Raw genomic sequence first — 55,666 nt, forward strand, 5'->3', positions numbered from 1 at the left:
TCCACGCCCTGCTGCTGCATCAAGTCGACGATCCCGGGCGACAGCAGCAGCGACGCCCAGCCCATCATCCCGAACGCGGTGGCCGCGGTCGCGACGAGCAGCGCGATGCCCGCGCCCCGCGCACGCGGCCGGAACGCGCCGGCGAACGCGCCCGCGGCGAGGAGCGCGGCCGAAAACGCGAACAGCACGGCGACGAAAACGAGCATCGCCGCCGTATGCCCGATCTTCATGAACGCGACCATCTGCGCGGCGATCACGCACATGCCCGCGATCGTGAACAGCACGACCGCCAGCGCGTTGCGCACGAAGCTCACGCGAGTGCCTGGCGGAAATACGCGGTCGCGGGGCGCCGGAACAGCAGGTAGACGAACAGCGCGAACAGCAGGAAGCCGGGAATCAGCACCGCGAACATCGACGGCGGCATGTTGACGAACGAGAACGCGAAGCCGAGCACGGATGTCGCGACGTACGCCTTGCGCGACCACTCGCGGCCCTTGAGGATCGCGATGCCGATCACGACGTTCGCGGCTTCGATGATCACGCTGATGCCGAGCGTCGCCCAGACGGGCAGCAGGTAGTGCGACAGCAGCGCCTGGGTGGTCGGCATGCCGATCGAGAACGGCGTATAGACGCACGTGATCGCGTTGGTCACGATGATGACCCATGCGAGGATGGTCAGCGAAATCGATCTTTTCATTGTGTTGTCCTTTTATTCGCCGCCATGGTGGCCCCCGGGGCGGCGCGATCGCGGTCACGACGGCCGCGATCGCGCCATTTTCGGGGAAGCACGCGGGGAACGCAACGGCCGGCCCGGGCCGATGCGTGCCGATCGTCCGGATCGCCGCATGCGGTACGCACGCGGTGCTAGCCGGCGTCCGCCTCGTCGTCGCCCCAGTCGATATCGCCGCACAGCACGCGCTGCGCATCGCCGACGCGCACGGCGACCGACAGCGTCACGCACGGCTGCGCCTCGTTGATCGACAGGTACGGCCGCGTGACCTGCACGCGCCCCGGCTCGGCGATCGCCGAGCGGAAATACGGCCGGCGCAGCCAGTTCGCGCCCTGCGCGTCCGCCAGCGGCGAGAAGCGCGCCTCGCTCAGCGCGCGATCGGCGCGCAGCACGACGTTGCGGCCCGACTGCCGGCCGTGCGCGTCGAGCAGGAAGCAGCGCGCGGCCGCGTCGAGCGCGAGGAAGTTCCAGCACACCTCGTCGAGCGGTTCGCCGGCCGCGAGGCGCTCGGCCGCACGCTCGAACGCGCGCAGGTACGGCGCGATTCGCTGCGCGTCGCGCCGCTCGCGCGCTTCGGTTTGCTGACGAAAGCGCTCGGTCAGCTCGCCGATGCAGGCCGTCGCGGCCGCGCTGTCGGGCAACCCCGGCGCCGGGCGGCCGAAGTAGTAGCCCTGCACGAAATCGGCCTCGCACGACAGCGCGATCTGCGCCTCGTGCTCGGTCTCGATCCCTTCGACGAGCACGAGCTTGCCGGCCTCGTGCAGCAGCGTCACCAGCCCGTGCAGGATCGCGGTGAGCCCCGTGCGGTGCGCCGCGTGCGACAGCATGATGCGGTCGAGCTTCACGATGTCCGGGTTCAGTTGCCAGATCCGCTCGAGGTTCGAGTGGCCGGCGCCGAAATCGTCGAGCGCGATCAGGAAGCCGTGCGTGCGAAATTCGCGCACGGCCTCGGCGAGCCGCTCGACGTCGTCCGCACGCTGTTCGAGCACTTCGAGCACGACGCGGCGCGGCGGCATGCCGAGCCGCTTCAGGTTCGCGAGCAGCGCGGCCGCCTGGAACGGGTCGGTGAGCACGCCCGGATGGACGTTGAGAAACAGCCACTCGCGCTCGGCGCCGAACAGCGCGAAGTTTTCGAGATGCAGCGCCTGCGCGAGCCGGTCGAGCTGCAGCAGTTCGCCCTGGCGCGCGGCTTCGCCGAACACGTCAAGCGGCGACACGGGGCGGTCGAGCGCATCGTGCGCGCGCAACAGCGCCTCGTAGCCGATCGCACGCTGGTGCGACAGGCTGAATATCGGCTGGAACACGGTCGTGAGCGTCAGGTCGCGATGCTGCGTCGCCAGACGTTCGAGGCCGGAGCTCATCTCCCGCTCGAACCGGTACGGCGACGCGGCGGCCGGACGCTCCTGTTGCACGATCGTCATACCTTCCTCCTGGTGAAGCACTCGAACGCGCCGACCGACGAAACGGACGGCGCGTGCAATGTCTTGGTTGGACCCTCGGTTGTCCGGTCGGTGCCGGACGGCTGCCCAGCATCAAGCAAGCTCCGTGCAAGGGGCGAACGACCCATGCGCCGCGCGGGTGAGCGGGGCTGCCGCACCAGCGTGGCGCGCATCCGACGCACCATTTTCGTGCGCACGCACCGGCCGCTTGAGCGCAGCCGTCACTGCGGCACGCTACACTCCGTACGATCGTTTCATTCCCCGCATTCGCCGTATCGATGGAAATCGTCTTCACAGTCCTGATCCTGCTGCTGACCGTCGCACTGTCCGGCGCCGTCACGCGCAACCTGCCATTGCAACTGCCGCTGCCGCTGATGCAGATCGCATTCGGCGCGATCCTCGCGTGGCCGAAGTTCAACCTGCACGTCACGTTCGATCCCGAAATCTTCATGCTGCTGTTCATTCCGCCGCTGCTGTTCGCGGACGGCTGGCGAATTCCGAAACGCGAGCTGTACCTGCAGCGCCGCGCGATCCTGATGCTCGCATTCGGGCTCGTGTTCATGACGGTACTCGCAGTGGGCTACTTCGCGCATTGGCTGATTCCCGAGTTGCCGCTGCCGATCGCGTTCGCGCTCGCGGCCGTGCTGTCGCCGACCGACGCGGTCGCGCTGTCGGGCATCGCCGGCCGTGGCAGGATCCCGCCGCAACTGATGCACATCCTCGAAGGCGAGGCGCTGATGAACGACGCGTCGGGCCTCGTCGCGCTGAAGTTCGCGATCGCGGCCGCGCTGACCGGCGTGTTCTCGCTGCGCGCCGCGTCGGTCACGTTCGTGATCGTCGCCGCCGGCGGGCTCGCGACGGGCGCGATCGTGTCGTGGGGGTTCAGCGCGCTGTCGACGCGCTTCCTGAACGCCGAGCAGGAAGGCGACCCGGCCCCCGGCATCGTGATGACGCTGCTCGTGCCGTTCGCGGCCTACCTGTTCGCCGAGCACCTCGACCTGTCGGGCGTGCTCGCGGCCGTGTCGGCCGGGATGATGATGAATTACACGAGCTTCTCGCGCAAAAGCACCGTCGCGTCGCGCGTGCGCGCCGAAAGCACGTGGGCGATGATCGAGTTCGTGTTCAACGGCATGGTGTTCATCATGCTCGGGCTGCAGTTGCCGCACATCATCGGCCGCGCGCTCGTCGACGCGCACCATACGAGCGACGCGCTCGTCGGCCGGATGATCTTCAACGTGTGCGCGATGATGATCGCGCTGTATGCGATCCGCTTCCTGTGGGTCTGGCTGCTGCGCTGGATTGCGAGCCGCCGCGCGGCGCGCCAGGGCCTCGCGGGCACGATGGCCGGCGTGCGCACGATCGCGGTGATGACGGTCGGCGGCGTGCGCGGCGCGGTCACGCTCGCCGGCGTGCTGTCGATCCCGGTCGCGCTCGCCGACGGCGCGCCGCTGCCCGGGCGCGACACAGCGATCTTCGTCGCGTCGGCCGTGATCCTCGGCTCGCTCGTCGTCGCGGTGATCGGCCTGCCGCTGCTGCTGCGCGGCGTGCGCTCGTCGCGCAACCCGCTCGCCGACGAGGAACGCACCGCACGCGCGGCCGCCGCGCAGGCCGCGATCCGCGCGATCGACTCGTCGCACGACGCGATCTCGGCCGATCTCGACGAATCGGGCGCCGCGCGCTGCGCGGACATCTCCGCGCGCGTGATGGACCAGTACCGCCGCCGGCTCGCCGCGCTCGCCGAGGACGGCCCCACGCCGCGCGCGGAAGCGAAGCAGAGCGAAACGATGGAGCTGCAGATGCGGATCGCGGCCGTGCGCGCGGAACGCTCGGTGCTGTACCGGATGCGCAGCGAGAGCAGGATTTCCGACGAGACGCTGACGAAGCTGATCCGCGAGATCGACCTGTCGGAAACCGCGCTGTCGACGCGCAAGAAAGGCATTCTCTGACGGGCCGTTCGATGCCCGGAAGCAACCGCCCCAAAAAAAACGGCGACGCCGAAGCGTCACCGTTTTCACATCCGCCCGCGTTCGCGTTACTTCGCGACGACGACCGGAATCCCCTTCAGCATGCCCGCGCCCTTCATCTCGTCGAGCGCGTGCTGCACGGCCGCGCTCGTCGCCGCGTCGATGCCGAGCTGCAGCGCGAGCTCGCGCTCCGCGCGCTTCACGCCGGCCAGGTTGCGCACCTTCACGTGACCGAAGCCGCGCACGCGGGCGTGCAGGTCGGCCAGCTGCGCGACCTGCGCCGCATTGCCGGCCGTCGTCGCGGCGAGCGCACGGGCGAGCGTCGTCTCGTAGTCGTCGGCGAGCGCGCGTTCCATCCTGCGCTCGACGGTGCGGCCGAACGGATCGAGCCACGTGCCGCGCAGGCTGCGCACGCGCGCCAGCATGCCGAACACCGGCCACATCCACTGGCCGAACACGCGCTTCTTCGGCACGCCGCCGTCGCGGTCGGCCTTCGAGACCGTCGGCGGCGCGAGGTTGAACTTCACGCGATAGGCCTGACCCGGCACGCCTTCGAACTGCGCTTCGAGCGCGGTGCGGAATGCCTCGTCCGAGTAGAGCCGCGCGACCTCGTATTCGTCCTTTACCGCGAGCAGCCGGTAGAACGTCGTTGCGACCGCGCGCGTCAACGCGTCGTCGCCCTTCGCGGCCGCCGCGTTCACGAGCGCCCGGTAGCGCTCGACGTAGCGCGCGCCGCCGTACGCATCGAGACGCGCTTCGCGATCGGCGATCAGTTCGGCAAGCGTTTCCGGCGCGGCGTGCGCGGCCACCGCATGACGCGCGTTCCACAACGCATCGAGGCCCGCCGCATCGCCGGCCGCCATCCGGCCGATCGAGAACGCGAGCTTGTTCATCGGCACCGCGACGTTGTTCAGCTCGATCGCGCGCATCATCGCGGCGAGCGACACCGGCACGAGGCCGAGCTGCCACGCGTAGCCGAGCATCAGGATGTTCGCGCCGATCGAGTCGCCGAGGAACTTCGCGGCGAGCGCCTGCGCGTCGCAGCTCGACAGGTAGCCGTCGCCGGCCGCGTGACGCATCTTCTCGAGCAGCGCGTCCGCATGCAGGTTCGCGTCGGGGTTCTGCACGAACGACGCGTTCGGGATCCGGTGCGTGTTGACGACGATCCGCGAACGCTCGTGACGCACCGTCTGCAGCGCTTCGGCACTCGCGCCGACGACCATGTCGCACGCGAGCAGCACGTCGGCCTGCTGCGTGTCGATGCGCACCTGGTTCAGCCATCGGTCGCTCGCGGCGATCCGCACGAACGACAGCACCGAGCCGCCCTTCTGCGCGAAGCCCATGAAGTCGAGCACCGATGCGCTCTTGCCTTCGAGGTGGGCGGCCATGCTGATCAGCGCGCCGACCGTCACGACGCCCGTGCCGCCGACGCCCGTCACGAGCATGTCGAACGGCGCCGCGTCGAGATGCGTCGCCGGCACCGGCAGCGCGTCGACACGCACGGCGAGCGCCGCTTCGTCGAACGCGGCACCCGCGGCCTTCTTCAGCGCCGCGCCTTCGACCGTCACGAAGCTCGGGCAGAAGCCGTTCACGCACGAATAGTCCTTGTTGCACGACGACTGGTCGATGCGGCGCTTGCGGCCGAGCGGCGTCTCGAGCGGCTCGACCGACAGGCAGTTCGACTGCACGCCGCAGTCGCCGCAGCCTTCGCACACCGCTTCGTTGATGAACAGGCGCTTGTCCGGGTCGGGGAATTCTCCCTTCTTGCGGCGGCGGCGCTTCTCGGCCGCGCAGGTCTGGTCGTAGATCAGCACGGTGACGCCCGGCGTCTCGCGCAGTTCGCGCTGCACCGTGTCGAGTTCGCTGCGGTGGTGGAACGTCGTGCCCTTCGGGAACAACCCGTGATGGCCGTCGTACTTCTCCGGTTCGTCGGACACGACGACGAAGCGCGACACGCCTTCCGCCTCGACCTGCCGCGCGATCTGCGGCACCGAGATGCTGCCGTCGACCGGCTGGCCGCCCGTCATCGCAACCGCGTCGTTGTAGAGGATCTTGTACGTGATGTTTGCTTTCGCGGCGACCGCCTGGCGGATCGCGAGGATGCCCGAGTGGAAGTAGGTGCCGTCGCCGAGGTTCTGGAACACGTGCTTCGTGTTCGTGAACATCGCGTGCGCGGCCCAGTCGACGCCCTCGCCGCCCATCTGGATCAGCCCCGTCGTGTCGCGCTCCATCCACGACGCCATGAAGTGGCAGCCGATGCCGGCCTGCGCGATCGAGCCTTCCGGCACCTTCGTCGACGTGTTGTGCGGGCAGCCCGAGCAGAAGTACGGCGTGCGCTTCACCGCGTCGGCCTCGTTCGACAGGATCTGCGGCGCGACGAGATCGACGACGCGTTCGCGGCGGTCGAGCGCCGGCTTGTGCCGCGCGAGCCATTCGGCGAACACCGGCAAGATGCGCGACGGGCGCAGCTCGCCGAGTTCGGACAGCAGGCAGGCGCCGGCGGCGTCGTGCTTGCCGAGCACGCGCGGACGCGCGCCTTCCGTGCGGTTGTACAGGTAATCCTTGATCTGCTGCTCGATGACCGGGCCTTTCTCCTCGATCACGAGCACTTCGGCGAGCCCGTCGACGAAGGTCTCGATGCGCGTCATCTCGAGCGGATACGACAGGCCGACCTTGTAGATCCGCACGCCGGCCGCGTCGAGGTCGGCCACCGTCAGGTCGAGACGGCGCAGCGCTTCCATCAGGTCGAGGTGCGCCTTGCCGCAGGTGACGATGCCGACGTTCGCCTGCGCGCTCGGCGCGATCCACTTGTCGATGCTGTTGGTGCGCGCGAAATGGCGGACCGCGTCGAGCTTCGCGGCGAGACGCGCCTCGATCGTGAGGCTCGGCAGGTCGGGCCAGCGGTTGTGCAGGCCGCCCGGCGGCGGCGTGAAGCCCGCCGGCGCCGGCCACTGCGTCTGCAGCCCGTCGAGGTCGACGGTCGAGCCCGACTCGACCGTTTCCGAAATCGCCTTGAAGCCGACCCAGGCGCCCGAATAGCGCGACAGTGCCCAACCGTACAGGCCGAATTCGAGCATGTCGGCGATGTTCGCCGGGTTCACGACCGGCATGTGCCACGCGATCATCGCGAAGTCGCTCTGGTGCGGCATCGACGACGACACGCAGCCATGGTCGTCGCCCGCGACGACGAGCACGCCGCCGTGCGGCGACGAACCGTATGCGTTGCCGTGCTTCAGCGCGTCGCCGGCGCGGTCGACGCCCGGGCCCTTGCCGTACCACATCGCATACACGCCCTCGACCGTGCGCTCGGGATCGGCCTCGACACGCTGCGTGCCGAGCACGGCCGTGCCGCCGAGTTCCTCGTTGATCGCGGGCAGGAAGCGCACGCCGCTGCCGTCGAGCAGTTTCTGCGCTTTCCACAACTGCTGATCGACCATGCCAAGCGGCGAGCCGCGATAGCCGCTGACGAAGCCGGCCGTGTTGAGCCCCTGTTCGGTGTCGACCGTGCGCTGCATCAGCAGCAGGCGGACCAGCGCCTGCGTGCCGGTCAGGAAGATCCGGCCGCGCGTCGCGGTCAGGTTGTCGGTCAGGCGGTAGTCGGACAAGGCGGGCGGGCCGTCGACGGGCAGGCGGGCGGTCATGGGGGAAGTCTCCTGATTGTGCTGTTCTGGGCTGCGCGGCGGGGCGTCGGACGACGCGTGATCGGCGGCAGCGAATGGCTCTATTTTTTCGCGCGCAGACGAGAATGTTTTTTCTCTTCTTGCTCGGGCGGGCCCGCAGCGAGAAAAACTGCGCAGCTTTTTATCGGGATTTGAGAGAGTTTTCGCGCGCGGTGGTCGAGCGGGATTGGCGGGGTGTCGGGACGGCCGGGTGGTTTGCGGGAACAACCGGTGCGGGCCCGAAGACAGCCGGCCGGCGCGGCGGCGGGCGCTCGCGCCTCGTGCGACAAGGGTTTCAGCGGTCGGTGGCGGTCACCCTCACCATTGAAATGCACAGCATTCCGATTGGCCGGGGGCGCGGGATGTCCACAATGCTGCGCCCTTCAGCCGATCGGGATCGCGCGCTCACCGTTCGAGCGCACAGCGTTTCGAGTGGCGTTGGGGGAGGGATGTCCACATCCGAAATCGGTATCCGGTTCGCTCGGGCGCCGATGCTCACCGTTGAAATTCACAGCGCGGCGAGTGGATTTCGGCGGTGGATATCCACATCGGGATCGGCTCGTTTCGTCGATCCGAGATTCACTCTCACCGATCGAATACACAGGATCGCGAGTGGGTTTGTCGACCGGACATTCACACCGGAACACTTACGCTGCGCAATCGCAAGGGCGCTCTCACCGTTGAAATACACAGCGCTTCGAGTGGCTGCGGTAGTGGTTATCCACCGCCCGAACCGACCCTGTCGTCCGGTCTCGCGCGCACCCTCACCGTTGAAAACCACAGCACTTCGAGTGACTTTGAGAGGCGGATATCCACATGGACGAGAATCCGTGAGTCGGCCGGCGAAGTACGTTTCCGAGGGCCACGACGACCGGAAGTCCACGCCGGCATCGGCACGCTGTCCAATCGGGCGTCGACACTCACCTTCGAAATACACAGTGCCGCGAGTCGTTTGGCTGGCCGGATATCCACACGAGAATCCGCGTTGCCCTCGATAGCGTACTCGCTCCCGCGCCCGAAATGCGCGGCGCTTCAGACGACGTTGTCGGCCGAACGGCTGCGTCTTGACCGGCTGTCCGCCGATGGCGCACTCACGCTCACCATTGAATTACACAGCGCTTCGAGTCGCTTGAGAAGGTTGATACGCGCAATGAAATCCGCTCGCTGCGGACCACTTACCCGCGCTCACCGTTAAAATGCACAGCCCTTCGATTGGCTTCCCGAGCCGGATATCCACGCCGCCACGCACTCGACGTTCGGTCACGCATGCACGCGTTCGGCTAGAATGCGCGGCGCCCGGAACCGCGCCGGAGATCGGGAAGCCGCGCCGGAGCAGGCGCTTCGCGCGATCGGGCACCGACACTCACCGCTGAATTTCACAGCATTTCGCGTCGTTCCTTGGATTGGTTATCCACAACCCTCTTCATGCATTACGTGGCATCCGGTCACCCTCACCGGTGAAATGCACAGGGCTGCGAGTCGTTTCGGTGCCGGATATCCACAACGGAGCGCGCGAAGGAACATGCATCGGCACATCGGCGGAAGCGGCCTGCGCATCGACGCGCGGCAATCGGGCAATAGCCGGAAAGCCCTGTCCAGACAGCCTTGGCGGCACCCTCACCATTCAAATGCACAGCGTTTCGAGTCGCCTTGAGGGTGGGTTGTCCACATCCGGCCCATTGCGCTGACTCAAGCCGACTCGCACTCCGGGCAACCTCACTCGGCAATCGAACGGATGACCGTTGCCGGATTGCCGCCGACCAGCGTATTCAGCGGAACGTCCCTGGTAACGACGGCCCCGGCCGCGACGACCGAATGCTCGCCCACCGTCACGCCGCCGATGATCGTCGCACCCGCGCCGACCCACACGTTCCGTTCGATCGCGATCGGCTTCGCGACGACGCAGTCGCGCCGCCGGGAAGGTTCGACCGGATGGCCGGACGTGATGAGGCTGACGTTCGGCCCGATCATCACGTCGTCGCCAATCTCGAGCCCGCCCAGGTCGTAGAACGTGCAGTTCTGGTTGACGAACACGTTGCGCCCGATCTTCATGCCGGTGCCGCCCGTCGCATGGAACGGCGGGATCAGCACGAAGCCGTCGTCCACCTGCGTGCCAATCAGCTCGCTGAACAGCGCGCGAACTTCTGCCGCATCGTCGAACGTCAGACGGTTGAGCCGCGCGGTAATCGCCATCGCTCGCTTGACCTCGGCCACCATGGCCGCCGATTCCGGCGTTCTTCGCGGAATGATCGTGGTGCGATCGTCGTTTGCCATTCGTTGCTTGTCTCCATGCGCGGTCGAACCGGCGGTGGGTGCGCGGCAGCGGCGCCGGGTTGAAGATTCCCGCGTTGCGCGAAGCGTCGCGATCACGGATGAATGCCTGCACTGCCATGTGCACGAGTGCAGCGGGAGAGGCGGTGCATTGTAGTGACGCAGGCTTACACCGGGATTTTTCGACGTTATTCATAACTAGTTTCAATATAACTAGTTATTCGAAGAATCCTTGTAACAGCGGGCTTCGCCCGGCCTTCCACCCGATTCATGTCCGACACAACACACCGGACGAGACGCGCGCAGCGGGCCGCCCCTGGCCGGGCGCGTCTGGCCGAACCTCCTGCGCTCGGGTACGCTTGAGCATCCACCGGACCCTGCCTGCACCCAAACGCGGAGGCACGATGAAGCTCTACTACTGGCCGAAGACCCGGGCATTCCGGGCGTTGTGGATGCTCGAGGAAATCGGCGTGGTGTACGAACTCGTGCCGATCGACCTGCGCTCGCACGAACAGGGCAGCGACGCGTTCGTCCAGGTCAACCCGATGGCCAAGCTGCCCGCGCTCGACGACGGCAGCGCGCCGTTCGCCGAATCGGGCGCCGTGCTGCTCTATCTCGCCGACCGTTGCCCCGGCGCCGGGCTCGGCATCGCACCCGACGATCCGCTGCGCGGCCGTTTCCTGCAATGGATGTTCTTCACGCCGACCTGCCTCGAACCGGCAATGGCCGAGAAGTTCACGGGCGCATCGGGCAATCCGGTCGCGTTCGGCTGGGGCAACATCACGCGCGTGCAGCGCGCGCTCGCGCAGACGCTCGCCCACAGCCCCTGGCTCGTCGGCGAGCGCTTCACCGCGGCCGACCTGCTGCTCGCCAGCACGCTGAAGATCGCGTTCGACGCGCATCTGCTACCGCACGAAGGCGTGCTCGGCGACTACGTCGCGCGAGCCGAGGACCGCGACGCGTTCCGCCGCGCGGTCGCGATCGAGCAACGCGAAGCGGCACGTCTGCTGCACGCGTAACGCATGCGGGGCGGCGCCCGCCGCCCCTCGAGCACACCTACGCAGCAGGCCCCTGCGCCGCCGCGCCCGCGTCGACCACCACGCCCGGCGAACCGCGCTCGTCGGTGTCGGCGTCGACCGGCACTATGTCGTGAAAATGCGTGTAGTCGATGTGCGTGATGCCGTCTTCGTCGTGCATCAGGTCGACATAGCGGTGACGCCAGCGGATCTCCCCATGTGCCCACGAGTGACGCGCCTGCATGACCTGCGCGGTCGTCTCGTCCGAGCCCTCGATCGTGATCAGCAGCGACGCGTCGCGCGCGGCGAGCGATTCGGGCGTCTCGCCGAACAGCGCGCTCGATTCGTCGATCACGTGCATCAGGTTCCAGCCGAGCAGGAAGATCGGATGCTCGCTGCGCACGAGCGGCAGGTCGTGGATCTTGCGCAGCGAGTAGCCCTCGTGCGTGCCTTCGACACGCATCAGCCGCAATTTCGCCTGCGCCTCGGCAATCACGTTCTGGCGCGCATTCGCGGCGCGCACCATCAGCGTCATTCGGCCGTTCAGCGGCCGCACGATCGCATAGCGCGCGAACAGGATCTTCGCCTGCGGCCTGGAAAACCGCGCGAACACGAGCCCCGTGGCCAGCGCGATGCTCGACATCCCGACGAAGATCTCGAACGTCGCGACCAGGTGCGCATAAGTGGTCTGTGGATGCATGTCGCCGTAGCCGACGGTCGCGAGCGTCTCGACGCTGAAGAAGAACGCGCCGCCGAACCCGGCCGGCGACTGGTTCGCGATCGGCGCGTGGCCAAGCATGTAGAGCATCGCGAAGCCGCCGTTGAGCAGCAGGAACAGCACCGCGAGCGACAGGAAGAACACGGGCCAGCTCACCGTCAGCGCGCGGTGATAGAAGTCGCGCCAGCCGAGCGGCGGCATCCCGTACGCGATCACCGGGCGGGTACCCGACCAGATCTTGCGGCCACGGCCGCGGGAAGCGGGGGAGGACGAATCGACGTTCATCGCGCGATGCCGGTTGCAGGAAGGCGATGAGCGTAGCACGCGCGGCGGCGGCCGGGAATGCGCGCCGATTCGGAATGGAAATTTGCCGCGCCGCCGGACGCGGGCGGCCGCACAGCGTCGAAAAAAACCGGCCGCATGAAAGCAGCCGGCTGCATCGTCATCGTGCGGACAAGCGCGCGGTGCGCGCCGTTATCACTTCCGGTCGACGATCACCTGGTCGAACGTGCCGCCGTCGGCGAAATGGGTCTTCTGCGCGTTCGCCCAGCTGCCGAAGACCTGCTCGACGCTGAACGTCTTCAGCGACTTGAACTCGGCCGCATGCTTCTTCAGCACGTTCGCGTCGCGCGGGCGCAGATGATGCTGCGCGATGATCTCCTGCGCTTCCGGCGTGTACAGGTAGTCGAGATACGCCTGCGCGACCTTGCGCGTGCCCTTCTTGTCGACGACCTTGTCGACGACGGCGACGGGCGGCTCCGCGAGGATGCTCGCCGACGGATATACGGCGTCGAACTGCGCGCCCGACGCGCCGGTATCCATCAGCGCGACTTCGTTCTCGAACGTGACCAGCACGTCGCCGATGCCGCGCTGCGTGAACGTCGTCGTCGCGCCTCGGCCGCCCGAGTCGAGCACCGGCACGTTGCGGAAGATCGCCTTCTCGAAGTCGAGCGCCTGCTGGTCGGTCGCGCCCTTCTGCTTCTGGAAGCCCCACGCGGCGAGATACGCGTAGCGGCCGTTGCCCGACGTCTTCGGGTTCGCGATGATCACCTGGACGCCCGGCTTCGCGAGATCGCTCCAGTCCTTGATCGCCTTCGGGTTGCCCTTGCGCACGAGGAACACCATCGTCGTCGAGTACGGCGAGCTGTTGTCCGGGAAGCGCGCGCGCCAGTCCTTCGGCAGCAGCTGGCCGCGCTCGGCGAGCAGGTCGATGTCGTTCGGCTGGTTCATCGTCACGACGTCGGCCTGCAGCCCCTGCAGTACCGACAGCGCCTGCGCGCTCGACGCGCCGTGCGACTGCTTGAGCGCGACCGTCTCGCCGGTCTTCTGCTTGTACGCGGCGGCAAAGCTCGCATTGATGTCCTTGTACAGCTCGCGCGTCACGTCGTACGACACGTTCAGGATCGACGTGTCCGCGTGCGCAACCGTCGCCGCCACGACCAGCGCCGCCGCCGCGCCCGTGTGCAGCCAGCGGCCGATTCCCTTGATGCTTGCCATCGTGATATGCCCCGTTTCCAGTGGTGGTGAATGTGCGTGACGGCACGCGTACGCGCTGTCATCGAAACGTAAGCGGGCATTCTAGCGGCCGGCCGCGGCGCGCTTTCCAATCAGTCGTGGAAAGCAAATCTCGAATCCTGCTAAACGGCGGCGGACGCTCGCGCGCGCGCCAGATCCGGTGTTAAGATCGCCGTTCAGCCCACTTCACGGTTCATCCATGTCCGCTGCCCTGCGCTCGCTCCCGATCCTCGCCGCCGTCGCGGCAGGTGCGCGCGCGGCCGGGCTGAAACTGAAAAAACGACTCCTCGACTGACGGGGACGTCGCGTCCCGTCAGGCGAATGCCGGACGGGATGCCCGCAGGTCGTTTCTTTCTCCTTGCCCGCATGCCTCGTTCCGGCACTCCGCCGGCGGAACGGTTCCTTCCCACTCCGTTTCCACCATGAGGCTTTGCATGCACACACGTTTCGAAGGTATCTGGCTGCCGATCGTCACGCCGTTCCACCACGGCGAAGTCGATCATGCGCCGCTCGCGCGGCTCGCGCGCCACTATGCGGCCGCGGGCATCGCGGGTTTCGTCGCGGGCGCGACGACCGGTGAAGGCGTGCTGCTCGACGCGCGCGAACAGGACGCCGTGTTCGCGACGCTGCGCGACGCGGCGCCTGGCCTGCCGATCGTCGTCGGGCTGACCGCGAGCGCGACGCATGTCGCGGCGGCTCGCGCGCGCGAACTCGCCGCGCTGCGGCCCGACGGGCTGCTCGTCACGCCGCCCGTCTACGTGCGGCCGACGCAGGACGGCATCCGCCGCCATGTCGAGGCGATCGTCGACGCGGCCGACCTGGCCGTGCTCGTCTACAACATCCCGTACCGCACCGGCGTGAACGTCGAACTGGAAACGCTGCAGGCGCTCGCGCGCGACCCGCGCGTCGCGGGCATCAAGGAATGCGGCGGCACGCTCGACCGGATGAGCCGGCTCGTGCACGACACGCCGCTTGCGATCCTGTCCGGCGACGACAACCAGAACTTCGCGGCACTGTGCGCCGGTGCGCACGGCGCGATTGCCAGCAGCGCGCACGTGCTGCCCGAATGGCATGTGCGCATCCATGCGCTGCTGCGCGACGGGCGGCTCGCCGATGCGCGGCGCCTGTCGGTCGCGCTGCAGCCGCTCGTCGCGGCGCTGTTCGCGGAGCCGAACCCGGCGCCGGTGAAGGCCGTGCTGGCCGCGCAAGGATGGTGCGAGGACGGGTTGCGGCTGCCGTTCGTGCCGGCGAGCGACGGGTTGCGGGAGCGGCTGGCCAAGCTTTGTGCCGAACTGGAAGCGTCTGCGCAAGCTGTCGCGGCAGCGTAGGATTTCGCTCCAAAAACTGTTTCAGACCGTCAGAATCCGCGACGCGCCATACTGCGAAAGATGGCCGTCCGCGGTGATAAGCAGCAGCGGTTCGTACCGCGCTTGCGCGACAAGCAGCCGGTCGAACGGGTCGAGATGATAATGGGGCAGATGGCGCACGGCCGCGCCGTGCGCGGCCCGAACCGGCAGTTCGCGGTACTGGTTCGCGTCGATCCTGTCGACCAACCGATCCACATCGACGTCCAGCTTTCCCTTCCCTGCCTTGATCGCCACTTCCCAGATGCTCGCGCTGCTGATGAACACTTCGTCGGCAGCGGTGATCAGATTACGCGCACGAACGCTCAGTTTTGGATCGTTCGCCAGCGCCCACAGAAAGATGTGCGTATCGAACAGCAGCCTCATTACTTCCCTACGAACGCGGCAAGCTCTTCGGCGGAAAGCGGTGCGTCGAAGTCATCGGCGATCCATATCTGCCCCTCGAGGGCGCCGAATGAATGAATTGGCCTGAGCGGCACGAGCCGGACCGACTGCTTGCCGTCCTGCATGATCACGACGCGTTCGCCCGCGATCGCGGCATCGACCAGCCGCTGCAGATCGAGCGAGGCTTCCTGGAGGTTTGCGACTTGCATGATGAGCTCCGTCCATTGAGTGATCACCATTGTCGCGACATTCGCCCCGTTGCTCCAATAGGCCGAACGTTCAGCTGAACGCATGCCAGTCGACCCGTATCAGGCCACCAGCGCCGCCACCGCCCCCTCCGTCGCATCCCGCACCGCCTGCGTCACGATCCGCGCGAGCCGGTCGACGGTCGGCGTCGCCGACGACGTGCGCCGCAGCAGGATCAGCGGCAGGCTCGGCAGTTCGGGCAGCCCGGACGACGCCGCGTCGAGCACGCGCACCGACGCGGGCAGCCCGTAGTGCGAGCGCACCGTCAGCCCGAGGCCGGCCGCCGCCGCCGCCCATAGCCCGGCGAGGCTCGGCGTCGTGAATGCAACGCGCCACGGCACGCCCGCGCGGTCGAGCGCATCGGTCGCCGCGCCGAAGAACCGGCACGGCCGGTCGAACACGACGAGCGGCAGCGGCTCGCCAGGCGCGCGCACGGCACGGCCGCCCGCTTCTCCGCCCGTTTCGCGGCCCGTTTCGCCGCGCGCAACCGGTGCCGCACCGTCTTCCGCCCCCTCCCCGCCGCCGTCCGGCATCCCGAAACCGCCCGCGCCCACCGCGCCGATCCATTGCATCGGCACCTGCGCGATCGCTTCGCTGTCGATCCCTGCCCGCGACACGAGCGCCGCCGACGCCGGATCGCCCCATACGAGCGCGAGATCGAGCTGGTTCGCATCGAGCCGGTCGAGCAGATCGGCATTGCGCGCCACGCGCGCCTCGATCCGCACCTTCGGATGCGCGCGCGCAAATCGCCCGAGCACGTCGGGCAGGATCGCCTCGCCGAAATCCTCCTGCAGCCCGACGCGCACCCAGCCGTCGAGATTCACGCCGCGCACGGCCGCGGCCGCCTCGTCGTTCAGCTCGATCATCCGCCGCGCGTAGCGCAGCATCGCGTCGCCGGCGTCGGTCAGCGCGAGCCCGCGCCCGGCTTTCACGAACAGCGGCGTGCCGGCCTGCTCCTCGAGCTTGCGGATCTGCGCGCTCACTGCCGACGACGAACGCGCGACACGGTCGGCCGCCTTCGCGAAACTGCCGAGATCCACGCCCGCGACGAGGCTGCGCAGCGCCGCCACGTCGAAATTGGGCCGGGCCTGCGCGGCATCGGCCATTGCGGGCGGCTCGTCGCCGCCACGGGGAAGGTCTTGTCCGGGCACGTCAATCATCCTGTTTTACCGAACGATTCATCAAAAACTTTCCAATTTTCAGGATGAATGTAGGCCGCCAGACTGTCGATGTCAATTTCCAATTGGGCCTGCCACCATGGATACCATCTGCATCGCCTCCCCGACCTCGCCCGCCCGCGACGCGCGCGGCCCGGCCCACCGCTGGCGCGTGCTGGCGGCCGGCGTCGCCGCGAACATGAGCTTTTCGGCCGCCGCGGCCGGCATTCCGACCACGGCCGTGTGGATGCGCACGGCCTATCACCTCGACAACGGCGCGCTCGGCCTCGTGCTCGGCGCGCTCGGCTTCGGCGTCGCGCTGTCCGAGCTGCCTTGGGGGATCGCCGCCGACCGCTTCGGCGATCGCCGCGTGCTGCTGTCCGGGCTCGTCGCGACGGCCGCGATGCTCGCGCTGATGGTGTGCACGATCGTCCCGACCGCGCACGCGGTGCCGCCGCTGATGCGCGTCGTCGCGATGATGAGCTGCGTCGGCCTGCTTGGCGGCAGCGTGAACGGGTCGAGCGGGCGCGCGGTGATGCGCTGGTTCGGCGAGCGCGAACGCGGCCTCGCGATGAGCATCCGCCAGACGGCCGTACCGCTCGGCGGCGGCATCGGCGCGGCACTGCTGCCGTCGCTCGCGTCACACCTGGGTTTCGCCGCGGTGTTCGGTGTGCTGATGCTGTTGTGCGCGGCATCGGCCGCGCTGACCTGGCGCTGGCTGCACGAGCCGCCCGCCGCGGCGGCCGCAGAGCACGGCTCCGTGCCTCGCTCCGTCGAGCAGCAGCAGCCCGCTCGGCATGCGCGCGGCCCGCTCGCGAGCGGCCGCGTGTGGCGCATCGTGCTCGGCATGGGCCTGCTGTGCACGCCGCAGTTCGCGGTGCTCACGTTCGCGACGGTGTTCCTGCACGACTTCGGCCGGCTCGGCCTCGCCGGCATCAGCGCGGCGATGGTCGCGCTGCAGCTCGGCGCGATGGTGATGCGCGTCTGGAGCGGCCGTCATACCGACCGGCACGGCAACCGCCGCGCGTACCTGCGCGGTTCGGTGCTCGTCGCCGCCGGGTCGTTTGCGCTGCTTGCAGCCGCGACGGCCGGCAGCCCGCACGTGCCGCTCGCAGCGATCGTCGCGATTCTCGTGTTCGCGGGCGTCTGCGTATCGGCATGGCACGGAGTCGCGTATACGGAGCTCGCGACGCTCGCCGGCGCGAACCACGCGGGCACCGCGCTCGGGATGGCGAACACGATCGTCTACCTCGGGCTGTTCGCGACGCCGCTCGCGATTCCGCCGTTGCTCGCCGTCAGTTCGTGGAGCATGGTCTGGCTCGCGGCCGCGCTGGTCGCCGGCGCGACCTATCCGCTGTTCTCGCGGTAGCGGGCACGCGCAAACCGTCAGAACTTGTACACGGCCGACAGCATCGCCGAGCGACCGTCGCCGAACTCGACCGCGGACGATCGCGATTCGCTTCCCGACACCTGCCGCACGCGCTCGACATATGCGCGGTCGAACAGGTTGTCGACGTTCAGCTGGAAACGCAGCCGGCGGCTCACGTCGTAGCCGGCCATCAGGTTGTGCACCCAGTACGCGCCAAGCTTGCCGTCGCCTTGCGACGTCACGTTGCGCCGGCCGACGAAATGCGAACCATAGCCCACCGTCCAGCCGGCCGGCAGCCGATAGGTCGTCCACAGATTGAACGCGTGCCGCGGCGTGTTGCCGAGCGCCTGCCCGTCGCGGCGCGGCGAAGACGGCGAACTCAGCGTGACGCTCGCCAAATACGTGTAGTTCGCGAACACGTCCCAACGCGGCGTCACCTTGCCGGCGGCACCGAGCTCGATGCCGCGCACGCGCTGCCGGCCAACGAGCGCGTAGCTGCCGTCGGCCATCCGTTCGCGCGCGTTCTTCTTTTCGGTCTGGAACAGCGCGCCGTTCAGCGCGACGCCGGCAAGTCCCTCCCATTTCGCGCCGAGTTCGAAGCTCTCGTTCTTCTCGGGCGCGAGCGCGCCCGTCGCCGCGCTCACGCCCGAGCCCGTCGTGACGAGAAACTCGGCGGACGGATTGAACGACGTGCCGTACGCGAAATACGCACGGCCGTTGTCGGTCGGCTTGAACACGAGCCCGGCGCGCGTGCTCAGGTGACGGTCGGCGCTGTCCGCGCGCTCGGTCGGCTTGCCGGCCGGCGTGCCTTCCGAGCGGCCGTCGATCCAGTCGTGCCGCAGCCCGACGTCGACGTCCCAGTACCGGCCGAGCGCGATCGTGTCGAACGCGTAGAGCGCCTTCACGACCAGCGCCGTGTCGTTGTGCGCGCTGTCCTGGCGCTGCGCGGGGCCGCGCCAGTCGCCGGGCGGCGCGGCGAGCGGAAAACCGCCGGCCGGGTAGAACCGGTTGAGCCCGTACGAATAGGTCGTGCGGTCGTACGTTTCCCGCGAGATCTCGAAGCCGGCAACGAGCGTGTGCCCGAGCCCGAACGTGCCGAACGTGCTCGTGACGTTCGTCTGGTTCGCCCACATCGCCGTCGACGCATCGCGGCCGTAACCCTGCGGCCCGGCCGGCTTGTAGCGCCCGGGCGGCAACCCCTGCAGGTTCACGTGCGACGCGGAGATCACCGTGTCGCGATGCAGGTGCGCATAGCGGCTCAGGTTCTGCAGCTTCAGGTTCGACGACACGTCGTGCTCGGCCTTCACGGTGAACGCGTCGGACGTGATGCGTTCGCGGTCGAGGTTGCGCCAGCCGAAATAGCTGTCGCGCGACACGCCGCCCAGCACCTGCCCGCCGTGCGCGGGCAATCCGTAGTCGGGCAGGTTGTTGTCGTCCTGGTGGAAATAGCCGAGCGTGACGCGCGTCGGCGTGCCGAGGCCGAACGCGAGCGACGGCGCGACGCCCCAGCGCCGCTTGCGGATGTCGTCGCGGCCCGGCACGTCGTTGACGTGCGCCATCGCGTTCAGGCGGAACGCGGCCCTGCCGTCGGTACCCGGCAGCGGCCGGTTCGCATCGAGCGTCACGCGCCGGTAGTCGGACGTGCCGAGCGTCGCACCGGCTTCCGTGAATGCACCGGCCTTCGGCGCCTTGCTGACCAGATTCACCGAACCTCCCGTGGTGCCCGCGCCGCCGAACACCGAGTTCGGCCCCTTGATCACCTCGACCGCCTCGACGTTGAACAGGTCGCTGCGATTGTTCTGCGCGCTGTCGCGCAGGCCGTCGAGCTGCAGGTTCGCGTTCGCGCCGAAGCCGCGGATGTTGAACATGTCGCCCGATCCGCCACCGCCCTCGCCTGCGTTGAACGTGATGCCCGCAACGTTCGACAGCGCTTCGCGCAGGCTCAGCGCCTGCTGCTCGTCGAGCACCGCGCGCGGCACGACGGTGATCGTCTGCGGCACGTCGAGCAGCGGCGTCGCGTATTTCGCGGAGCCGGAGCGGTCGACGCGCGAACCGGTGTCGCGGTCGCCCTGCACGAAGATCGGACTCAGGTGCGGCGCCTGCCGCGAGTCCACCTCTTCCGCGCACGCCGGTGCGGCCGCACAGGTCATCATCGCGAACGCAACGGAAGCAGTCGCGCGACGCGGCGGCGTCGCGCTCGACACAATGCAACGACTCATGTTCACTCCACCTCATTGACGAGAATGATTCTCATTCAACATGAATGGACATGGCATGGCAATTGGACGTGTTCGAATTTCGTTATGCGAACGAACCCGGAGACGAAACCGGCGCGCGATCGATCGGGCTGGCTCGCGCTGTCAGCCCGCCTCGCGCGCCAGCGCGCGCCGCGCGGCCGGCCGTTCGGCCTCGCGCTGCGCATGGGCGGTCCACGCGGGATGCCGCGTCATGTCGAGCCCGATCGCGACGCCCCAGCGATACAGCACGAGCAGGAACGGATCGACGATCGAATGGCCGCCCGGTTCGGCCCATGTGCGGCCGTCAGCGAGCGCGGCTTCGATCTTCTCGTTCGCGGCATCGATCGTGCCGCGCCCGTGCGTGCTGACCGCACCGTGCAGGGCCGGGTCGCCGATGAAGCGGCCCGGCCGCCACAGCGCGCCGTAGCCGACGCCATGCACCCAGCCGACCAGCCAGGCGAGCCATTCGTGGCAGCGCGCCTCACGCAGCGGATCGTCGAGCGGCAGCAATCGCGCATCCGGATAACGGCGCGCGAGATACGTGAGGATCGCGGGCGTTTCGGTGAGCACGCGCGGCTCGCCCGGAATCGCGAGCACGGGCACGCGCGCCTTCGCGTTGATCGCGAGATAGCGCGCGTCGAGGTTCTGCCGTTTCTGCAGGGAGACGATCTCGACGTCGAACGGCGCGCCGGTTTCCTCCAGCGCGATGTGAGCGGCAAGCGAGCAGGCGCCCGGCGAAAGATAGAGACGGTATGCGTTCATGATGGTGTGGCCCGACCGGGCTGTGGAAGACGGAACCGAGTGTAGGAACGCGCGGCCGGGCGCCGCAAACGATGAATTGTCGTGCTCGGACATTAGTGTTACTAATATCCGCATGCGACGCATCCACCTCCCTCCGCTGCAGACGCTGCGCGCGTTCGAGGCCGCCGTGCGGCTGCAGAGCTTCACGCGCGCGGCCGATGCACTCGCACTCACGCAAGGCGCGGTCAGCCAGCACATCCGCACGCTCGAGGCGCAGCTCGGCTATCCGCTCTTCACGCGCGAGCGCAACGGCGCGACACCGACGCACGCCGCGCACGCGCTCGCGCTGCAGGTGCGCCAGGGCCTGAGCGTGCTCGAACGCGCATTCGAGCCGACGCTCGCCGTGCGCAGCCGCCCGCGCACCTGCGACGTCACGCTGAACGTGAGCGTGCTGCCGAGCGTCGCCGAGCGCTGGCTCGCGCCGCGCCTGCCGCGCTTCTCGGCCGCGCATCCGCACATCGCGATCGCGCTGCACCCGGACGCGACGCTCGCGCCGCTGCGCAAGCGCGACCGCATCGACGTCGCGCTGCGCTACGGGCCCGGCACGTGGCCGGGCGTCGTCGCCGAGAAACTGATGAACGAGACGATCTTTCCGGTCGCGAGCCCCGTGTACCGCAATCGCGACGGCGTCGCGCCGCGCGCGCCGGCCGATCTCGTGCGCGCGACGCTGCTGCGCCATCCCGCGCAGCCGTGGGAACCGTGGTTCCAGGCCGCGCGGCTCGACCTCACCGAATCCGCGCGCGCGCCGCGCTTCACCGATGCGAACGCGCTGATCGACGCGACGCTGAAAGGGCGCGGCGTCGCACTCGCACGCCGCTCGCTGATCGAGCCCGAACTCGCGGCCGGCACGCTCGTGCGCGTGTCGACGGTGCGCGTGACCGACGTGTATGCGCACTACGTCGTGTGGCGCCCCGGCCATCCGCACGAAGCGGCGATCCGCACCTGGCTCGACTGGCTGCGCAGCGAAGTACGGCGCAGGACACCGCGGCGCTGACAGCCGGCGGTCGGCGATGGCCGCACGCACGCGAAAGTAATCCGTTAATTTGACGAAAGCGTTTCGCGATCACTCACCGATCGCAAACGATTCACCGAAACGTCGCATCGTATCGGCATACTCGAAAACGTTTCCCGATCAGCCTGCCAGGAGAGAAGTCATGCGTCGCGTTTCCGCCGTCGTCGTTCTTTGTGCCGCCGCTTTGGTCGCCGCCTGCAGCGACGACGCGCCGCACGACGCGCACGCGGCCGACGCCTCGCAGCAGGCCGGCGCATCGAGCGGCTCCGCCAGCGCGTTCAACAGCAATGCGACCGCGAATGCCGCCGCGTCCGATGCCGCGCCGCTCGCACCGCCCGTCGTGCACTACCCGCCCGACGACGACGACGATGCGAAGCCCGCGTCGAACGCGGCCGCGTCGGCCGCCGCTGCATCTTCGCCGGGCTGATCGCGCCGTTTCCGCCCCCGACCGCAGAACCGAGGTGGTCAGACCGCGTGCGCGAGCGCGCGGTCGACGAGCGCGGTCTCGAAGCCGTCGTCCGCATCGCGAAAGCGCAGCGGCGCCGCGCAATGGACGAGCGTGTCGACGAAGTACTTCGCGCGCGGCCACGGCCCGAAGCCGGCTGCCGTATTGATGTGCCCGGCGTCGCCGAGGTTCACGAACGCGCTGCCCAGGCGCTGCGCGAGCGCCCGCGCATCGGCGAGCGGCATCCACGGATCGGTCTCGCTGCCGATCACGATCGACGGCACCGCGAGCCGGCGCGCGTCGAACGGCCCGGCAAACGTGAATTTCTTCGGACTGGCGGGCGCGACGAGCAGCACGCCCGCGACATCGCCCGTATGCGGCCACTGCGCCAGCGCATGCGCGGCCGCGAGGCAGCCGAAGCTGTGCGCGGCGAGCACGAACGGGCCGCGCTCGCGGTCGAGCAGCGCGCGCACGGACTGCGCCCAGCGCGCGAGATCGGGCGCATCCCAGTCGTCCTGCTCGACGCGCAGCGAGCGCGGGAACTGCCGCTCGAGCCAGGTCTGCCAGTGAGCGCCTTCGCTGCCGTGCAGGCCCGGTACGGTGACGAGCCGCGGCGGCCACGCCGATTTGCTGCATGCGCGCATGATTGCCCTCGCTTGCTTGAAGACGAGTTTCGATTGTGGCGCGCGGCGCCCGGCGGCCGAACCAATATTTTGTGCTTTGCTTTTGCGCGCGCCGGCCCGCGCGACGGCGCGATTCGCGTCGAAACCGTAGAATGTGGGCTTCCCGTCAGCTTCACACGGAACCGGGCCCGGCGTCGACGCGCCGGGCCCGGTCGTCAGGAGACGCCCGATGTCCGCTACGCCCGCCGGCGCGCTGCGCCCGGCCCCTCTCGCCTTTCCCGTGACGAGCCTCGCCGGCGCGCGCGAAGTCACGCAATGAAGATCCTGTTCTACTCCCCGCACCAGGAAGCCGCCGCATGGCGCGACGAGATCGCGCACGCGCTGCCGGAAGCCGAACTGCGCGCATGGCAGCCGGGCGACACGGCCGCCGCCGACTACGCGCTCGTATGGCGCGCGCCGCGCGAGTTCTTCGCGCCGCGCGACGGCCTGCGCGCGATCTTCAACCTCGGCGCGGGCGTCGACGCGCTGCTCGCGCTCGACCGCGCGCATCCGGGCACGCTGCCCGCGCACGTGCCGCTCGTGCGGCTCGAGGATTCGGGCATGGCACGGCAGATGGTCGAATACGTGACGCACGCGGTACTGCGCTACCTGCGCCGTTTCGACGAATACGACGCGCAGCAACGCGAGCGCCGCTGGCACCCGCTCGAGCCGCATCCGCGCGCAACGTTCACCGTCGCCGTGCTCGGCCTCGGCGTGCTTGGCGCGCAGGTCGCGCACGCGCTCGCCGCGCTCGGCCTGCCGGTGCGCGGCTACAGCCGCGGCGCGAAGCAGCTCGACGGCATCGCGACCTTCGCCGGCGACGGCGCGTTCGATGCGTGCATCGACGGTGCGAAGGTGCTCGTCAACCTGCTGCCGAGCACGCCCGACACCGACGGCATCCTGTCGTCGCGCGCGTTCGCGCGACTCGCGCCCGGCGCGTACGTCGTCAACGTCGCGCGCGGCACGCATCTCGTCGAGGCCGACCTGCTCGACGCGCTCGTGAGCGGCCGGATCGCCGCGGCGACGCTCGACGTGTTCCAGCACGAACCGCTGCCGGACGACCATCCGTTCTGGCGCGCACCGCGCATCACGATCACGCCGCACAGCTCGGCCGAAACGCTGCGCGCTGAGGCCGTCGAGCAGATCGCCGGCAAGATCCGCGCATTCGAGCGCGGCGAGCGCGTCGGCGGCATCGTCGACTACGCGCGCGGCTACTGAATACAGACAAAACCGGAGACAACCATGAGCTTCCCCACCGCCGTCAAGATCGTCGAAGTCGGCCCGCGCGACGGGCTGCAGAACGAGAAGACCTTCGTGCCGACCGACGTGAAGATCGCGCTCGTCGACCGCCTGTCGCGCGCCGGCTTCCGCAACATCGAGGCCGCGTCGTTCGTGTCGCCGAAATGGGTGCCGCAGATGGCCGACGGCGCCGACGTGATGGCCGGCATCGAGCGCCGCGCGGGCACCGTGTACTCGGTGCTCACGCCGAACCTGAAGGGCTTCGAGAACGCGCTCGCCGCGCGCGCCGACGAAGTCGTGATCTTCGGCGCGGCGAGCGAGGCGTTCTCGCAGCGGAACATCAACTGCAGCATCGCCGAGAGCATCGCGCGCTTCGAGCCCGTCGCGAAGGCCGCGAAGGATGCGGGCCTGCGGCTGCGCGGCAGCGTGTCGTGCACGCTCGGCTGCCCGTACCAGGGCGAGGTGCCGGTCGCGTCGGTCGTCGACGTCGTCGAACGCTTCGCGGCGCTCGGCTGCGACGAAATCGACATCGCCGACACGATCGGCGTCGGCACGCCGAAGCGCACGCGCGAAGTGCTGTCGGCCGTCACGCGCGTGTTCCCGCGCGAGCGCCTGTCGGGCCACTTCCACGACACCTACGGCCAGGCGCTCGCGAACATCTACGCTGCGCTGTTCGAAGGGATCGAGATCTTTCACGCGTCGGTCGCCGGCCTCGGCGGCTGCCCGTACGCGAAGGGCGCGACCGGCAACGTCGCGACCGAGGACGTGCTGTACCTGATGCAGGGCCTCGGCATCGACACCGGCGTCGATCTCGCGCAGGTCGTCGCCGCCGGCGACTTCATCTCGAACGCGATCGGCCGCACGAACGTGTCGCGCGCCGGTCGCGCGCTGCTCGCCAAGGCGCAGAGCGCGGCCGACGCCGCGAACTGCGTCTGACCCCGGCATTCCATGGATTCCTCAACATGACGACACCTGCTTCATTCGATTCCCTCCCCGATTCCGCGCGAAGAGTCGCGCTGCTGCTGCGCGAGCGCGGCCATGCGAAAGGCATCGTGATGCTCGCCGAAACCGGCAAGACGTCGGCCGAGGCGGCAGCCGGGCTCGGCTGCTCGGTCGCGCAGATCGCGAAGTCGATCCTGTTTCGCCGGCAGTCGGACGACGCGCCCGTGCTCGTGGTCGCGAGCGGCGTCAACCGCGTCGACGAGAAGAAGGTCGCCGCGCGGGTCGGCGCAGTGGGCCGCGCGGACGCGAAGTTCGTGCGCGACAACACCGGCTATGCGATCGGCGGCGTCTGCCCGATCGGCCATCTCGTCGAACCCGTCACGCTGATCGACGCCGACCTGCTCGAGCTCGACAGCCTGTGGGCGGCCGCCGGCCATCCGCACGCGGTGTTCAACCTGTCGCCGCACGAACTCGTGTCGCTGACGGGTGCGCCGGTCGCGGATGTCGCATTGCGGGACAACGCATGAGCGACGTACCGGTGTCGGTGCCGGTCGGCACGGTCGCATCGCCGTGCACGGACGTCTGCAGGATCGATCCGCGCACCGACTGGTGCGCGGGCTGCCTGCGCACGCGCGACGAGATCAAGGGATGGCGTGCGTCGGACGACGACGCGAGGCGCGCGCTGCTCGCGCGGCTCGATGCGCGGCGGCGCATGCTCGCCGGGAGCGGCACATAAAAAAAGAGCCGTTCAGCCTCACGGGCGAACGGCATCGAGATCGGAATCCTGTGAACGTGATCAACGTCACAGCCCGCATGATACGAGCGACGCGGCCGCATCGCATCGGGTGTTTCCCTACAACTTCTTACAGCGTCTTTCGCGCGTGCGCGCGGGCCCGTTTCGAACGCAATCCACACGCAATCCGCGTTCCTGAAATCCCCCCCGGCGAGCCGCGGCGGTACCCCGTCGCGGCGCCGAATCGTACGACCGTTTCAGTTGCCAACCGCCGTGCGACGCGCGGGCACGATGCGCCAGCCGAGATTCACGCCGGCCGCCGCAAGCAGGATCAGCAGCGCGCCGAACACCTGCGTCCACGCGAGCGTCTGCCCGAACGCAACGCGATCGACGACGATCGCGACGACCGGATACACAAACGACAGCGCGCCGGTCATCGCGGTCGGCAGCTTCTGGATCGCGCCGTACAGCAGCACATACATCAGGCCCGTGTTCACGATGCCGAGCACGACGAGGTCGAGCCATTGCCCGGCAGTCGCGGGCAGCGTATCGAAGTGCGCGAACGGCGCGAGCAGCACGATCCCGAGGCCGGCCTGCAGCAGCGCGAGCAGATGCGGCGGCGTGCCCTTCAGATGCTTCGTGACGATCGACGAGATCGCATACAGGAATGCCGCGCCGAGCGACAGCGCGACGCCTTCCAGATATTCGCCCGGCACCGCGAGCACGGCCGGCTCGACGCGCACCACGAAGACGAGCCCGGCGAACGCGAGCGCGAGCCACGCGATCGTCGACGCGGTGATCCGTTCGCGGAACACGATCGCGCCGAGCGCGACGAGCATGAACGGCTGGGTGTTGTAGACGGCGGTCGCCATCGAGATCGACGCGCGCGAATAGGCGGCGAACAGCAGCAGCCAGTTCGCGACGATCGCGACGCTGCCGAGCGTCGCGAGTGCGAGCATCCGCGGCGAGAACAGCGAGCGGCGCAGGAAGCCGAACGCCGCGCAGACGATCGCAAGCGTCGCGGCGCCGAACAGGCAGCGGAAGAACACGACGTTCGTCAGCGGCTGCCGCGACGACATCACGAGCCAGCCGATCGTGCCGGACATCATCATCGCGACGACCATCTCGGCGGCACCGCGGCGAATTTCATTCGAGGCCATCTTGAACTCCGTTGATGAGAGTGGATGACTTCGATTCTAGAAACTTGCTTTCGCCGAAACCACGGCTAAACTGAAGTGAATCAGCCGATTTACCTTCGAAAGCAAAGCGATCATGCCGAAACGCCTTTCCCCACCCGCCGTCGCGTCGCTCGACGCGACCGACCGCGCGATCCTCGCCGCGCTGGCCGACGACGCGCGCATCGCGACCAGCGAGCTCGCGCGGCAGATCGGGCTGTCGGCGCCCGCGACCGCCGACCGTGTGCGGCGGCTCGAGGCACAAGGCGTGATCGCCGCGTTCACCGTCGAGCTCGACCCGCGCGCGCTCGGCTACACGCTGCAGGCGATCGTCCGCGTGAAGCCGCTGCCCGGCCAGTTGCATCTGGTCGAGGAGTTGCTGCGGCGGATTCCCGAATTCGTCGAATGCGACAAGGTGACCGGCGACGACTGCTTCATCTGCCGGCTCTACCTGCGCACGATCGCGCACCTCGACGACATCCTGTCGAAGGTGACGGAGCGCGCGGAGACGAGCACCGCGATCGTGAAATCGACGCCCGTGCCGCGCCGCCTGCCGCCGCTCGCCGACGACGACAGCGCACAGCGCTGAGCGGCCGGCGTGCGCCACCCGCGCGCCCTTATGCGGACGGGTCGCGCGCCTCGAAGAACGCAAGCAGTTCGTCGATCAACGCGACGGGCGCCTCCTCGGGAATGTAATGCCCGCATTCGAGCGCGCGGCCGCTGACGTCGCGCGCGACGCGACGCCATTCGTCGAGCGGATCGAAGCAGCGACCGACGATCCCGTGCTCGCCCCACAGCACGCGCAGCGGACACGCGACCTTGTTGCCGCGCTCGAGATCCGCGCGGTCGTGCTCGAGGTCGATCGTCGCCGATGCGCGGTAGTCCTCGCACATCGCGTGCACGGCGCCCGGCTGCGCGAGCGCGGCGCGGTACGCGTCGAGCGCCTCGGGCGCGAACGGCGCGAGCCCGGCGGACCGGTTGCCCATCACGCGCTCGATGTACGCATCGGTATGCCCGCCGATCAGCGTCTCGGGCAGCGGCTCCGGCTGGATCAGGAAGAACCAGTGGAAATACGCGGTCGCGAACGCGCGATCGGTTTTCTCGTACATCGCAAGCGTCGGCGCGATGTCGAGCAGCATCATCCGCTCGACGGCATCCGCGTGATCGAGCGCGAGCCGGTGCGCGACACGCGCGCCGCGATCGTGCGCGCAGACATGGAAGTGCTCGAAGCCGAAATGCCGCATCACGGCGACCTGATCGGCCGCCATCGCGCGTTTCGAATACGGCGCGTGCCGCGCGTCGCTCGGCGGCCGGCCCGACGCGCCGTATCCGCGCAGGTCGGTGGCGATCACCGTGAAGTGATTCGCGAGCGTCGCGGCAACGCGATGCCAGATCATGTGGGTTTGCGGATGCCCGTGCAGCAACAGGAGCGGCGGGCCCGCGCCTCCTTTGACACCGAAGATGTCGGTGTCCTGCACCGTCACGCGAAACGGTGCAAACGCCTCAAACGACATGGTTTATTTCTCGTTGGTTTGTTATGGCGGCTATTTTAGGAGCGCTCGCGCATCTTCACAGCGGGGCAGCGGCCAGAATCCGTAGAAAGAGAACACTCACTCGATTGCGGCCACACCGCGCATTTTGTTAAGCTCGCGTAGAATCGCACGACCGTTCGTATTAATATGAACGAGCTCGTTCCGCAGCTACACTCGAATCATCGTTCGACCGCAAAGCATGGTGTCGGCGTCAACGCGACCGCGCGGGCGCCGGCCCTCCCTGGAGACTGGAGACATCACATGGCATTGCCCACCGTCCTGCAGAACCTGACGCTGCCCGTCATCGCGTCGCCGATGTTCATCGTCAGCTACCCCGAACTCGTGCTCGCGCAATGCAAGGCGGGCATCGTCGGTTCGTTCCCCGCGCTCAACGCCCGTCCGGCCGAACTGCTCGACGAGTGGCTCACGCAGATCCAGTCGGAACTCGCCGACCACAAGGCGAAACACCCCGATGCGGTGATCGGCCCGATCGCGGTCAACCAGATCGTCCACCAGTCGAACGCGCGGCTCGAGCACGACGTGCGCGTATGCGTCGAGCACAAGGTGCCGATCTTCATCACGAGCCTGCGCGCACCGGCGCGCGAGATCGTCGACGCGGTGCACAGCTACGGCGGCATCGTGCTGCACGACGTGATCAACCTGCGCCACGCGCAGAAGGCGCTCGAAGCCGGCGTCGACGGGCTGATCCTCGTCGCGGCCGGCGCGGGCGGCCACGCGGGCACGACGTCGCCGTTCGCGCTCGTCGGCGAGGTCCGCAAGATCTTCGACGGTCCGATCGTGCTGTCCGGCGCGATCGCGAACGGTGGCTCGATCCTCGCCGCGCAGGCGATGGGCGCCGATTTCGCGTACATGGGCACGCGCTTCATCGCGACGCAGGAAGCGCACGCGATCGACGACTACAAGCACGCGATCCTGAACGCGAAATCATCCGACATCATCTATACGAACCTCTTCACCGGCGTGCACGGCAACTACATCCGCGAGAGCATCGAGAAAGCCGGCCTCGATCCGGAAGCGCTGCCGGAATCCGACAAGACGAAGATGAATTTCGGCGGCGACAAGACGAAGGCGTGGAAGGACATCTGGGGCGCCGGCCAGGGCGTCGGGCTGATGGACGACCTGCCGAGCGTGGGTGCGCTCGTCGAGCGCCTGAAGCGCGAGTACGACGACGCGAAGGCGCGGCTCGGCATCGCACGCTGATGGATGCGGCGGCCATTGCGGCCGCATTCGCCACCGCCGCCAATCCCGTCGGACCAAACAAAAAGCGCGAACCGAGCGGTTCGCGCTTTTTGTTTCATCGCCCCGCCGCCGCGGGACACGGCTCAGCCCGCGCGCTTGATCCGTGTGATCGGCAGCACGCGCAGGCGCGACTCGATCGACGGGCACAGCGACTGGCCTTCGAAACGCGCCGCGAGGAAATCGACGAACGAACGCACCTTCGCGGATACGTGACGGCGGCTCGCGTACACCGCATAGATCGGCGCCTCGTGCGGCGGCACCGAATCGAGCAACACCGGCACGAGCCGGCCGGATTCGATGTCGTCGCCGACCACCTCGGTGCCGAGCAGCGCGATGCCCGCGCCCGCGAGCACGGCCGCACGCAGCCCTTCGAGATGGTTCACGATCAGGTTGCCGTTGAGGGTCACGCGCGACGCGGCCGCCGCGTCGATCACGAGCGAGTCGAGCATCGTCGAATTCGAGTCGCGCCGCAGGTAGTTGTGATGCGCGAGATCGGCAATCGTTGCGGGCGTGCCGTGCTTGTCGAGATACTCGGGCGACGCGACGAGCAGGATGTGCGCGGTCGCGATCTGCCGTGCGACCAGCGACGACGACTTCAATCCGTTCGGCGCCGCGCGCACCGCGACGTCGTAGCCTTCCTCGATCAGGTCGACCACGCGATCGGACAGCGTCATGTCGACGGTCACGTCCGGGAACCGGCCCGCGTAATCGGTGACGGCCTGCATCACGTGCCGCAGCCCGAACGCGGACAGCGACGTCACGCGCAGGCGGCCCTGCGGCACCACGCTCGCGGCGCCGACGGCCTGCCCGGCTTCGTCGAGTTCAGACAGCGCCTGCACGAGGCGCTCGTAGTATTCGCGTCCCGCCTCGGTAGGCGCGACGCGGCGTGTCGTGCGATGCAGCAGCCGCGCGCCGAGCTGCTGCTCGAGATGCATCACGTGCTTGCTCGCCATCGCAGCCGACATCTGCATGCGCTCGGCCGCGCCGACGAAGCTGCCCACTTCGACGACGTAGCGAAACACATTCATGCTGACGAGGGTATCCATCGAACTAGCTCGTAATGACGGGGGAATGGTCCAATTACGAGATAGGGTAACAAAGGCGAGGAAACAGAAAGGTCAACAAAGGCAAAACGAACGGCGCCGCGGGTGGCGGCGCCGTTTCGGGCGGGACAACATGCAGCCGGAACGCGCGATTTCCGCGCGCGTCCGGCGCGCCGATCGCGCGTGCGCGTCAGAACTTCGCGCGGATACCTGCGCCGAACGTGTTGCCGGTCGACAGGCCGCTGATGTGGTCGTTCATGTACGCGGCGTAGACGTCCGTGCGCTTGGACAGCGGGTAGTCGTAGCCGACGGCCCAGGTCTGGCGCGTCTGGTCGAGGCCGCCCGCGTCGCGCGAATATGCGTACGACGCCATCGCGTTGCCGACGCCGAGCGGCACCGACACGCCGCCCTGCGCGGTGTTCACGTGCCAGCTGCCCGCGACCTGGTCATTCTTCGTATACATGTACTGGCCGAACAGCTTCACGACCTTCAGGTCGTAGGTCGCGCCGACCAGCGCGATGCCCTGGCTCTTCATCCCGGCGACGAGTGCGCTCAAGTCGCGCGGGCCGTTGTTGAAGTTCACGTACTGATACATGGCAGTCGCCGCGAACGGGCCGTTCGCATAGTTGAACTGCGCGCTCCACTTCTTCGAGCCGTTGTCGCCGGCCTGGTTGCCGAACGCGTACATCGCGCTGCCATTCAGCCCGCCGAACGAAGGCGACGTGTACGACACCGCGTTGTTCCAGCCCGAATCGCCGACCGCGCCTTGGTCGCTCGGATAAGTCGGGAACGTGCCGAGGCCGAGGAACACGTGGTACACCATCGGCGAGAAGGTGTACGAATCGTAGAACGGGTTGAACAGGATCGTCGACAGGAACAGGTGCGTCGTCAGGCGGCCTGCCGTCACCGTGCCGTACGGCGAGCTGATGCCGACGTACGCGTTGCGGGCGAAGAACGTGTCGCCCTGGAAGCGGCCGAACTGGCCGTTCTGCGCGCGGAAGAAACTTTCCAGCGTGAAGATCGCCTTGTAGCCGTTGCCCAGATCCTCTGCGCCGTGCAGGCCCCAGTACGACGTCGACATCCCGCCGCCCGACACGTTCCATGCGCGATCGCCGCCCGGGAACTTGGTCGCGCCGACCCATTCGTCTACCTGACCGTAGAGCGACACGCTCGATTGCGCATAAACGGGTGCGGCAGCCGCCGCACAGGCGGCCGCGGCGATCAGCTTGACGGACGTGCGCGACGCACGGCGAGCGAATGCTTTCATGGGATCTCCAGGTTTTGTCGAATGGTCGATAAGTGGCGCGAGCGTTGTTTTTTGGAGCCGAGTGCTTGCGTCGTATGGGGCGCAGCCATCTTTACGGATCATTTGTCCGGTCAAAATTGCGCACACTTATTGCTGGTATAGCGCCAGCATTAACTTCGCGGAATCGATACGTGGCCGGATGCACCGCGGTGGCCCCGCGCAAAAGCGGTTGCGCGACGGGACGGCGGCGTGGCGCACGCGAGCCGGGCGCGAAAGATAGCGCAATGCAACGGGAAAATCAGCGGAAATCTGCGCGCGACTGTGGCGAATTCGCATCAGCCGGCGGGGGGCCAGGGCCTGTTCCCGCTAATAACGGGCTTGCGCTGGCGCGCGGGCGCTCAGTTTCGGTAGAACGGGGAGAAATACGGCGAGTGCGAGGGCTCTTCCTGCGAACGAGGCGGCGGCATCGGACGACCGCCGCGCTCCTCGTTGTAGCGCGCGACGTCGGCGCGGATCGAACCGGCGCGCAGCGGCACGTTGCCGCCGCCCGGCGGGCGCGGCATCTGGCGCGCGTCGGCACTGATCGGGCGATACGGGCTTTGCGCGGCGTAATGACCGTACGACGGCGTCGGCCGCAGCCCCCAGCGGGAGCCGTAGCTGCTCACGCCGCCGGCGCGTGCACCGGCGGGGGGCGGAACGCGGCGCCAGACGGGCCCGCCACCGAACCCGCCGCCAGCCTGCTGACCGTACGCACGCATGTCGCCGCCACCGAAACCGTGGCCGCCGAACCCATGACCGCCGTGTGGCGGCTGCGCGAGCGCAAGCGGCATCAGCAGCGCGCCGAGCACGCCTGCCACCCATCGTCCGATCTTCCGTTTCACACGTTCCGTCATCGTTCAGTGCCTGTCCACGCCTGCCGCCGGCTCCTTTCGGCCGACGCAAGGCTTTCAGCAGTAATTTATGAGCGGCCCGAAACTGTGTCGAGCCAAAAAGTGTTAGGTCGCCGGCATCGGTGTAACACCATGTTACTGCTAGGTTTTTTCACTTCAGGGCGCGAACGCGACAGAACATTCTTCTGCCGTTTTGCGCATGGCCGGGGTGGGTGCGACGGCCGTTGTCGCATGCAGTCGATTCATCAATCGATTCTCACAATGAATTTGTGTAGTGAATGGCCAACCGGGACAATAGCGCCATCCGCGCGCGAGACGCGCGCCTCCGTCGTTTCCGAATCGAGTTCCCGATGGCCCGCCCCCGTTTTCTTCCCGACAACTTCACGCTCGCCCTGGTCGGCACCGTCGTGCTCGCGAGCCTCCTGCCGTGCCGCGGCCCGGCCGCCCACGCGTTCAACTGGGCGACCAACATCGCCGTCGGCCTGCTGTTCTTCCTGCACGGCGCGAAGCTGTCGCGGGAAGCGGTCGTTGCGGGCGCAACCCACTGGCGGCTGCACGCGGTCGTGCTGCTCAGCACGTTCGCACTGTTCCCGCTGCTCGGCCTCGCGCTGAAACCCGTGCTGCAGCCGCTCGTCACGCCGGCGCTTTACGCGGGCGTGCTGTTCCTGTGCACGCTGCCGTCGACGGTCCAGTCGTCGATCGCGTTCACGTCGATCGCGAAAGGCAACGTGCCGGCCGCCGTGTGCGCGGCATCGGCGTCGAGCCTGCTCGGGATCTTCGTCACGCCGGCACTCGTCGGGCTGATGATCACGTCGCAGTCGGCCGCCGCCGCGTCGCCGTGGAGCACCGTCGGCAGCATCGTGATGCAGCTGCTCGTGCCGTTCATCGCCGGCCAGTTGCTGCGGCCCGCGATCGGCCGCTGGGTCGAACGCAACCGCGGCGTGCTGCGCTTCGTCGACCAGGGCTCGATCCTGCTCGTGGTCTACGTCGCGTTCAGCGAAGCCGTCAACGAGGGCCTGTGGCACCAGATCCCGGCACGCGCGCTCGGCGGCCTGCTGATCGTCAACCTCGTGCTGCTCGCGATCGCGCTGCTGCTGACCGCGTTCGTCAGCAAGCGGCTCGGCTTCAATCGGGCCGACCAGATCACGATCATCTTCTGCGGATCGAAGAAGAGCCTCGCGGCCGGCGTGCCGATGGCGAAGGTGATCTTCTCGGCGAACGCGGTCGGCGCGATCGTGCTGCCGCTGATGCTGTTCCACCAGATCCAGTTGATGGCGTGCGCGGCGCTCGCGCAGCGCTGGGGCGCGCGCGACACGAGCGGCGAGCGCGACGGGCAGGATGGCGCGGCATCGGCGCCCGGCGCGCTGAACGCGGGCAAACGCTGACGGGACGGGAGGCGGGACGGTCACTGGATGGTGGCGCTTTCCGCTCCCCGCCTTTCCGCCTTTCCGCCTTTCCGCCTTTCCGCCTTTCCGCCTTTCCGCCTTTCCGCCTTTCCGCCTTTCCGCCTTCCAAACGCGCACCGAGGCGCGCCCGACGCGATGCACCATCAGCGCCCATCGCGTCACGAAATCTTCATTCAATTCCCCGCGAGCGGTGCCGTTAAGCCGGATATCCCGTCGATTCGGCTGCCCTCGCCCATGCCCGCGCTCCATTCCGACTCCGCTGCCGCCAGCATCACGCGCCTGATCGCGGATCGCGCGCTCGCCGCCGTTTTCCAGCCGATCGTCGATCTCGGGTCGGGGACGGTCGTCGGCTACGAAGGCCTGATACGCGGCCCGCGCGGTACCGACCTCGAGCCGCCCGCCGCGCTGTTCGCGCAGGCCGCGCGCGAAGGCGCGACCATCGTGCTCGAACAGGCCGCCGCGCTCGCCTGCCTCGACGCGTTCGCGGCGCTCGGCTGCGACGGCAAGCTGTTCCTCAATTTCAGCGCGGGCACGATCCTGCAGCTCGCCCGCGAACGCGAGCGCGCGCGCCACTTTCTCGGCCGCGCGCGGGTCGGCGCCGAGCGCATCGTGATCGAGCTGACCGAGCAGAACGCGATACCGGATGTCGCGCACTTCGGGCCGGCGGTCGCGTCGCTGCGCGATGCGGGCATCCAGTTCGCGCTCGACGACTACGGCACCGCGAACGCGAGCATGAACCTGTGGCTGCGCCTGCAGCCGGACGTCGTGAAGATCGACCGCTTCTTCATCCACGACATCGCACGCGACCCGCTCAAGTTCGAGGCCGTAAAGGCCATGCAGCACTTCGCGCAGGCGAGCGGCGCGCGACTGATCGCGGAAGGCATCGAGAACGAATGCGACCTGATCGTCGTGCGCGACATGGGGATCTGCTGCGTGCAGGGCTTCCTGCTCGGCCGGCCGGACGCGCAGCCGTCGCGGGTCGTCGCGCCGGCCGCGCGCGATGCGATCCGCGCGCCGCACATCGCGGTGTTTCCCGGCGCGACGCGCACCGTGCGGCCGGCCGGCACGATCGCCTCGAAAATGCTCGTCGCCGCGCCACCACTGCCGCGTGACGCGACCAGCAACGACGTGCTCGACCTGTTCAACCGGATGCCCGACCTGCACGCGGTCGCGCTGGTCGAACGCGGGCGGCCCGTCGCGCTCGTGAATCGCCGCGGCTTCATCGACCGCTTCGCGCTGCCGTATCACCGCGAGGTGTTCGGGAAGAAGCCGTGCCTGCAGTTCGCGAACGACGCGCCGCTGATGATCGACAACGCGACGACGTTCGAGCAGCTCGCGACGCTGCTCGCGAGCCACGACCAGCGCTATCTCGCGGACGGCTTCGTGATCACCGAACACGGCCGCTACGTCGGGCTCGGCACCGGCGAGAGCCTCGTACGCGCGGTGACCGAGATGCGCATCGAAGCCGCGCGCTACGCGAACCCGCTGACGTTCCTGCCCGGCAACATCCCGATCAGCGCGCATATCGACCGGCTGCTCCAGCGCGATGCCGGCTTTCATGCGTGCTACGTCGACCTGAACCAGTTCAAGCCGTTCAACGACCAGTACGGCTACTGGCAGGGCGACGAGGTGCTGAAGTTCGCCGCGACGGTGCTGGCCGGCGTGTGCGACCCGCAGCGCGACTTTCTCGGGCACGTCGGCGGCGACGATTTCCTCGTGCTGTTCCAGCGCGACGACTGGCACGTGCGCGCGACCGACGCGATCGCGCACTTCAACGACGGCGCGCAGCGCTTCTACACGCAGGCCGACCGGCAGGCGGGCGGGCTGCGCGGCGAGGACCGCCACGGCAACCCGGCATTCTTCGGCTTCGTGACGATGGCGATCGGTGCCGTCGGCGTGCCGGCCGGCGCGCACGGCGCGAAGCGCTACGGCAGCGACGAGATCGCGTCGGTCGCGGCGCTCGCGAAGCGGCGCGCGAAACAGCAGCCGGGCGGACTCGCGGTCGTCGATCTCGACGCGGGCCGCGCCGCGCTGCGCAATCGCGGCGAACCGCCGACGGTGGCGGCGACGGTCGCGGCGGACTGAACGGCGGGCAATCGTCGAGCGCGGATACGGCTGCGCTCCGGGCGACGGAGACGGGCATCCGCCCGTCAACCAGCCGAATCGTTGCGCATCGGCTGCCGGCCGCTCGTGCAGGTCGCCGGGCACGCTGCGCAGACGCTCGAAACAGCCCGTTTTCCAGCATATTCCCGCCCCCTTCCCGCCAGTCGCCCGCGCCGCCGGGCGCACGCACGACCACCTTGCCTTTTTCGCGTTTTGTTTAGTATTTTTAGTAACGGCGTTTTCGCAGATTAGCGCTTAAAAACCCGTTATTCACGGGTATTCCCCGGTTATCCGGCCCGAATTTCGCGATATGTTTTACTATACAATCGCTTTCACCCTAAACAAACCGAACCCCGAACGATGGGCACCACCATTCGCGATGTCGCGCGGGCGGCAGAGGTCTCGATCGGCACCGTCTCCCGCGCGCTGAAAAACCAGCCGGGCCTGTCGGAAGCAACGCGTGCGCGCATCGTCGAGATCGCGCAGCAGCTCGGCTACGATCCCGCGCAGTTGCGGCCGCGCATCCGCCGGCTCACCTTCCTGCTGCACCGCCAGCACAACCGCTTTCCCGCGAGCCCGTTCTTCTCGCACGTGCTGCACGGCGTCGAGGACGCATGCCGCGAGCGCGGCATCGTGCCGACGCTGCTCACGGTCGGCCCGAACGACGACGTGCTGCGCCAGATGCGCCCGCACGCGCCCGACGCGATCGCGGTCGCCGGCTTCATCGAGCCCGAGACGATCGAGGCGCTCGCCGCGACCGGCCGGCCGCTCGTGCTGATCGACCTGTGGGCGCCCGGGCTGCGCTCGGTCAACATCGACAACGCGACGGGCGCCGCGCTCGCGATGCGCCACCTGCTCGCCACCGGCCGCTCGCGGATCGCGTTCATCGGCGGCTCGCCCGCGCACTACAGCATCGCGCAGCGCGCGATCGGCTACCGGCGCGCGTTCTTCGAGGCCGGGCGGCTGTTCGATCCCGCGTACGAAGTGACGATCGACGCGGGGCTCGACCCCGACACCGGCGCCGCGCGTGCGATGGAGCAACTGCTCGACGCGCCGGGCCCGCGCCCCGACGCCGTCTTCGCATACAACGACGCGGCCGCGCTGGCCGCGCAGCGCGTGTGCACCGCACGCGGCCTGCGGATTCCGGACGACATCGCGATCGTCGGCTTCGACAACATCCCGGCCGCCGCGCACGCGAGTCCGCCGCTCACGACGCTCGCGGTCGACAAGGAAGCGCTCGGCCGCCGCGGCGTCGAACTGCTGCTCGCCGAAGCGCCCGAGCGCACCGAGATCTCCCTGCCCGTCGAGCTGATCGTGCGGGCCAGCAGCCAGCCCGCCGGCTCCCCGGCACTCGATACCGCCACGGTCACCGAATCATGAACATGCCCCCGGTCCAACCCTGCACGGCCGCGCCGGCCGCCCACACGCAAGCCGCGCCGCTCGTCGCGAATTTCCGCGATCCGTCGTTCCTGCTGTCGCACATCGAGGACACGCTGCGCTTCTACGCGACGAACGCGTACGACCCGACGGGCGGCTTCTATCACTACTTCCGCGACGACGGCAGCATCTACAACCGCACGTCGCGCCACCTCGTCAGCAGCTGCCGGTTCGTCTTCAACTACGCGATGGCGTACCGGCATTTCGGCGACCCGCGTCATCTCGACTACGCGCGCCACGGGCTGCGCTTCCTGCGCGACGCGCACTGGGACGACGAACTGCAGGGCTACGACTGGGAACTCGACTGGCGCGACGGCGCGAAGCGCGCGACGCTCGACGGCACGCGCCACTGCTACGGGCTCGCGTTCGTGCTGCTGGCGGCCGCGCACGCGACGATGGCCGGCATCGACGAGGCGCGTCCGCTGATCGCGGCGACCTACGAGCTGGCCGAGCACCGCTTCTGGGATGCGGCCGCGGGCCTGTATGCGGACGATGCGACGCCGAACTGGATCGTGTCGTCGTACCGCGGCCAGAACGCGAACATGCACATGACGGAGGCGCTGCTCGCGGCCTACGAGGCGACCGGCCACCTCACGTACCTCGATCGCGCGGAAAAGCTCGCAAGCCACGTCACGCAGCGCCAGGCCGCGCTGTCGGGCGGGCTCGTATGGGAGCACTACCACGCGGACTGGTCGGTCGACTGGGACTACAACAAGGAAGACAGCTCGAACATCTTCCGTCCGTGGGGCTTCCAGCCCGGGCACCAGACCGAATGGGCGAAGCTGCTGCTGATCCTCGAGCGGCACCGCCCGCTCGACTGGCTCGTGCCGCGCGCGGCCGAACTGTTCGACGCGGCGCTCGCGCACGCGTGGGACGCCGATCACGGCGGCCTGTACTACGGCTTCGGCCCCGACTTCACGATCTGCGACCACAACAAGTACTTCTGGGTGCAGGCGGAAACCTTCGCGGCGGCCGCGATGCTCGGCGCGCGCACCGGCAGCGAGCGCTTCTGGGACTGGTACGACGAGATCTGGCGCTATAGCTGGGCGCATTTCGTCGACCACCGCTACGGAGCGTGGTACCGGATCCTCACCTGCGACAACCGCAAGTACAGCGACGAGAAGAGCCCGGCCGGCAAGACCGACTATCACACGATGGGCGCGTGCTACGACGTGCTCGCGACCCTCGCGCGCACGGCGCGCAGCGAGCCGACGCAATGAGCGGCGGCACGTTTCCGGCTTTCGTGTCGGCGGGCGACATCCTGACCGACATGGTGCGCGCGGGCGATGCGCAGTGGACGTCGGTGCCGGGCGGCGCCGGCTGGAACGTCGCGCGCGCGGTCGCGCGGCTCGGCGTGCCGAGCGCGCTCGCGGGCTCGATCGGCGAGGACTGCTTCTCCGACGTGCTGTGGCGCACGAGCGAAGCGGCCGGGCTCGACCTGCGCTTCCTGCAGCGCGTCGCACGGCCGCCGCTGCTCGCGATCGTCCACGAGACGCGCCCGCCCGCGTACTTCTTCATCGGCGAAGCGAGCGCCGATCTCGCGTTCGATCCCGCGCGGCTGCCGGCCGGCTGGACCGGCCACGTGAAATGGGCGCATTTCGGCTGCATCAGCCTCGTGCGCGAACCGCTCGCGGGCACGCTGGCCGCGCTCGCGGCCGACCTGCACGCGCGCGGCGTGAAGATCAGCTTCGATCCGAACTACCGGAACCTGATGACGGCCGCGTACCGGCCGACGCTGGAGAAGATGGCTGCGCTCGCCGACCTGATCAAGGTGTCCGACGAGGACCTGCGGCACCTGTTCGGCGGCGACGGCCCCGACGCGGTCGCGGCGGTGCGCGCGCTGAACCCGCGCGCGGCCGTGCTCGTCACGCGCGGCGCGCAGGCGGCGACGCTCTACGCGGACGGCGACGTGCACGAGGCCAGCCCGCCGCGCGTCGAGGTGGTCGATACCGTCGGCGCGGGCGACGCGTCGATCGGCGGCATGCTGTTCAGCCTGATGGCCGCGCCGCAGCGATCGTGGCGCGAGCATCTCGCGTTCGCGCTGGCGGCGGGCGCTGCCGCATGCCGGCACACGGGCGCGCACGCGCCGACGCTCGACGAAGTCGTCGCGCTGATCGAGGGCTGATCGTCGAGGGCTGATCGAACGGTGACCGAGCGCCGCGACCGGACACCGCGACCGGACACCGTTCGGTCACCGATAAGCCGCGCTGTACATGCTGCGCCGCAGTGCTACGATGAAGTGTCCTTTTGCGGGAGAGGCACGATGGACACGAACACGTTCACGAAGGGCATCTACACGGCCAAGGCGCATACCCAGCATTCGGCCAACGGGCAGTTCCAGGGTTACGTGATTCTCTCGAAGGACGACGGGGACGACACCGAGAACACGCGCTACGACGTCCACTCGACGAGCCCCAGCGAGGAAGAAGCGTTCGACGAGGCGAAGGCGCTCGCGCACCGGATCCTCGGCGAGATCGAGCTGTAACGCGCACCGCCCTTTCCGGCGCGGCTCAGAGCAGCCGCGCCACCATCGATACCAGCATCGTCAGCACCAGCGTCGACATGAACGGGAACGGGTAGCGCCGCCCGCCGAGCGTCAGCGTGACGTCGCCCGGCATCCGCCCGATGCCGAGCTTGCCGAGCCACGGCCAGCAGCGCGTCAGGATCATCACCGCGACGAACGACGCCATCAGCCAGCGCAGCATGCCGGCCTCAGAGCACGTGCGAGCGGTCGCCGCGCGCGAACGCGTCGAGCGTGCCGTCGATGCCGCGCGAAAAGGCAATCACCTTGAACAGCTCGCCCATCTCGGCTTCGGAGATCAGCTTCTGCACCGCGTTCGCGGCCGGCAGGAACTGCCGGATGTCGGACGGGTCGATCGCGGCCAGCGCGTCGGTGATGCCCGCGTTCAGCAGGAAGCGCGCCTGCGACGTGTAGCCGAGCAGGTCGGCGCCGGCGGCGACGGCCGCGTCGTAGATGCCGGTGAATTCGACGTGCGCGGTGATGTCCTGCAGGCCCGGGTACAGGAACGGGTCGTCGTGTGCGTGGTGGCGGTAGTGGCACATCAGCGTGCCGCGGTCGCGCTGCGGATGGTAGTACTCGTGCGCGGGAAAACCGTAGTCGACCAGCAGCACCGCGCCGCGCGCGAGCATCGTGCAGACGGTGCGCGTGAACGCCAGCGCGGCCTCGTGCGTCTCGGTCACGTAGCCGTCGGCGACCTCGGCGGTAAGCGCCGCGAGCACCGGCGGCCGGCTGGCCGGCGCGGCCGGCCGGTCCTCGAACACGAACGCGCGCCGCGCGTCGAGCGCGACGCCGCGCTCGTGCCACGCGCCGTCCGCCTTCGCGAACAACCGCACCGGCATCGCATCGAGCACCTCGTTGCCGACCACGACGCCCTCGAACCGCTCGGGCAGCGCGTCGAGCCAGCGCACCTTCGCGGCGAGCGCCGGCGCGGTGGCCGCGATCGTATCGCGCTGACGTTCGCGCAGCTCGCCGGACAGGTCGACGATCAGGTATTCGTCGAGCTCGACGCCCAGCGCGTCGAGCGCCGCGAGCAGCCCGGCCGCGAGCTTGCCCGTGCCCGCGCCGAATTCCATCACGCGGCGCGTGCCGCTCGCCGCGAGCGCTTCCGCGACCGGTTGCGCGAGGGTTTGCGCGAACAGCGGCGACAGCTCGGGCGCGGTGACGAAGTCGCTGCCGTCGTCGGCGCGGCGCCCGAACTTGCGCGCGCCGCCGCTGTAATAGCCGAGGCCCGGCGCGTACAGCGCGCGCTCCATGAAGCGGTCGAACGGCAGCCAGCCGCCGGCCGCCGCGATCTCGTCGCGCAGTTGCGCGGCAAGGGTTTCGGACTGCGCGAGCGCGTCGGGGCCGGGAGCAGGTAAACTAGCGGGTTCGTGAGCTTTCGGGTTCATCCCGGCATTGTAAATGACCGTTTCAGCCGATACGTCGCCCCTGCGCGTGGTGCTCGTCGCGGGCGCCCTGGGCAGCGCGGCCGACGCCGCGTCGATCGGTCGTGCGCTCGCGACGGAATTCGCGCGCCGCGGCTGGGACGTCGCGCTGCAGCGCAGCCACGGCGCGCCGCGCGCGGCCGCCGATGCGATCGTCGCCGAAGTCGCGGCGCTCGGCCGCCGAGCGGCCGTGCTCGACGCCGATCTGGCCCTGGAAGCCGACACGGCCGCGCTGGTCGCCGCGTGCGGCGCGGCGCTCGGCCGGCCCGCGTGCGCGGTGTTCGTGAGCGCCAGTGCGGGCGCCGACGACGCGCACACGGTGGACGGCGCGTCGCTCGCCGGCGCGCTCGCGCGCAACGTGACGGCGCCGCTCGCGCTGGCCCGCGCGCTCGCCGATGCGACGCCCGACGCCGCGCGCGAGCACGAAGCGCTGCGCGCGTGCGCGATCCACGTGCTGGACCAGGCGCTGTTTCACCCGGCGCCGGCGCAGTTGTCGCACGCGCTGATGCAGGCCGCGCTGAACCGCGCGACGTCGGCGCTGGCGCTCTCGCTCGCGCCGAAGGTGCGGGTCGCGGCACTGGTGCGCGGCCACGCGGCGCATGCGGACGACATCGCGGCGGCCGCCTGCTATCTCGCGAGCGCGCCCGGCGTCACGGGCGCGACGCTGACCGTCGACGGCGGCGAGCACCTCGTGCCGCCCGCCGCCGGCCCGAATGAATGAACCGCGGGCGCGCGGCCTGACTGCCGCCGCCCGCGCCGCTTTGCGTGCGCGCACGCCAATTTGACTGGGACGACCATGTTTTCCGCTCTCCTGCACCCCCGCCTCGCGGATTGCCGCAGGCTCTACCTGCGCGATTACGAGGTGCACATCAACATCGGTGCCTTCGAACACGAGAAGCGCGGCGAGCAGCGCGTCGTCATCAACGTCGACCTGTTCGTGCCGCTCGCGCTGTCCACCCCCGTCGACGATCGTCTCCATGAAGTCGTCGACTACGATCTGATGAAGCAGAGCGTCGCGCAATGCATGGCGCGCGGCCACATCCACCTGCAGGAAACGCTGTGCGACGCGATCGCCGCGCACCTGCTGGCGCACGATGCCGTGCGCGCGGTACGCGTCTGTACCGAGAAACCGGACGCCTATCCGGACTGCGACGCCGTCGGCGTCGAAGTCTTTCGCATCAAGGACGAGGAGCGCGCATGAACGCCCCCCACATGAACGACACGGCGGCCGACGCCGCCACCCTCGACGCGGCCGCCCCGGCCGGCCGCCAGGCGCTGACGCGCCGCGAGCAGAAGGAAGCGTACGAGAACAACAAGCTGTTCAAGCGGATCGTGCGCCAGGTCGGCCAGGCGATCGGCGACTACAACATGATCGAGCACGGCGACAAGGTGATGGTCTGCCTGTCGGGCGGCAAGGACAGCTACGCGATGCTCGACGTGCTGCTGCGCCTGCGCGAGCGCGCGCCGATCGACTTCGACATCGTCGCGGTGAACCTCGACCAGAAGCAGCCGGGCTTCCCCGAGCACGTGCTGCCCGAATACCTGAAGCAGGTCGGCGTGCCGTTCCATATCGAGAACCAGGACACCTACAGCATCGTCAAGCGGCTCGTGCCCGAAGGCAAGACGACCTGCTCGCTGTGCTCGCGGCTGCGCCGCGGGATCCTGTACCGCGTGGCCGGCGAGCTCGGCGCGACCAAGATCGCGCTCGGCCACCACCGCGACGACATCGTGCAGACGCTGCTGCTCAACATGTTCTACGGCGGCAAGCTGAAGGGGATGCCGCCGAAGCTGCAGTCGGACGATGGCAAGAACATCGTGATCCGCCCGCTCGCGTACGTGAAGGAAACCGATCTCGAGAAATACGCGGAGCTGCGCGAATTCCCGATCATCCCGTGCAACCTGTGCGGCAGCCAGCCGAACCTGAAGCGCGCGGAAATGAAGGCGCTGATCCGCGAATGGGACAAGCGCTTCCCGGGCCGCGTCGAGAACATGTTCAACGCACTCGCGAAGGTCGTGCCGTCGCACCTGATGGACACGACGCTGTTCCCGTTCACGTCGCTGCGCGCGACGGGCGTTGCCGATCCGCAGGGCGACATCGCGTTCGACGAGGAACCGTGCGCGTCGGGCGACGACGCCGCGGCGCCTGACGCCGCCCGACCGATCTCGATCGTCCAGTTCGACGACCTGTAAGCGGGGTCTGAAGACCCGCCGGAACGGGGCGCCAGCCGCCCTTTCCGGCGCCGCCGGGCCCGCGCGGCGGGCCCGGAACGGCGGGGGCCGCATGCTAAAATGGACGGCTTCGAACTCCTCTGACAAGCTGGCGCCATGAATATCGTGATTTTGGCGGCAGGCACCGGCAAGCGCATGCGTTCCGCGCTGCCGAAAGTGCTTCACCCCCTGGCCGGCAGGCCGCTCCTCTCCCACGTCATCGACACCGCGCGCACGCTGCAGCCGTCCCGGCTCGTCGTCGTCGTCGGTCACGGCGCCGAGCGGGTCCAGGCTGCCGTCGCCGCGCCCGACGTCCAGTTCGCGGTACAGGCCGAGCAGCTCGGCACCGGCCACGCGGTGCGCCAGGCGCTGCCGCTGCTCGATCCCGCGCAACCGACGCTCGTGCTGTACGGCGACGTACCGCTCACCCGCGCGTCGACGCTGCGACATCTCGTCGACGCCGCGCGCGACGGCCGCTACGGAATTCTGACCGTCACGCTCGACGATCCGACCGGCTATGGCCGCATCGTGCGCGACGCGGCAGGCTTCGTCACGCGCATCGTCGAGCAGAAGGACGCGTCGCCGGAACAGCTGAAGATCGCCGAGATCAACACCGGCATCATCGTCACGCCCACGGCCCAGCTGTCGATGTGGCTCGGTGCGCTGAAGAACGAAAACGCGCAGGGCGAGTACTACCTGACCGACGTCGTCGAGCTCGCGATCGAGGCCGGCTTCGAGGTCGTCACGGCGCAGCCGGACGACGAATGGGAAACGCTCGGCGTGAACAGCAAGGCGCAGCTCGCCGAACTCGAGCGCATCCACCAGCACAATGTCGCGCAAGCGCTGCTCGTCGACGGCGTCACGCTCGCCGATCCGGCGCGCGTCGACGTGCGCGGCACGCTGCGCTGCGGCCGCGACGTGTCGATCGACGTGAACTGCGTGTTCGAAGGCAACGTGACGCTCGCCGACAACGTGACGATCGGCGCGAACTGCGTGATCCGCAACGCGTCGGTCGGCGCCGGCACGCGCATCGACGCGTTCTCGCACATCGACGGCGCCGAGCTCGGCGCGAACACCGTGATCGGCCCGTACGCGCGGCTGCGCCCCGGCGCACAGCTCGCGGACGAAGCGCACGTCGGCAACTTCGTCGAGGTGAAGAACGCGGTGATCGGCCACGGCTCGAAGGCGAACCACCTCACGTACATCGGCGACGCCGACATCGGCGCGCGCGTGAACATCGGCGCGGGCACGATCACCTGCAACTACGACGGCGCGAACAAGTTCCGCACCGTGATCGAGGACGACGTGTTCGTCGGCTCCGACACGCAGCTCGTCGCGCCCGTGCGCGTCGGCCGCGGCGTGACGATCGCCGCCGGCACGACGATCTGGAAGGACGTTGCCGACGGCCTGCTCGCATTGAACGAGAAGACCCAGACGACGAAGAGCGGCTACGTCCGCCCGGTCAAGAAGAAGAGCTGAACCCTTTGCGGGCGTCCCGGCGGCGCCCGCGTCGACTTACAGGACTGACCCATACATGTGCGGCATTGTCGGCGCAGTTGCGCAGCGTAATATCGTTCCGGTGCTGATCGAAGGATTGCGGCGCCTCGAATACCGTGGCTACGACTCGTGCGGCGTCGCCGTGCTCGAGCCGGGCGCGCCGAAGCGCGCGCGCAGCGTCGCGCGCGTCGCCGATCTCGACGCGCAGGTGCGCGAATCGCACCTCGAAGGCACGACCGGCGTCGCGCACACGCGCTGGGCGACGCACGGCGCGCCCGTCACGCACAACGCGCACCCGATCTTCTCGTCGGACGCGCTCGCGCTCGTCCACAACGGCATCATCGAGAACTTCGAGCCGCTGCGCGAAGCGCTGCGCGCGAAGGGCTACGAATTCGTGTCGCAGACCGACACCGAGGTGATCGCGCACCTCGTGCACAGCCTGTACCGCGGCAACCTGTTCGACGCGGTGCGCGAAGCCGTGCAGCAGCTGCACGGCGCGTATGCGATCGCCGTGATCCACAAGGACCAGCCGCACACCGTCGTCGGCGCGCGCCAGGGTTCGCCGCTCGTCGTCGGCCACGGCGACGGCGAGAACTTCCTCGCGTCCGATGCGCTCGCGCTCGCGGGCAGCACCGACCGCTTCACGTTCCTCGAGGAAGGCGACGTGTGCGAGCTGTCGCTCGACGGCGTGAAGATCGTCGACCGCCACGGCGCCACCGTGCAGCGCGAGATCCGCGTCGTCAGCGCCTACGGCGGCGCGGTCGAGCTGGGCCCGTATCGCCACTTCATGCAGAAGGAAATCTTCGAGCAGCCGCGCGCGATCGGCGATACCGTGCCGCAGACCGACGCGTTCGACGCGACGCTGTTCGGCGACGCCGCGCCCGCCGCGTTCGCGGACATCGACAGCCTGCTGATCCTCGCGTGCGGCACGAGCTACTACTCGGGCCTCACCGCGAAGTACTGGCTCGAATCGATCGCGAAAATCCCGACCCAGGTCGAGATCGCGAGCGAATACCGGTACCGCGAGTCGGTGCCGAACCCGCGCCAGCTCGTGCTCGTGATCTCGCAGTCGGGCGAGACGGCCGATACCCTCGCGGCGCTCAAGCACGCGCAGTCGCTCGGCCACACGCATACGCTCGCGGTCTGCAACGTCGCGACGAGCGCGATGGTGCGCCTGACCGAAATGCAGTTCCTGACGCACGCGGGCACCGAGATCGGCGTTGCGTCGACCAAGGCGTTCACCACGCAGCTCGTCGCGCTGTTCGTGCTGGCCGCGACGCTCGGCAAGCTGCGCGGGCACGTCGACGCCGCGCAGGAAGCCGAATTCCTGAAGCAGTTGCGCCACCTGCCGGCCGCGCTGAACAGCGTGCTCGCGCTCGAACCGCAGATCATCGCGTGGTCGGAGGAATTCGCGCGCAAGGAAAACGCGCTGTTCCTCGGCCGCGGGCTGCACTACCCGATCGCGCTCGAAGGCGCGCTGAAGCTGAAGGAAATCTCGTACATCCACGCCGAGGCCTATCCGGCCGGCGAACTGAAGCACGGGCCGCTCGCGCTCGTCACCGAAGCGATGCCGGTCGTCACGGTCGCGCCGAACGACACGCTGCTCGAGAAGCTGAAGTCGAACATGCAGGAAGTGCGGGCGCGCGGCGGCGAGCTGTACGTATTCGCCGATGCCGATACGCAGATCGTCAACGACGACGGCCTGCACGTGATCCGGATGCCGGAACACTACGGGCAACTGTCGCCGATCCTGCACGTCGTGCCGCTGCAACTGCTCGCGTATCACACCGCGTGTGCGCGCGGCACCGACGTCGACAAGCCGCGGAACCTCGCGAAATCGGTGACGGTGGAGTAAGGCAGGACGACCGGGATGGCCCTCGCCGGGCCGTCCCGGCTGCGTATCGGTGAGAAGCAGGCCATTCGGCCAGGTCGAAATATGTACCACGTAGTGGTATATAATCCTGTGCTAACTCGACCGGCCCGACATGCCTGCTTCCGTACGACGCGTCTTCAAGACGAAGTGGTTTCACAAGGCAGCCAGAAAGGCAGGAATCGCCGATGCCGAACTCTGCCGCGCCGCGCGGGAACTGGCGCGCGGCCAGGGCGTCGAGCTCGGCGGCAACGTCTGGAAAAAGCGCCTGGACGGGAATCGGCACCGCGGGATCGTGCTGAGCAAGGTCGGGCAGGCGTGGGTTTTCGTGTTCCTGTTCGCAAAACGCGACAGGGGCAACATCGACGAACGCGAACTGCGCGCCTTCAGAAAGCTCGCCGCGGATGTCGGGCGCCGCACCGACGCCGATATCGCGACGCTGATCGCACTGAAAGAGCTTGTGGAGATTTGCAATGGCTAAGAGTCGATTCAAGAGCGACGCAACGGAGGCGATCCACAGCGCCGCGTCGGGCCTCTATCGCGCAAACCTGATCGACAAGAAAACGATGCGCGAATACGACGATCTCTGCATCGAAGCCGCCCCGCAGTTCGATCCGCAAGCGATCGCCCGCATCCGCAAATCCGTCAACGTCAGCCAGAGCGTATTCGCGCTCTACCTGAATACGACGACGTCGACGATCCGCCAATGGGAACAGGGCGACAAACGGCCGAGCGGCATCGCCGCGCGGATGCTCCAGATCGTCGAGAAACACGGGCTCGAGGTGTTCTCCTGAGCCGACTTCCCCGAATGCGCATAAGCGGCCGACCGAACGCGGTCCGCACCGGACACCGCGACGCGAGCCGCAACGAATATGACGGAGAGACAATGGTAAGACTGTTTGGATGCGGATTGCTGGCGCTGACGTTCGCGTCGACGAGCTGGGCCGCCGAGCACTACGTCGAGGTCTGGAACCCGCCCGAGGCGCGACGGCCGGCGGCCCGTACGCCGGAAGGCCGTACGCCGGACGCCCATACGCCGGCCGCGCACGCGGGCGCCGATGCACGCGCCGGCAAGAGCGCCGAGAAGCACGCGAGCGCAACGCCGAAAGCCGCTGCGAAACCGCACAAGCGTCGTGTCACGCAAACCGTGAAAGCCGGCTCGCCTCGCCCGCCCGCCGCGGCGGAGGCGCCGGCCGCACCGCGCCCCGTCGCGCAGCCCGCGCCGGGCCGTCTCACGGTGATGCAGCCCGCCGGCCCCGACGAGACGCACGCGCTCAACTTCTCCGACATCCCGCGGCAATACACGCCGGACGGCAACGTGCTGCGGGTCGGCACGCACAACCGCTCCGCGGAGGTGACTCGATAATGGAAGCGCAAAACTACCTCGGCTACCAGATCTGGGGCCACGCGATCCTGCAGCAGGACGAGATCCTGCAGCCCGAACGCTTCGCGGCGAGCGGCACGATCACGCAGAACAACAAGCTCGTCGAAGCGTCCGGCGTGCTCGGCGTATTCGACACCGAGGACGACGCGCGCGAGGCCGGGCTCGAATGGGCCCGCGCGTGGATCGACAGCCACCGCTGACCGGCGCGCAGCCGACCTCGGGCTGACCGCGAGCCGCAAACGAAAGAAGGGGCGTCATGGACGCCCCTTCTTTCGTTCGAACCCGGGAAAACTCACGCGGCATGCCGTGGCGGCCTCATCGTCGCCTGCGGACGACCGACGAGCCGCGTCAGCACGACGATCGCCGCCAGCGTCGCGACGTACGCGGCGATCTGGATGCCCGCCGGACGCGCGGTATAGCCGATCAGCGTATGCAGCGCCTTGCCGACGATGCTCGACTCCTTCAGCAGCCACGACGTGTCCCAGATCGCATCGCCCCACGACGGCACGAGGCCGGCCGCCAGCAGGAAACCGACGCACTGGCTCGCCATCCCGGCCGCCAGCAGCACGATCAGCACGTTGGTGACGGAGAACAGGCGCTTCAGCGGAATCTGCAGCAGGCCCGCATACATCGCATAACCGAGCCCGGCTCCGCCGAGCACGCCGAGCAGCCCGCCGACGATCATCTGCGGCGTCTGCCCCGGATCGCCCGCGGCGATGCCGTACAGGAACAGCACGGCCTCGGAACCTTCGCGCAGCACCGCGACGCCGACCACGATCGCCAGCCCCGTCAGCGGCCGGCTGCCGGCCGCGACGGCCCGTCCGACTTCGCCCATGTGCAGCGCCATCTCGCGGCCGTGCCGGCTCATCCAGATGCAGTGCCAGGCCAGCATCAGCGTCGCGACGAACATCACGCCCGCGTTGAATACCTCCTGCCCCATGCCGGACGCCCACTGCGAGATCACGTCGGCGAACGCCGCGATCAGGCCCGCGCCGACCACGCCGCCGACGAGCCCGCCGCCGACCCACCAGCCGCGCCGCGGCACGCCCTTCGTGGCGGCCATCACGATCGAGACCACCAGCGCGGCCTCGAGCACTTCACGAAAGACAATCAGCGCGGTAGACAGCATGGCGGGATTCGCTTACTTGACGGTCAGGTGGGTCTTCGACTGCGCTTCGTGATACTCGTCGTGAAACTCGTAGGTGCCGGCCTTCAGCGGCCCGACCAGAATCTCGGCCGACTTGCCGGCGGGAATGACCTTCTCGGCCTTGAAGTCGTCGCTCTCGAATTCCGCGGGCGTCGCATCGAGGTTCTTCACGACGAACTTCACTTTCTTGCCGGCCGGAATCGTCACGCCATCGGGCGAAAACTTGTGGTCCTTCAGCGTCAGGTTGACGACGTCGTCGGCGGCGAATGCGGTGGCGGCCGACGCGCCCAGCAGCACAGCGGCGAAACCCAGTGCGAAACGGTTCATGTACGTAATGAAATGAAATATCGAAGGACATTGATAGTAAGATCGATTCGCATTTCCATATCGCGTACCCTTACTTTCAATATGGAGATAGCGCTTCACAAGTGCGTGCCGCGCGTTGCCAGGCAAGGCGCTCATCGCATGGTGACGGCCGCGCACCGGCGTCAATCGGGAAAGATTCCGACTGACACATGCGACTGTCCTCCTATTTGTCTGACCTCGCCCTGACGAATCATTTCGCCGCGCCGGGCGGCAACGCATGCATCGGGCTGCATGAATGCGCTTGACCTTCCCACCATGGCAAGCTTCATGCTGACCCTGCTCGTCAATCGTCAACTCAGGAGAACACGATGGAATTCGAAGTCCAGGACATGACCTGCGGCGGCTGCGCCAATGCAATCACGCGCGCGGTGACGGCCGCCGATCCCGCCGCGAAGCTCGATATCGACGTCGCGACGAAGATCGTCAAGGTCGAATCGGCGCAAGGCGCCGAGCGCGTGCAGTCGATCATCGAAGCCGCCGGCTTCCACCCCGCGCTGCGCACCGCATAACGCGGACTTCTGGCTGCGGGCCGCGGGCGCACCGCCTGGCGATGCTGCGCCCGCGGCATCGCGTCAGCGCAGCCGGATCAGCGTCGACTTCAGCTCGGTGTACTTCTCGAGCGCATGCAGCGACTTGTCGCGGCCGTTGCCCGACTGCTTGTAGCCGCCGAACGGGAAGTTCATGTCGCCGCCCTCGTCGTAGCAGTTCACCCACACCGTGCCCGCGCGCAGTCGGCGCGACACGTCGTGCGCGGTCGTCAGGTTCGACGTCCATACGGCCGCGGCCAGCCCGTATTCGGTGTCGTTAGCGATCCGCACGGCCTCGTCGACGTCGTCGAACACGATCACCGACAGCACGGGCCCGAAGATTTCCTCGCGCGCGATCTTCGCATCGGGTTTCACCTCGAACACCGTCGGCTCGACGTAGAAGCCGCCCGTCTCCTCCTTCACGCGCGCACCACCCGTGACGAGCCTGCCTTCGCTGCGCCCCGCCTCGATATAACCGAGCACGCGCTCGAGCTGGATGCCGTCGACGATCGCGCCCATCGACACCGACGGATCGAGCGGGTTGCCGGGCACGTAAGCCCGCGCGGCCGCCACGAGCTTCTCGATGAATGCGTCCTTGATGTCGCGATGCACGAGCAGCCGCGAGCCGGCAGTGCACATCTCGCCCATGTTGTAGAAGATCGCGCCGGCCGCGGCCTGCGCGGCACGGTCGAGATCGGGACAATCGGGCAGCACGATGTTCGGCGACTTGCCGCCGAGTTCGAGCCATGCGCGCTTCAAATTCGACTGCGCGGCGTACTGCATGATCAGCTTGCCGACCGCCGTCGAGCCGGTGAACGCGATGCAGTCGACGTCGCGATGCAACGCGAGCAGCTTGCCGGGTTCGCCCGCGCCCGGCACGACGTTGAACACGCCGGCCGGGATGCCGGCTTCGTACGCGAGCTGTGCGACGCGAATCGCGGTCAGCGGCGACTTCTCCGACGGCTTCAGCACGACGCTGTTGCCGGCCGCGAGCGCGGGGCCGAACTTCCATGCGGCCATCAGGATCGGGAAGTTCCACGGCACGACGGCCGCCACCACGCCGACCGGCTCGCGCGTGACGAGACCGACGAGATGATGATCGGCCGGCGCGACTTCGCCGCCGACCTTGTCGATCGCTTCCGCAAACCATTCGACGCAATACGCGGCGCCCGGCACGTCGACCGTCGTCGTGTCGCCGATCGGCTTGCCCGCGTCGAGCGTCTCGAGCAGCGACAGTTCGTCGAGATGCTCGTGCATCAGCGCGGCCCAGCGCAGCAGCACGGCCTTGCGCGCACGCGGGTTCAGGCCGGCCCATACGCCCGCGTCGAACGCGCGGCGCGCGGCAGCGACCGCCGCGTTCACGTCGGCTTCGCCGCACTCGGCGACCTTCGCCAGCACGCGGCCGTCGATCGGGCTCACGCAGTCGAACGTCTTGCCGCCCTGCGCGTCGCGCAACGCGCCATCGATGAATGCGCGCCCTTCGATCTCGAGCGACGCCGCCTTGTCCTGCCAGTCAGCCAAAGTCAACTTGTTCATCAGGATGCCTCAATGTTGTGGCATTCGCGGTGCGACGCGCCGCGCGCATCATGCGCGGCGCGTCGCACCGCGAATGCGGTGACGCGCGGTCAGAAGGTTGCCGGCGAATTGGCCGACACGACCTCGCAGATCTGTTCCGCGCTGGGATTGCGAAAACGGTGCGGCAAACGGCTTTCGAAGTAGTAGCCGTCTCCGGGGTCGAGCAGCCACGTCGCGCCGTCGACGGTCAGCTCGAGCCGACCCGATACGACGACGCCGCCCTCGTGCCCCGCGTGCACGAGCATCTCGGGCCCCGTATCGGCGTGCGGCTGGTAGATCTCGCGCAGGATGCACATGTTGCGGTCCTTCACGCTCGCGCCGACCAGATGAAACGCGAGCGTGTCGTTGCCGAGGTTCGGCATCTCGGCGCGACGCGATACGACCGTGCGCGATTCGACGAGCTCGAACGTAAAGAACTCCGCGAGACTCATCGGGATGCATTCGAGCAGCTTCTTCAGCGAGCCGACCGACGGGCTCACACGGCCCTGTTCGATCAGCGAGATCGTGCCGTTGGTCACGCCGGCGCGCTTCGCGAGTTCGCGCTGCGACAGGCCATGCTTGTTGCGCACGAAACGCAGGCGCTCGGCGACTTCGGTGGACATCGATTCGGTTTCGGACACGATAAGTGCGATGACAAAGTGAAACGACGCGGTGGACAGCCGTTGAATATTCTAATCACTTTATGCCGTGCATCAGCCGGGAAAACCCTGAAAGGCGTTCGAAATAATGAACACCGCCCCGATTATTCCTTTTGCGAATCTTTGTTTTCACTGCTCGGGAAAGCCCTGATACAGGACCGTTAAAAAACATTTGACGCCGTTTTTGGCTCGTATATGCTGGCTCTCAGGTCAGCGTCATTTGGCTTTCACAGGCAGCAAAACGCGTTATTGCAACGCAAAAATTGATGCCCATCAATGTAAATGACGTGTAACCGGCGCCTTGATTATTTTAAACGCCCAGCGCGTCGAAACGGTCAGGTGTTCAATACTTTCAACAACCCAGTCGAGTGTAATCGTGAGAGTCCGTGGCCCTCTGGTGAGGTGGGATCGAAGCGTGGCGCGAAGTTCGCGCAGCGCGGCGTCCCCTTCCGATGGCAGTTGCGGCTGGCATAGTCCTCGCCTGCAGCATCTGTCGATCTACACCATCCTGTCCCGTCGTTCCGTTCGGCGCCACAACGCCGTTTCCGCACGCGCATTCGTCGCCGTCGATACCGACGAAGTGGCGTCGCTGCTGCCGTAGCGCCTCTCCTTTCTTTACGTCGTTCGTTTCGTTTGCCGATTCGCCAACCGCATCGTCCATGCGGTGACGGAACGCGTTCGCGCATTCGTTGCCGCGTCGCGTATCGCATCCGAACGAACGACGGCCTGATCGTCGCGCGCAGCGCGGATCGCCACGTCATCCCGCTGCGCCCATTCACCAGCGGCCTTGCGCTCTGCGCCAGGCTGCGGGGCCGTGTCGTGCCTGCGTTTTGCAATATCCGACCCGACGCACGCCATAGCCCTACGGATTACTGATTGACGTCATGGAAAGGAAACCCCTCGTCGGCATCACCGCCGACCACACGCAAATCGGCGCACACGCGTCGCATACGGTCGGCGACAAATACGTCGCCGCGATCGTCGACGGCGCGCAGGCGCTCGCGATGGTGCTGCCCGCGCTCGGCGAGCGCCAGTCGGCTGACGACATCCTCGACACGGTCGACGGCCTGCTGTTTACCGGCAGCTACTCGAACGTCGAGCCGCACCTGTACGGCGGCGAGCCGAGCGCACCCGGCACGAAGCACGACCCGGCACGCGATGCGACGACGCTGCCGCTGCTGCGTGCGGCGATCGCCGCGGGCGTGCCGGTGCTCGCCGTCTGCCGCGGCTTCCAGGAGCTGAACGTCGTCTACGGCGGCACGCTGCACCAGCGCGTGCACGACGTGCCGGGCCTCGCCGATCACCGCGAGGACAACGCCGCGCCGATGGACACGCAATACGGCCCCGCACACGTCGTGCACCTGACGCCCGGCGGCAAGCTGCACGCGCTCGCCGGCGGCCGCGATGAAGTGCGCGTGAACTCGCTGCACCAGCAGGGCATCGCGCAGCTCGGCTCCGGCCTCGCCGTCGAGGCCGTCGCGCCGGACGGCCTGATCGAGGCCGTCAGCGTCGTCGATGCATCGGCTTTCGCACTCGCCGTGCAATGGCACCCGGAATGGCGGCATGCGCACGACCCGCTGTCGAGCGCGATCTTCCGCGCCTTCGGCGACGCCTGCCGCGCCCGCCGGAATGCCCGCACGCGCGCCACGGCCGCCGCCGCGCTCGCCTGAGCGCGCCGACCCACTTACGAGAACAGACATGCAAGACATCGAAAGTTTTCTGAAGCAACACCGGATCACCGAAGTCGAGGCGATCATTCCCGACATGGCCGGCATCGCGCGCGGCAAGATCACGCCGCGCAACAAGTTCACGTCCGGCGAATCGATGCGGCTGCCGCAGGCCGTGATGGTGCAGACCGTCACCGGCGAATATCCGGAAGACGGCTCGCTGACCGGCGTGACCGACCCCGACATGGTGTGCGTGCCCGACGAGTCGACGATCCGCCTGATCCCGTGGGCCGTCGACCCGACCGCGCAGGTGATCCACGACTGCGTGCACTTCGACGGCTCGCCGGTCGAGATCTCGCCGCGCTACGTGCTGCGCCGCGTGCTCGAGCTGTACAAGGCGAAGGGCTGGAAGCCCGTCGTCGCACCGGAGCTCGAGTTCTATCTGGTCGACATGAACAAGGATCCAGACCTGCCGCTGCGCCCCCCGGTCGGCCGCACGGGACGCCCCGAAACGGGCCGCCAGTCGTATTCGATCGAGGCCGTCAACGAGTTCGATCCGCTGTTCGAGGACATCTACGAGTACTGCGAAGCACAGAACCTCGACATCGACACGCTGATCCACGAAGTCGGCGCCGCGCAGATGGAGATCAACTTCATGCACGGCGACGCGCTGTCGCTGGCCGACCAGGTGTTCCTGTTCAAGCGCACGGTGCGCGAGGCCGCGCTGCGTCACAACATGTACGCGACGTTCATGGCCAAGCCGATGGAGAACGAGCCGGGTTCGGCGATGCACGTGCACCAGAGCATCGTCGACGAGGAAACGGGCCAGAACCTGTTCACGTCGCAG

55 protein-coding genes (2 of these 55 cut by a window edge) are annotated in these 55,666 nt (G+C 68.2%); 31 read left to right on the top strand and 24 right to left on the bottom strand.

Annotated elements, in window-relative coordinates:
• The 3 genes from BT264_RS10360 to BT264_RS10370 all read right to left on the bottom strand — a co-directional run.
• Positions 1-314, bottom strand: partial view of a hypothetical protein gene (locus tag BT264_RS10360; protein WP_072437419.1) — the 5' portion only. 91 nt of this gene lie to the left of the window's left edge; 314 of the gene's 405 nt are visible here — the first part of the coding sequence; it begins with the start codon at positions 312-314; its stop codon lies off the left edge, out of view.
• The gene (locus BT264_RS10365; protein ID WP_072437421.1) at positions 311-697 is read right to left on the bottom strand and encodes a hypothetical protein; all 387 of its coding nucleotides are present in this window, start codon (positions 695-697) and stop codon (positions 311-313) included. The genes BT264_RS10360 and BT264_RS10365 overlap by 4 nt, the downstream gene beginning before the upstream one ends.
• A gap of 167 nt (positions 698-864) precedes the next feature.
• Entirely contained in the window at positions 865-2,151 is a 1,287-nt protein-coding gene (locus BT264_RS10370) for a sensor domain-containing phosphodiesterase (RefSeq protein WP_072437423.1), read from the bottom strand.
• A gap of 296 nt (positions 2,152-2,447) precedes the next feature.
• Between BT264_RS10370 and BT264_RS10375 the strand changes: the two genes are divergently transcribed.
• Positions 2,448-4,115, top strand: coding sequence for a Na+/H+ antiporter (locus BT264_RS10375; protein ID WP_072437425.1), 1,668 nt, complete (start codon positions 2,448-2,450; stop codon positions 4,113-4,115).
• Between the two features lie 86 nt (positions 4,116-4,201).
• Here BT264_RS10375 and BT264_RS10380 read toward each other — a convergent pair whose 3' ends face one another.
• Both BT264_RS10380 and BT264_RS10390 read right to left on the bottom strand, forming a co-directional pair.
• Complete coding sequence (locus BT264_RS10380; RefSeq protein ID WP_072437426.1) at positions 4,202-7,774, bottom strand: indolepyruvate ferredoxin oxidoreductase family protein; 3,573 nt, start codon at positions 7,772-7,774, stop codon at positions 4,202-4,204.
• Between the two features lie 1,734 nt (positions 7,775-9,508).
• Entirely contained in the window at positions 9,509-10,066 is a 558-nt protein-coding gene (locus BT264_RS10390; protein WP_072437427.1) for a sugar O-acetyltransferase, read from the bottom strand.
• A 401-nt stretch (positions 10,067-10,467) separates the two neighbouring features.
• Between BT264_RS10390 and BT264_RS10395 the strand changes: the two genes are divergently transcribed.
• Positions 10,468-11,082 (top strand): glutathione S-transferase family protein, encoded by a 615-nt coding sequence (locus tag BT264_RS10395; protein ID WP_072437429.1) that lies wholly within the window; start codon positions 10,468-10,470, stop codon positions 11,080-11,082.
• A gap of 37 nt (positions 11,083-11,119) precedes the next feature.
• Here BT264_RS10395 and BT264_RS10400 read toward each other — a convergent pair whose 3' ends face one another.
• Together BT264_RS10400 and BT264_RS10405 are read right to left on the bottom strand one after the other, a co-directional pair.
• Positions 11,120-12,082 (bottom strand): ion channel, encoded by a 963-nt coding sequence (locus tag BT264_RS10400; RefSeq protein WP_072437431.1) that lies wholly within the window; start codon positions 12,080-12,082, stop codon positions 11,120-11,122.
• Positions 12,083-12,274: 192 nt separating this feature from the next.
• The gene (locus tag BT264_RS10405; protein ID WP_072437433.1) at positions 12,275-13,294 is read right to left on the bottom strand and encodes a sulfate ABC transporter substrate-binding protein; all 1,020 of its coding nucleotides are present in this window, start codon (positions 13,292-13,294) and stop codon (positions 12,275-12,277) included.
• A 452-nt stretch (positions 13,295-13,746) separates the two neighbouring features.
• Here BT264_RS10405 and dapA point away from each other — a divergent pair, with 452 nt between their 5' ends.
• Positions 13,747-14,640: a 4-hydroxy-tetrahydrodipicolinate synthase gene (gene dapA, locus BT264_RS10415; protein WP_072437435.1), complete on the top strand. Its 894-nt coding sequence runs from the start codon at positions 13,747-13,749 to the stop codon at positions 14,638-14,640.
• A 21-nt stretch (positions 14,641-14,661) separates the two neighbouring features.
• On the opposite strand, the gene BT264_RS10420 is transcribed toward dapA, so the two are convergent.
• The 3 genes from BT264_RS10420 to BT264_RS10430 are packed head-to-tail and all read right to left on the bottom strand — an operon-like array spanning position 14,662 to position 16,457.
• Positions 14,662-15,042, bottom strand: a complete 381-nt coding sequence (locus BT264_RS10420) for a type II toxin-antitoxin system VapC family toxin (RefSeq protein WP_072437437.1) — start codon at positions 15,040-15,042, stop codon at positions 14,662-14,664.
• Positions 15,042-15,353, bottom strand: a complete 312-nt coding sequence (locus BT264_RS10425) for a type II toxin-antitoxin system Phd/YefM family antitoxin (RefSeq protein WP_110281344.1) — start codon at positions 15,351-15,353, stop codon at positions 15,042-15,044. The genes BT264_RS10420 and BT264_RS10425 overlap by 1 nt, the downstream gene beginning before the upstream one ends.
• Positions 15,354-15,368: 15 nt before the next feature.
• Positions 15,369-16,457, bottom strand: a complete 1,089-nt coding sequence (locus BT264_RS10430) for a LysR substrate-binding domain-containing protein (RefSeq protein ID WP_371287071.1) — start codon at positions 16,455-16,457, stop codon at positions 15,369-15,371.
• 106 nt (positions 16,458-16,563) lie between these two features.
• On the opposite strand from BT264_RS10430, the gene BT264_RS10435 reads away from it, so the two are divergent.
• Positions 16,564-17,832 (top strand): MFS transporter, encoded by a 1,269-nt coding sequence (locus BT264_RS10435; protein ID WP_072437440.1) that lies wholly within the window; start codon positions 16,564-16,566, stop codon positions 17,830-17,832.
• 17 nt (positions 17,833-17,849) lie between these two features.
• Here the strand turns inward: BT264_RS10435 and BT264_RS10440 are convergent, their stop codons facing one another.
• Together BT264_RS10440 and BT264_RS10445 are read right to left on the bottom strand one after the other, a co-directional pair.
• Entirely contained in the window at positions 17,850-20,051 is a 2,202-nt protein-coding gene (locus BT264_RS10440; protein WP_072437442.1) for a TonB-dependent receptor, read from the bottom strand.
• 141 nt (positions 20,052-20,192) lie between these two features.
• Positions 20,193-20,831 carry a glutathione S-transferase family protein gene (locus BT264_RS10445; RefSeq protein WP_072437444.1) on the bottom strand — a complete coding sequence of 213 codons (639 nt, stop codon included), beginning with the start codon at positions 20,829-20,831 and terminating at the stop codon, positions 20,193-20,195.
• Between the two features lie 112 nt (positions 20,832-20,943).
• Here BT264_RS10445 and BT264_RS10450 point away from each other — a divergent pair, with 112 nt between their 5' ends.
• Together BT264_RS10450 and BT264_RS10455 are read left to right on the top strand one after the other, a co-directional pair.
• Positions 20,944-21,864: a LysR substrate-binding domain-containing protein gene (locus tag BT264_RS10450; protein ID WP_072437446.1), complete on the top strand. Its 921-nt coding sequence runs from the start codon at positions 20,944-20,946 to the stop codon at positions 21,862-21,864.
• A gap of 160 nt (positions 21,865-22,024) precedes the next feature.
• Positions 22,025-22,309, top strand: coding sequence for a hypothetical protein (locus BT264_RS10455; RefSeq protein WP_072437447.1), 285 nt, complete (start codon positions 22,025-22,027; stop codon positions 22,307-22,309).
• Between the two features lie 38 nt (positions 22,310-22,347).
• Here the strand turns inward: BT264_RS10455 and BT264_RS10460 are convergent, their stop codons facing one another.
• The gene (locus tag BT264_RS10460) at positions 22,348-22,971 is read right to left on the bottom strand and encodes an RBBP9/YdeN family alpha/beta hydrolase (protein WP_072437449.1); all 624 of its coding nucleotides are present in this window, start codon (positions 22,969-22,971) and stop codon (positions 22,348-22,350) included.
• Between the two features lie 294 nt (positions 22,972-23,265).
• Between BT264_RS10460 and BT264_RS10465 the strand changes: the two genes are divergently transcribed.
• From BT264_RS10465 to BT264_RS10480, 4 genes are read left to right on the top strand one after another with little or no spacing between them, the layout of a single operon-like run.
• Positions 23,266-24,207, top strand: a complete 942-nt coding sequence (locus BT264_RS10465; protein WP_072437450.1) for a 2-hydroxyacid dehydrogenase — start codon at positions 23,266-23,268, stop codon at positions 24,205-24,207.
• 24 nt (positions 24,208-24,231) lie between these two features.
• Positions 24,232-25,164 (top strand): hydroxymethylglutaryl-CoA lyase, encoded by a 933-nt coding sequence (locus BT264_RS10470; RefSeq protein WP_034179209.1) that lies wholly within the window; start codon positions 24,232-24,234, stop codon positions 25,162-25,164.
• A 26-nt stretch (positions 25,165-25,190) separates the two neighbouring features.
• A complete protein-coding gene (locus BT264_RS10475) occupies positions 25,191-25,697 on the top strand; it encodes a YbaK/EbsC family protein (protein WP_072437452.1) in 507 nt (168 codons plus the stop codon).
• Positions 25,694-25,906: a DUF1289 domain-containing protein gene (locus tag BT264_RS10480; protein ID WP_072437453.1), complete on the top strand. Its 213-nt coding sequence runs from the start codon at positions 25,694-25,696 to the stop codon at positions 25,904-25,906. Before BT264_RS10475 ends, BT264_RS10480 begins: the two co-directional genes overlap by 4 nt.
• Positions 25,907-26,160: 254 nt before the next feature.
• On the opposite strand, the gene BT264_RS10485 is transcribed toward BT264_RS10480, so the two are convergent.
• Complete coding sequence (locus tag BT264_RS10485) at positions 26,161-27,063, bottom strand: DMT family transporter (protein WP_072437455.1); 903 nt, start codon at positions 27,061-27,063, stop codon at positions 26,161-26,163.
• 112 nt (positions 27,064-27,175) lie between these two features.
• Here BT264_RS10485 and BT264_RS10490 point away from each other — a divergent pair, with 112 nt between their 5' ends.
• A complete protein-coding gene (locus BT264_RS10490; RefSeq protein WP_072437457.1) occupies positions 27,176-27,667 on the top strand; it encodes an Lrp/AsnC family transcriptional regulator in 492 nt (163 codons plus the stop codon).
• 28 nt (positions 27,668-27,695) lie between these two features.
• On the opposite strand, the gene BT264_RS10495 is transcribed toward BT264_RS10490, so the two are convergent.
• On the bottom strand, positions 27,696-28,592 hold the full coding sequence (locus BT264_RS10495; protein ID WP_072437460.1) for an alpha/beta fold hydrolase: 897 nt from the start codon (positions 28,590-28,592) through the stop codon (positions 27,696-27,698).
• A 279-nt stretch (positions 28,593-28,871) separates the two neighbouring features.
• Between BT264_RS10495 and BT264_RS10500 the strand changes: the two genes are divergently transcribed.
• Positions 28,872-29,831, top strand: a complete 960-nt coding sequence (locus BT264_RS10500; RefSeq protein WP_072437462.1) for an NAD(P)H-dependent flavin oxidoreductase — start codon at positions 28,872-28,874, stop codon at positions 29,829-29,831.
• Between the two features lie 122 nt (positions 29,832-29,953).
• Here the strand turns inward: BT264_RS10500 and BT264_RS10505 are convergent, their stop codons facing one another.
• From BT264_RS10505 to BT264_RS10515, 3 genes are all read right to left on the bottom strand, one after another.
• Complete coding sequence (locus tag BT264_RS10505; protein WP_034179216.1) at positions 29,954-30,916, bottom strand: LysR family transcriptional regulator; 963 nt, start codon at positions 30,914-30,916, stop codon at positions 29,954-29,956.
• Positions 30,917-31,103: 187 nt separating this feature from the next.
• Complete coding sequence (locus BT264_RS10510) at positions 31,104-32,180, bottom strand: porin (protein WP_072437464.1); 1,077 nt, start codon at positions 32,178-32,180, stop codon at positions 31,104-31,106.
• A gap of 377 nt (positions 32,181-32,557) precedes the next feature.
• On the bottom strand, positions 32,558-33,052 hold the full coding sequence (locus BT264_RS10515) for a hypothetical protein (protein ID WP_034179218.1): 495 nt from the start codon (positions 33,050-33,052) through the stop codon (positions 32,558-32,560).
• Between the two features lie 347 nt (positions 33,053-33,399).
• Between BT264_RS10515 and BT264_RS10520 the strand changes: the two genes are divergently transcribed.
• The 6 genes from BT264_RS10520 to BT264_RS10545 all read left to right on the top strand — a co-directional run bounded on the left by BT264_RS10520 (position 33,400) and on the right by BT264_RS10545 (position 40,480).
• A complete protein-coding gene (locus BT264_RS10520) occupies positions 33,400-34,434 on the top strand; it encodes a bile acid:sodium symporter family protein (RefSeq protein ID WP_072437465.1) in 1,035 nt (344 codons plus the stop codon).
• A 255-nt stretch (positions 34,435-34,689) separates the two neighbouring features.
• Positions 34,690-36,540, top strand: a complete 1,851-nt coding sequence (locus tag BT264_RS10525; protein ID WP_072437466.1) for an EAL domain-containing protein — start codon at positions 34,690-34,692, stop codon at positions 36,538-36,540.
• A 378-nt stretch (positions 36,541-36,918) separates the two neighbouring features.
• On the top strand, positions 36,919-37,938 hold the full coding sequence (locus BT264_RS10530; RefSeq protein WP_072437468.1) for a LacI family DNA-binding transcriptional regulator: 1,020 nt from the start codon (positions 36,919-36,921) through the stop codon (positions 37,936-37,938).
• Positions 37,935-39,215, top strand: a complete 1,281-nt coding sequence (locus BT264_RS10535; protein ID WP_072437470.1) for an AGE family epimerase/isomerase — start codon at positions 37,935-37,937, stop codon at positions 39,213-39,215. The genes BT264_RS10530 and BT264_RS10535 overlap by 4 nt, the downstream gene beginning before the upstream one ends.
• The gene (locus BT264_RS10540) at positions 39,212-40,120 is read left to right on the top strand and encodes a carbohydrate kinase family protein (protein WP_072437472.1); all 909 of its coding nucleotides are present in this window, start codon (positions 39,212-39,214) and stop codon (positions 40,118-40,120) included. The genes BT264_RS10535 and BT264_RS10540 overlap by 4 nt, the downstream gene beginning before the upstream one ends.
• 138 nt (positions 40,121-40,258) lie before the next feature.
• Positions 40,259-40,480: a hypothetical protein gene (locus BT264_RS10545; RefSeq protein ID WP_072437474.1), complete on the top strand. Its 222-nt coding sequence runs from the start codon at positions 40,259-40,261 to the stop codon at positions 40,478-40,480.
• Between the two features lie 25 nt (positions 40,481-40,505).
• Here BT264_RS10545 and BT264_RS10550 read toward each other — a convergent pair whose 3' ends face one another.
• Positions 40,506-40,700 carry a DUF2905 domain-containing protein gene (locus BT264_RS10550; protein WP_006484654.1) on the bottom strand — a complete coding sequence of 65 codons (195 nt, stop codon included), beginning with the start codon at positions 40,698-40,700 and terminating at the stop codon, positions 40,506-40,508.
• A 7-nt stretch (positions 40,701-40,707) separates the two neighbouring features.
• Positions 40,708-41,904, bottom strand: coding sequence for a class I SAM-dependent methyltransferase (locus BT264_RS10555; protein ID WP_072437476.1), 1,197 nt, complete (start codon positions 41,902-41,904; stop codon positions 40,708-40,710).
• A 13-nt stretch (positions 41,905-41,917) separates the two neighbouring features.
• Between BT264_RS10555 and BT264_RS10560 the strand changes: the two genes are divergently transcribed.
• The 9 genes from BT264_RS10560 to BT264_RS10600 all read left to right on the top strand — a co-directional run bounded on the left by BT264_RS10560 (position 41,918) and on the right by BT264_RS10600 (position 49,099).
• On the top strand, positions 41,918-42,661 hold the full coding sequence (locus BT264_RS10560; RefSeq protein WP_072437478.1) for an SDR family oxidoreductase: 744 nt from the start codon (positions 41,918-41,920) through the stop codon (positions 42,659-42,661).
• Positions 42,662-42,736: 75 nt separating this feature from the next.
• A complete protein-coding gene (locus BT264_RS10565; protein ID WP_072437480.1) occupies positions 42,737-43,141 on the top strand; it encodes a dihydroneopterin aldolase in 405 nt (134 codons plus the stop codon).
• Positions 43,138-44,130, top strand: a complete 993-nt coding sequence (gene ttcA, locus BT264_RS10570; protein WP_072437482.1) for a tRNA 2-thiocytidine(32) synthetase TtcA — start codon at positions 43,138-43,140, stop codon at positions 44,128-44,130. Before BT264_RS10565 ends, ttcA begins: the two co-directional genes overlap by 4 nt.
• Positions 44,131-44,265: 135 nt before the next feature.
• Complete coding sequence (gene glmU / locus BT264_RS10575) at positions 44,266-45,627, top strand: bifunctional UDP-N-acetylglucosamine diphosphorylase/glucosamine-1-phosphate N-acetyltransferase GlmU (protein WP_072437484.1); 1,362 nt, start codon at positions 44,266-44,268, stop codon at positions 45,625-45,627.
• 55 nt (positions 45,628-45,682) lie between these two features.
• Positions 45,683-47,500, top strand: coding sequence for a glutamine--fructose-6-phosphate transaminase (isomerizing) (gene glmS, locus BT264_RS10580; RefSeq protein WP_072437486.1), 1,818 nt, complete (start codon positions 45,683-45,685; stop codon positions 47,498-47,500).
• Between the two features lie 130 nt (positions 47,501-47,630).
• A complete protein-coding gene (locus BT264_RS10585) occupies positions 47,631-47,996 on the top strand; it encodes a type II toxin-antitoxin system RelE/ParE family toxin (protein WP_072437489.1) in 366 nt (121 codons plus the stop codon).
• Positions 47,989-48,309, top strand: a complete 321-nt coding sequence (locus BT264_RS10590) for a helix-turn-helix domain-containing protein (RefSeq protein ID WP_034179231.1) — start codon at positions 47,989-47,991, stop codon at positions 48,307-48,309. Before BT264_RS10585 ends, BT264_RS10590 begins: the two co-directional genes overlap by 8 nt.
• 92 nt (positions 48,310-48,401) lie before the next feature.
• A complete protein-coding gene (locus BT264_RS10595) occupies positions 48,402-48,881 on the top strand; it encodes a hypothetical protein (RefSeq protein ID WP_072437491.1) in 480 nt (159 codons plus the stop codon).
• Positions 48,881-49,099 carry a hypothetical protein gene (locus BT264_RS10600; protein WP_072437493.1) on the top strand — a complete coding sequence of 73 codons (219 nt, stop codon included), beginning with the start codon at positions 48,881-48,883 and terminating at the stop codon, positions 49,097-49,099. Before BT264_RS10595 ends, BT264_RS10600 begins: the two co-directional genes overlap by 1 nt.
• A gap of 92 nt (positions 49,100-49,191) precedes the next feature.
• On the opposite strand, the gene BT264_RS10605 is transcribed toward BT264_RS10600, so the two are convergent.
• Entirely contained in the window at positions 49,192-50,028 is an 837-nt protein-coding gene (locus tag BT264_RS10605; protein WP_072437494.1) for an FTR1 family iron permease, read from the bottom strand.
• A gap of 12 nt (positions 50,029-50,040) precedes the next feature.
• On the bottom strand, positions 50,041-50,373 hold the full coding sequence (locus tag BT264_RS10610; RefSeq protein WP_034179235.1) for a cupredoxin domain-containing protein: 333 nt from the start codon (positions 50,371-50,373) through the stop codon (positions 50,041-50,043).
• A 347-nt stretch (positions 50,374-50,720) separates the two neighbouring features.
• Here BT264_RS10610 and BT264_RS10615 point away from each other — a divergent pair, with 347 nt between their 5' ends.
• Positions 50,721-50,921: a heavy-metal-associated domain-containing protein gene (locus BT264_RS10615; RefSeq protein ID WP_047899211.1), complete on the top strand. Its 201-nt coding sequence runs from the start codon at positions 50,721-50,723 to the stop codon at positions 50,919-50,921.
• A gap of 63 nt (positions 50,922-50,984) precedes the next feature.
• Here the strand turns inward: BT264_RS10615 and BT264_RS10620 are convergent, their stop codons facing one another.
• Positions 50,985-52,475, bottom strand: a complete 1,491-nt coding sequence (locus BT264_RS10620) for an aldehyde dehydrogenase (protein WP_072437496.1) — start codon at positions 52,473-52,475, stop codon at positions 50,985-50,987.
• A gap of 89 nt (positions 52,476-52,564) precedes the next feature.
• Positions 52,565-53,116: a cupin domain-containing protein gene (locus BT264_RS10625; RefSeq protein WP_072437665.1), complete on the bottom strand. Its 552-nt coding sequence runs from the start codon at positions 53,114-53,116 to the stop codon at positions 52,565-52,567.
• Positions 53,117-53,528: 412 nt separating this feature from the next.
• Between BT264_RS10625 and BT264_RS39855 the strand changes: the two genes are divergently transcribed.
• From BT264_RS39855 to BT264_RS10640, 3 genes are all read left to right on the top strand, one after another.
• The gene (locus BT264_RS39855) at positions 53,529-53,753 is read left to right on the top strand and encodes a hypothetical protein (protein ID WP_072437498.1); all 225 of its coding nucleotides are present in this window, start codon (positions 53,529-53,531) and stop codon (positions 53,751-53,753) included.
• 283 nt (positions 53,754-54,036) lie between these two features.
• Positions 54,037-54,822 (top strand): gamma-glutamyl-gamma-aminobutyrate hydrolase family protein, encoded by a 786-nt coding sequence (locus tag BT264_RS10635; protein ID WP_072437500.1) that lies wholly within the window; start codon positions 54,037-54,039, stop codon positions 54,820-54,822.
• A 28-nt stretch (positions 54,823-54,850) separates the two neighbouring features.
• Positions 54,851-55,666, top strand: the 5' portion of a protein-coding gene (locus BT264_RS10640) for a glutamine synthetase family protein (RefSeq protein WP_072437501.1). 522 nt of this gene lie beyond the right edge of the window; the window shows 816 of its 1,338 coding nt (coding positions 1-816); the start codon lies at positions 54,851-54,853; its stop codon lies off the right edge, out of view.

The organism is Burkholderia sp. NFPP32 (assembly GCF_900119325.1).
Taxonomy (GTDB): domain Bacteria; phylum Pseudomonadota; class Gammaproteobacteria; order Burkholderiales; family Burkholderiaceae; genus Burkholderia; species Burkholderia pyrrocinia_C.

Coding starts and splice junctions, on each gene's coding strand:
- BT264_RS10365 (WP_072437421.1), bottom strand. CDS start 697: ATGAAAAGATCGATTTCGCTGACCATCCTCGCATGGGTCATCATCGTG.
- BT264_RS10370 (WP_072437423.1), bottom strand. CDS start 2,151: ATGACGATCGTGCAACAGGAGCGTCCGGCCGCCGCGTCGCCGTACCGG.
- BT264_RS10375 (WP_072437425.1), top strand. CDS start 2,448: ATGGAAATCGTCTTCACAGTCCTGATCCTGCTGCTGACCGTCGCACTG.
- BT264_RS10380 (WP_072437426.1), bottom strand. CDS start 7,774: ATGACCGCCCGCCTGCCCGTCGACGGCCCGCCCGCCTTGTCCGACTAC.
- BT264_RS10390 (WP_072437427.1), bottom strand. CDS start 10,066: ATGGCAAACGACGATCGCACCACGATCATTCCGCGAAGAACGCCGGAA.
- BT264_RS10395 (WP_072437429.1), top strand. CDS start 10,468: ATGAAGCTCTACTACTGGCCGAAGACCCGGGCATTCCGGGCGTTGTGG.
- BT264_RS10400 (WP_072437431.1), bottom strand. CDS start 12,082: ATGAACGTCGATTCGTCCTCCCCCGCTTCCCGCGGCCGTGGCCGCAAG.
- BT264_RS10405 (WP_072437433.1), bottom strand. CDS start 13,294: ATGGCAAGCATCAAGGGAATCGGCCGCTGGCTGCACACGGGCGCGGCG.
- dapA (WP_072437435.1), top strand. CDS start 13,747: ATGCACACACGTTTCGAAGGTATCTGGCTGCCGATCGTCACGCCGTTC.
- BT264_RS10420 (WP_072437437.1), bottom strand. CDS start 15,042: ATGAGGCTGCTGTTCGATACGCACATCTTTCTGTGGGCGCTGGCGAAC.
- BT264_RS10425 (WP_110281344.1), bottom strand. CDS start 15,353: ATGCGTTCAGCTGAACGTTCGGCCTATTGGAGCAACGGGGCGAATGTC.
- BT264_RS10435 (WP_072437440.1), top strand. CDS start 16,564: ATGGATACCATCTGCATCGCCTCCCCGACCTCGCCCGCCCGCGACGCG.
- BT264_RS10440 (WP_072437442.1), bottom strand. CDS start 20,051: ATGAGTCGTTGCATTGTGTCGAGCGCGACGCCGCCGCGTCGCGCGACT.
- BT264_RS10445 (WP_072437444.1), bottom strand. CDS start 20,831: ATGAACGCATACCGTCTCTATCTTTCGCCGGGCGCCTGCTCGCTTGCC.
- BT264_RS10450 (WP_072437446.1), top strand. CDS start 20,944: ATGCGACGCATCCACCTCCCTCCGCTGCAGACGCTGCGCGCGTTCGAG.
- BT264_RS10455 (WP_072437447.1), top strand. CDS start 22,025: ATGCGTCGCGTTTCCGCCGTCGTCGTTCTTTGTGCCGCCGCTTTGGTC.
- BT264_RS10460 (WP_072437449.1), bottom strand. CDS start 22,971: ATGCGCGCATGCAGCAAATCGGCGTGGCCGCCGCGGCTCGTCACCGTA.
- BT264_RS10465 (WP_072437450.1), top strand. CDS start 23,266: ATGAAGATCCTGTTCTACTCCCCGCACCAGGAAGCCGCCGCATGGCGC.
- BT264_RS10470 (WP_034179209.1), top strand. CDS start 24,232: ATGAGCTTCCCCACCGCCGTCAAGATCGTCGAAGTCGGCCCGCGCGAC.
- BT264_RS10475 (WP_072437452.1), top strand. CDS start 25,191: ATGACGACACCTGCTTCATTCGATTCCCTCCCCGATTCCGCGCGAAGA.
- BT264_RS10480 (WP_072437453.1), top strand. CDS start 25,694: ATGAGCGACGTACCGGTGTCGGTGCCGGTCGGCACGGTCGCATCGCCG.
- BT264_RS10485 (WP_072437455.1), bottom strand. CDS start 27,063: ATGGCCTCGAATGAAATTCGCCGCGGTGCCGCCGAGATGGTCGTCGCG.
- BT264_RS10490 (WP_072437457.1), top strand. CDS start 27,176: ATGCCGAAACGCCTTTCCCCACCCGCCGTCGCGTCGCTCGACGCGACC.
- BT264_RS10495 (WP_072437460.1), bottom strand. CDS start 28,592: ATGTCGTTTGAGGCGTTTGCACCGTTTCGCGTGACGGTGCAGGACACC.
- BT264_RS10500 (WP_072437462.1), top strand. CDS start 28,872: ATGGCATTGCCCACCGTCCTGCAGAACCTGACGCTGCCCGTCATCGCG.
- BT264_RS10505 (WP_034179216.1), bottom strand. CDS start 30,916: ATGGATACCCTCGTCAGCATGAATGTGTTTCGCTACGTCGTCGAAGTG.
- BT264_RS10510 (WP_072437464.1), bottom strand. CDS start 32,180: ATGAAAGCATTCGCTCGCCGTGCGTCGCGCACGTCCGTCAAGCTGATC.
- BT264_RS10515 (WP_034179218.1), bottom strand. CDS start 33,052: ATGACGGAACGTGTGAAACGGAAGATCGGACGATGGGTGGCAGGCGTG.
- BT264_RS10520 (WP_072437465.1), top strand. CDS start 33,400: ATGGCCCGCCCCCGTTTTCTTCCCGACAACTTCACGCTCGCCCTGGTC.
- BT264_RS10525 (WP_072437466.1), top strand. CDS start 34,690: ATGCCCGCGCTCCATTCCGACTCCGCTGCCGCCAGCATCACGCGCCTG.
- BT264_RS10530 (WP_072437468.1), top strand. CDS start 36,919: ATGGGCACCACCATTCGCGATGTCGCGCGGGCGGCAGAGGTCTCGATC.
- BT264_RS10535 (WP_072437470.1), top strand. CDS start 37,935: ATGAACATGCCCCCGGTCCAACCCTGCACGGCCGCGCCGGCCGCCCAC.
- BT264_RS10540 (WP_072437472.1), top strand. CDS start 39,212: ATGAGCGGCGGCACGTTTCCGGCTTTCGTGTCGGCGGGCGACATCCTG.
- BT264_RS10545 (WP_072437474.1), top strand. CDS start 40,259: ATGGACACGAACACGTTCACGAAGGGCATCTACACGGCCAAGGCGCAT.
- BT264_RS10550 (WP_006484654.1), bottom strand. CDS start 40,700: ATGCTGCGCTGGCTGATGGCGTCGTTCGTCGCGGTGATGATCCTGACG.
- BT264_RS10555 (WP_072437476.1), bottom strand. CDS start 41,904: ATGAACCCGAAAGCTCACGAACCCGCTAGTTTACCTGCTCCCGGCCCC.
- BT264_RS10560 (WP_072437478.1), top strand. CDS start 41,918: ATGACCGTTTCAGCCGATACGTCGCCCCTGCGCGTGGTGCTCGTCGCG.
- BT264_RS10565 (WP_072437480.1), top strand. CDS start 42,737: ATGTTTTCCGCTCTCCTGCACCCCCGCCTCGCGGATTGCCGCAGGCTC.
- ttcA (WP_072437482.1), top strand. CDS start 43,138: ATGAACGCCCCCCACATGAACGACACGGCGGCCGACGCCGCCACCCTC.
- glmU (WP_072437484.1), top strand. CDS start 44,266: ATGAATATCGTGATTTTGGCGGCAGGCACCGGCAAGCGCATGCGTTCC.
- glmS (WP_072437486.1), top strand. CDS start 45,683: ATGTGCGGCATTGTCGGCGCAGTTGCGCAGCGTAATATCGTTCCGGTG.
- BT264_RS10585 (WP_072437489.1), top strand. CDS start 47,631: ATGCCTGCTTCCGTACGACGCGTCTTCAAGACGAAGTGGTTTCACAAG.
- BT264_RS10590 (WP_034179231.1), top strand. CDS start 47,989: ATGGCTAAGAGTCGATTCAAGAGCGACGCAACGGAGGCGATCCACAGC.
- BT264_RS10595 (WP_072437491.1), top strand. CDS start 48,402: ATGGTAAGACTGTTTGGATGCGGATTGCTGGCGCTGACGTTCGCGTCG.
- BT264_RS10600 (WP_072437493.1), top strand. CDS start 48,881: ATGGAAGCGCAAAACTACCTCGGCTACCAGATCTGGGGCCACGCGATC.
- BT264_RS10605 (WP_072437494.1), bottom strand. CDS start 50,028: ATGCTGTCTACCGCGCTGATTGTCTTTCGTGAAGTGCTCGAGGCCGCG.
- BT264_RS10610 (WP_034179235.1), bottom strand. CDS start 50,373: ATGAACCGTTTCGCACTGGGTTTCGCCGCTGTGCTGCTGGGCGCGTCG.
- BT264_RS10615 (WP_047899211.1), top strand. CDS start 50,721: ATGGAATTCGAAGTCCAGGACATGACCTGCGGCGGCTGCGCCAATGCA.
- BT264_RS10620 (WP_072437496.1), bottom strand. CDS start 52,475: ATGAACAAGTTGACTTTGGCTGACTGGCAGGACAAGGCGGCGTCGCTC.
- BT264_RS10625 (WP_072437665.1), bottom strand. CDS start 53,116: ATGTCCACCGAAGTCGCCGAGCGCCTGCGTTTCGTGCGCAACAAGCAT.
- BT264_RS10635 (WP_072437500.1), top strand. CDS start 54,037: ATGGAAAGGAAACCCCTCGTCGGCATCACCGCCGACCACACGCAAATC.